General features: G+C 72.0%; 37 protein-coding genes (1 of these 37 running past the window's edge). 20 read left to right on the top strand and 17 right to left on the bottom strand.

What is annotated here, in order from left to right; translation table 11 throughout:
* The coding region (locus tag ACWGDB_RS23570; RefSeq protein ID WP_453824209.1) for a maltotransferase domain-containing protein at window positions 1-755 on the bottom strand (755 nt) is incomplete at its 3' end.
* 238 nt (window positions 756-993) lie between these two features.
* A complete protein-coding gene (locus ACWGDB_RS23575) occupies window positions 994-2196 on the bottom strand; it encodes a S8 family peptidase (protein WP_453824210.1) in 1203 nt (400 codons plus the stop codon).
* 322 nt (window positions 2197-2518) lie between these two features.
* Here ACWGDB_RS23575 and ACWGDB_RS23580 point away from each other — a divergent pair, with 322 nt between their 5' ends.
* Window positions 2519-5137, top strand: coding sequence for a glycosyltransferase family 1 protein (locus ACWGDB_RS23580; RefSeq protein WP_453824211.1), 2619 nt, complete (start codon window positions 2519-2521; stop codon window positions 5135-5137).
* Window positions 5138-5164: 27 nt separating this feature from the next.
* On the opposite strand, the gene ACWGDB_RS23585 is transcribed toward ACWGDB_RS23580, so the two are convergent.
* The 8 genes from ACWGDB_RS23585 to ACWGDB_RS23620 form a co-directional block, all read right to left on the bottom strand.
* Window positions 5165-5671: a DUF1990 family protein gene (locus ACWGDB_RS23585; protein ID WP_453824212.1), complete on the bottom strand. Its 507-nt coding sequence runs from the start codon at window positions 5669-5671 to the stop codon at window positions 5165-5167.
* A gap of 69 nt (window positions 5672-5740) precedes the next feature.
* Window positions 5741-7405 carry a M4 family metallopeptidase gene (locus ACWGDB_RS23590; protein ID WP_453824213.1) on the bottom strand — a complete coding sequence of 555 codons (1665 nt, stop codon included), beginning with the start codon at window positions 7403-7405 and terminating at the stop codon, window positions 5741-5743.
* A gap of 211 nt (window positions 7406-7616) precedes the next feature.
* Window positions 7617-9671 carry a M4 family metallopeptidase gene (locus tag ACWGDB_RS23595; RefSeq protein ID WP_453824214.1) on the bottom strand — a complete coding sequence of 685 codons (2055 nt, stop codon included), beginning with the start codon at window positions 9669-9671 and terminating at the stop codon, window positions 7617-7619.
* A gap of 272 nt (window positions 9672-9943) precedes the next feature.
* Window positions 9944-11974 carry an NAD(+) synthase gene (locus tag ACWGDB_RS23600; RefSeq protein WP_453824215.1) on the bottom strand — a complete coding sequence of 677 codons (2031 nt, stop codon included), beginning with the start codon at window positions 11972-11974 and terminating at the stop codon, window positions 9944-9946.
* Between the two features lie 53 nt (window positions 11975-12027).
* Complete coding sequence (locus ACWGDB_RS23605) at window positions 12028-13746, bottom strand: ABC transporter ATP-binding protein (protein WP_453824302.1); 1719 nt, start codon at window positions 13744-13746, stop codon at window positions 12028-12030.
* Between the two features lie 143 nt (window positions 13747-13889).
* The gene (locus ACWGDB_RS23610; protein ID WP_453824216.1) at window positions 13890-15605 is read right to left on the bottom strand and encodes an ABC transporter ATP-binding protein; all 1716 of its coding nucleotides are present in this window, start codon (window positions 15603-15605) and stop codon (window positions 13890-13892) included.
* 39 nt (window positions 15606-15644) lie between these two features.
* Complete coding sequence (locus tag ACWGDB_RS23615) at window positions 15645-17507, bottom strand: ABC transporter ATP-binding protein (protein ID WP_453824217.1); 1863 nt, start codon at window positions 17505-17507, stop codon at window positions 15645-15647.
* Complete coding sequence (locus ACWGDB_RS23620; protein WP_453824218.1) at window positions 17504-19324, bottom strand: ABC transporter ATP-binding protein; 1821 nt, start codon at window positions 19322-19324, stop codon at window positions 17504-17506. Before ACWGDB_RS23620 ends, ACWGDB_RS23615 begins: the two co-directional genes overlap by 4 nt.
* A 207-nt stretch (window positions 19325-19531) precedes the next feature.
* Between ACWGDB_RS23620 and ACWGDB_RS23625 the strand changes: the two genes are divergently transcribed.
* The 4 genes from ACWGDB_RS23625 to ACWGDB_RS23640 are packed head-to-tail and all read left to right on the top strand — an operon-like array spanning window position 19532 to window position 23087.
* Entirely contained in the window at window positions 19532-20449 is a 918-nt protein-coding gene (locus tag ACWGDB_RS23625; RefSeq protein ID WP_453824219.1) for an ABC transporter ATP-binding protein, read from the top strand.
* Window positions 20446-21180 (top strand): ABC transporter permease, encoded by a 735-nt coding sequence (locus ACWGDB_RS23630; RefSeq protein WP_453824220.1) that lies wholly within the window; start codon window positions 20446-20448, stop codon window positions 21178-21180. Before ACWGDB_RS23625 ends, ACWGDB_RS23630 begins: the two co-directional genes overlap by 4 nt.
* A 22-nt stretch (window positions 21181-21202) precedes the next feature.
* Window positions 21203-22456 carry a sensor histidine kinase gene (locus ACWGDB_RS23635; protein WP_453824221.1) on the top strand — a complete coding sequence of 418 codons (1254 nt, stop codon included), beginning with the start codon at window positions 21203-21205 and terminating at the stop codon, window positions 22454-22456.
* Entirely contained in the window at window positions 22449-23087 is a 639-nt protein-coding gene (locus tag ACWGDB_RS23640; RefSeq protein WP_383628616.1) for a response regulator, read from the top strand. The genes ACWGDB_RS23635 and ACWGDB_RS23640 overlap by 8 nt, the downstream gene beginning before the upstream one ends.
* Here ACWGDB_RS23640 and ACWGDB_RS23645 read toward each other — a convergent pair.
* Together ACWGDB_RS23645 and glgX are read right to left on the bottom strand one after the other, a co-directional pair.
* Window positions 23084-24511: a sulfatase family protein gene (locus ACWGDB_RS23645; RefSeq protein ID WP_453824222.1), complete on the bottom strand. Its 1428-nt coding sequence runs from the start codon at window positions 24509-24511 to the stop codon at window positions 23084-23086. The two genes, ACWGDB_RS23640 and ACWGDB_RS23645, sit on opposite strands and share 4 nt — an antisense overlap.
* 89 nt (window positions 24512-24600) lie before the next feature.
* Complete coding sequence (gene glgX / locus ACWGDB_RS23650) at window positions 24601-26856, bottom strand: glycogen debranching protein GlgX (RefSeq protein WP_453824223.1); 2256 nt, start codon at window positions 26854-26856, stop codon at window positions 24601-24603.
* Between the two features lie 159 nt (window positions 26857-27015).
* Here glgX and ACWGDB_RS23655 point away from each other — a divergent pair, with 159 nt between their 5' ends.
* From ACWGDB_RS23655 to ACWGDB_RS23670, 4 genes are all read left to right on the top strand, one after another.
* The gene (locus ACWGDB_RS23655) at window positions 27016-28257 is read left to right on the top strand and encodes a L,D-transpeptidase (RefSeq protein ID WP_453824224.1); all 1242 of its coding nucleotides are present in this window, start codon (window positions 27016-27018) and stop codon (window positions 28255-28257) included.
* Window positions 28258-28427: 170 nt separating this feature from the next.
* Window positions 28428-29669, top strand: a complete 1242-nt coding sequence (locus tag ACWGDB_RS23660; RefSeq protein WP_453824225.1) for a L,D-transpeptidase — start codon at window positions 28428-28430, stop codon at window positions 29667-29669.
* A 113-nt stretch (window positions 29670-29782) separates the two neighbouring features.
* Complete coding sequence (locus ACWGDB_RS23665) at window positions 29783-30550, top strand: enoyl-CoA hydratase/isomerase family protein (RefSeq protein ID WP_383607539.1); 768 nt, start codon at window positions 29783-29785, stop codon at window positions 30548-30550.
* A 296-nt stretch (window positions 30551-30846) separates the two neighbouring features.
* Window positions 30847-31350: an ATP-binding protein gene (locus ACWGDB_RS23670; protein WP_328879206.1), complete on the top strand. Its 504-nt coding sequence runs from the start codon at window positions 30847-30849 to the stop codon at window positions 31348-31350.
* A 133-nt stretch (window positions 31351-31483) separates the two neighbouring features.
* Here ACWGDB_RS23670 and ACWGDB_RS23675 read toward each other — a convergent pair whose 3' ends face one another.
* Window positions 31484-32119 (bottom strand): N-acetyltransferase family protein, encoded by a 636-nt coding sequence (locus tag ACWGDB_RS23675; RefSeq protein ID WP_453824226.1) that lies wholly within the window; start codon window positions 32117-32119, stop codon window positions 31484-31486.
* Window positions 32120-32322: 203 nt separating this feature from the next.
* Here ACWGDB_RS23675 and ACWGDB_RS23680 point away from each other — a divergent pair, with 203 nt between their 5' ends.
* Complete coding sequence (locus ACWGDB_RS23680) at window positions 32323-32541, top strand: EF-hand domain-containing protein (RefSeq protein ID WP_453824227.1); 219 nt, start codon at window positions 32323-32325, stop codon at window positions 32539-32541.
* A gap of 72 nt (window positions 32542-32613) precedes the next feature.
* On the opposite strand, the gene ACWGDB_RS23685 is transcribed toward ACWGDB_RS23680, so the two are convergent.
* The 3 genes from ACWGDB_RS23685 to ACWGDB_RS23695 are packed head-to-tail and all read right to left on the bottom strand — an operon-like array spanning window position 32614 to window position 36627.
* Window positions 32614-33171, bottom strand: coding sequence for a glycoside hydrolase family 25 protein (locus ACWGDB_RS23685; RefSeq protein WP_453824228.1), 558 nt, complete (start codon window positions 33169-33171; stop codon window positions 32614-32616).
* A gap of 16 nt (window positions 33172-33187) precedes the next feature.
* Window positions 33188-34447 (bottom strand): McrC family protein, encoded by a 1260-nt coding sequence (locus ACWGDB_RS23690; protein ID WP_453824229.1) that lies wholly within the window; start codon window positions 34445-34447, stop codon window positions 33188-33190.
* On the bottom strand, window positions 34444-36627 hold the full coding sequence (locus ACWGDB_RS23695) for an McrB family protein (RefSeq protein ID WP_453824230.1): 2184 nt from the start codon (window positions 36625-36627) through the stop codon (window positions 34444-34446). The genes ACWGDB_RS23690 and ACWGDB_RS23695 overlap by 4 nt, the downstream gene beginning before the upstream one ends.
* A gap of 432 nt (window positions 36628-37059) precedes the next feature.
* On the opposite strand from ACWGDB_RS23695, the gene ACWGDB_RS23700 reads away from it, so the two are divergent.
* From ACWGDB_RS23700 to ACWGDB_RS23745, 10 genes are all read left to right on the top strand, one after another.
* Entirely contained in the window at window positions 37060-37782 is a 723-nt protein-coding gene (locus ACWGDB_RS23700) for a Crp/Fnr family transcriptional regulator (RefSeq protein ID WP_453824231.1), read from the top strand.
* 281 nt (window positions 37783-38063) lie between these two features.
* Window positions 38064-38951: a hypothetical protein gene (locus ACWGDB_RS23705; RefSeq protein WP_453824232.1), complete on the top strand. Its 888-nt coding sequence runs from the start codon at window positions 38064-38066 to the stop codon at window positions 38949-38951.
* 5 nt (window positions 38952-38956) lie between these two features.
* Window positions 38957-41734 carry a hypothetical protein gene (locus ACWGDB_RS23710; RefSeq protein ID WP_453824233.1) on the top strand — a complete coding sequence of 926 codons (2778 nt, stop codon included), beginning with the start codon at window positions 38957-38959 and terminating at the stop codon, window positions 41732-41734.
* Entirely contained in the window at window positions 41727-43355 is a 1629-nt protein-coding gene (locus ACWGDB_RS23715; RefSeq protein WP_453824234.1) for a hypothetical protein, read from the top strand. Before ACWGDB_RS23710 ends, ACWGDB_RS23715 begins: the two co-directional genes overlap by 8 nt.
* Complete coding sequence (locus ACWGDB_RS23720; protein WP_427839830.1) at window positions 43352-43903, top strand: Pycsar system effector family protein; 552 nt, start codon at window positions 43352-43354, stop codon at window positions 43901-43903. Before ACWGDB_RS23715 ends, ACWGDB_RS23720 begins: the two co-directional genes overlap by 4 nt.
* 102 nt (window positions 43904-44005) lie before the next feature.
* Window positions 44006-46330, top strand: coding sequence for a VWA domain-containing protein (locus ACWGDB_RS23725; protein WP_453824235.1), 2325 nt, complete (start codon window positions 44006-44008; stop codon window positions 46328-46330).
* Window positions 46331-46399: 69 nt separating this feature from the next.
* A complete protein-coding gene (locus ACWGDB_RS23730; RefSeq protein ID WP_453824236.1) occupies window positions 46400-50083 on the top strand; it encodes a tubulin-like doman-containing protein in 3684 nt (1227 codons plus the stop codon).
* Between the two features lie 2 nt (window positions 50084-50085).
* Window positions 50086-52830, top strand: a complete 2745-nt coding sequence (locus ACWGDB_RS23735; RefSeq protein WP_453824303.1) for a hypothetical protein — start codon at window positions 50086-50088, stop codon at window positions 52828-52830.
* Window positions 52831-52900: 70 nt separating this feature from the next.
* Entirely contained in the window at window positions 52901-55051 is a 2151-nt protein-coding gene (locus ACWGDB_RS23740; RefSeq protein WP_453824237.1) for a hypothetical protein, read from the top strand.
* Window positions 55048-57081, top strand: coding sequence for a hypothetical protein (locus tag ACWGDB_RS23745; protein WP_453824238.1), 2034 nt, complete (start codon window positions 55048-55050; stop codon window positions 57079-57081). Before ACWGDB_RS23740 ends, ACWGDB_RS23745 begins: the two co-directional genes overlap by 4 nt.
* An 18-nt stretch (window positions 57082-57099) precedes the next feature.
* Here ACWGDB_RS23745 and ACWGDB_RS23750 read toward each other — a convergent pair whose 3' ends face one another.
* On the bottom strand, window positions 57100-57671 hold the 3' end of the coding sequence (locus tag ACWGDB_RS23750; protein ID WP_453824239.1) for an L-serine ammonia-lyase. The gene runs 796 nt beyond the window's last position; 572 of the gene's 1368 nt are visible here — the last part of the coding sequence; the start codon falls outside the window, past its right edge; it ends in the stop codon at window positions 57100-57102.

Genomic DNA, 57671 nt, shown 5'->3' on the forward strand with positions numbered 1-57671 from the left:
GTGCCCTCGGAACGGGGGAAGAACTCGTACCAGGAACCGAACAGGGCCCGCTCCCGCTCCACCAGCAACGGCAGCGGGTCCGAGGCGGTGACCAGGTCCCGCAACGGATACCGCCCCAACACCCCGTCCACCTCGGGCGTCAACGCGGCCGCCAGCCGCCAGGCGGCCGGACGGTTCTCGTCCCGCAGCGCCTCGACGGCCGCGAGGATCACCGACCGCCCCTCGCTCTCGGGGATCTCGGCGGCCGCACGTTCGTACAGCCGCGCGCCCTCCTCCAGAACCAGTTCCGTGTCCATCCCGGCCGGGATCTTGATCTGGGCTTGGTGCCGCCAGGTGGCCACCGGATCGCCCCAGGCCTCGACCCGGTAGGTCCAGTGGCCCGGCTCACCGGCGGTGACCATGGCGCCCCAGCGGTCGGTGCCCGGGGCGAGTTCGCGCATCGGCGTCCAGGGGCCGGGGCGGCCGTCCGGGTCGGTGAGTACGGCATTGGCGGCGACGGCGTCATGTCCCTCGCGGAACAGGGTCGCCGAGATCTCGAAGGTCTCGCCGGTGACGGCCTTCGCGGGCCTGCGCCCGTGCTGGACGACCGGGCGGACGTCGAGTACGGGTATGCGCCCGACACCACGCGCCGGATCGTTCGCGGAGGGTCGCTCCGGAGCCGGTGGTCCGGGGTCGGCGGTGACGGTGCGGGGGGCTGGGGGTGCTTCGGTGCGCGACGTCGGGGGTGAGGACGACTGGTGGTGCATGGCGGGCATGACCGCTCCTGTCCGCGTCATCTTGGGTGGGCGGATGGCTGTGGGGAGGTGGGTCCTGCGTGGTTCGTTCCGGCGCGCGCCCGGGGGCGCACGGGTGGGGTTACCGCTGGAGCCTTCCCACCCTATTCGGGTACGCAATCCGGCACTTTGTTAACTACTCACGCGTATGTCTACACACAAGACCGGCCCCGTTCCTCAAGAACGGGGCCGGTGCCGGTAATTCGGCGTGAAGAGGCCGCTATGAGCCCGGTACCTGCAGGAGTTTGTTCGGCGAGCCGAGCCCCCGCCCGGAGACCTTGCCGGTGGCAGCCTGTCCCACCAGCGCCTTGGACACCTGTGCGGGTTTCGCCTTGGGATGGTCGGCCAGATAGAGCGCGGCCACCCCCGCCGTGTGCGGCGCCGCCATCGACGTACCGGAGTAGGTCGCCTTGCCGGTGTCATTTGCGTATGACGCGGAAGTGATGGAGGCGCCCGGCGCGAATACGTCCAGAGCCGAACCGAAGTTGGAGAAGCTCGCCCGCGCGTCCTTTCTGTCGGTGGCGCCCACGGTGATGGCCTCCCGCACGGACGCGGGGGAGTACAGGCCGGCCGGCAGTCCGTCGTTGCCGGCCGCGACCGTGTAGGTGACGCCGGACGCGATGGAGTTGCGTACGGCGGCGTCCAGTTGCGTGTTGCGGGCGCCGCCGAGGCTGACGTTGGCGACGGCCGGCTTCCTGGCGTGCCTGGTCACCCAGTCGATACCGGCGATGACGTCGGCCGTGCTGCCGCCGCCGGCGTTGTCGAGGACCCGCACGGAGACGACCTTGGCCTTCTTCGCGACGCCGTACTGCTTGCCCGCGATGGTGCCGGCGACGTGGGTGCCGTGGCCGTTGCCGTCGCCCGCGGTCCGGTCGTCGTCGACGAAGTCCCATCCGTGGCTCGCGCGGCCGCCGAACTCCTTGTGCGAGACGCGGATGCCGGTGTCGATCACGTACACCGTCACTTTGCCGCCCGCCGACTCCGGCCAGGTGTAGCTCCTGTCCAGCGGCAGGTTCCGCTGGTCTATGCGGTCCAGCCCCCAGGACGGCGGGTTCTTCTGGGTGTGCTCCAGGGTCACCCGGGTGTCCTGGACGACCGACGCGACCCGGGAGTCCGCCGCGAGCCGCCTGGCCTGTCTCTCGTCGGCCCGGACGGCGTAGCCGTTGAGGACCGTGCCGTAGGTATGGCTTATTATCGCCCCGTACTTCTCGGCGAGGCTCTTTCCGGCCGCCGACGGTGCTTTCGTTCCCCCCTTGAGCGTCACCAGGTAACTGCCACTGACGGAGCCGGGGTCCCCGGCGCCGAGTATCTGTCCCTCCGGTGCGGCGTGCGCGGGCATGGTGGTGGCCGAAAGTGCGACGACACAGGTCACCGCGGTCAGACCACCGGCCCGGCGCAGACGCCGTGTGCGCGTCCGTGCCATGGTGTGAGTTCCCCTCCTCAACTCGGCGCAATACGGCCCTGGAACACGGGGTGCACCCCGCTCGGGCCGGTGCGCCACCAGTCAGCCTCTCGTGGTGTGAGAAGTCGCCACAAGGAGGCCTACGGGGGCGGAATCGGCCATACCGGGCATGGGGGATCCGCAAAGGGTTGCGGCGTTTTCCGGACGGACGTGCTCTGGTCCTCGCGCTTGACACTCACAAAACGCACGGTGGTTGCGAACCCCCGCATACCGATACTGTCGGTGGCGATGACGGGACCCACACCGCCGTGTGTCCCCTGCCACGCGCTGCCCGAGGTGGAATGTGAAGGCGATCCGTCGATTCACCGTCCGTCCAGTGCTCCCCGAACCCCTCCGGCCCCTGAGCGATCTGGCGCGCAACCTGCGCTGGTCCTGGCATGCGGAGACCCGCGATCTCTTCCAGTCCGTCGACCCCGAGTGCTGGGCCGCCTCGGGCAACGACCCCGTACGGCTGCTGGGCAGCGTGTCCCCCGGGCGGCTCGCGGAGCTGACCGAGGACAGCCGCTTCCTGGCCCGGCTGGCCGCGGTCGCCGGTGACCTGAACGACTACGTCACGGGCGAGCGCTGGTACCAGGAGCAGTCCGCCGAACTGCCCACCGCCGTCGCCTACTTCTCACCCGAGTTCGGCATCACGGCCGCCCTGCCCCAGTACTCCGGCGGCCTCGGCATCCTCGCCGGCGACCACCTCAAGGCGGCCAGCGACCTCGGCGTACCCCTCATCGGGGTCGGCCTGCTGTACCGGCACGGCTACTTCCGGCAGACCCTCTCCCGCGACGGCTGGCAGCAGGAGCACTACCCGGTCCTGGACCCCAACGAGCTGCCGGTCGCGCTCCTGAAGGAACCCGACGGCACGCCCGCCCAGGTCTCCATCACCCTGCCCGGCGGCAGGCAGCTGCACGCCCGCGTCTGGCTCGCCCAGGTCGGCCGCGTCCCGCTGCTGATGCTCGACTCGGACGTCGAGGAGAACGACCTCGGCGAACGCGGCGTGACCGACCGGCTCTACGGCGGCGGCAGCGAGCACCGGCTGCTGCAGGAGATGCTGCTGGGCATAGGGGGAGTGCGGGCGGTCCGGACGTACTGCCGTCTGACCGGCCACCCCGAACCCGAGGTCTTCCACACCAACGAGGGGCACGCCGGCTTCCTCGGCCTGGAACGCATCGCCGAACTCTGCGCCGCGGGCATGGACTTCGACCCTGCGCTGGAAGCCGTGCGCGCCGGCACGGTCTTCACCACCCACACGCCGGTCCCGGCCGGCATCGACCGCTTCGACCGTGAGCTGGTCGCCCACCACTTCGGTCCCGACGCCGAGCTCCCGGGCATCGAGGTCGGGCGGATCCTCCAGCTCGGTATGGAGACCTACCCGGGCGGCGAGCCCAATCTGTTCAACATGGCGGTGATGGGCCTGCGCCTGGGCCAGCGCGCGAACGGCGTCTCGCTGCTGCACGGCAATGTCAGCCGGGAGATGTTCTCGGGCCTGTGGCCGGGCTTCGACCCCGACGAGGTGCCGATCACCTCCGTGACCAACGGCGTCCATGCCCCGACCTGGGTCGCCCCCGAGGTCTTCCGCCTCGGCGCCCGCCAGATCGGCGCCCAGCGCACCGAGGACGCCATGACCGTCGGCGGCTCGGACCGCTGGGACGCGGTCGCGGAGATCCCCGACCAGGAGGTCTGGGAGCTGCGCCGCAACCTGCGTGAGCAGCTGGTGACGGAGGTACGGGACCGCCTGCGCACCTCCTGGCGGCAACGCGGCGCCGGGACCGCAGAGCTTGGCTGGATCGACGGCGTACTCGACCCCGACGTCCTGACGATCGGATTCGCGCGGCGGGTCCCGTCGTACAAGCGGCTGACGCTGATGCTGAGGGACCGCGACCGGCTGATGGACCTGCTGCTGCACCCGGAGCGGCCCATCCAGATCGTGGTGGCGGGCAAGGCACACCCGGCGGACGACGGCGGCAAGCGCCTGGTCCAGGAGCTGGTGAGGTTCGCCGACGACCCGCGGGTCAGGCATCGGATCGTCTTCCTCCCGGACTACGGCATGGCGATGGCCCAGAAGCTCTACCCGGGCTGCGACATCTGGCTCAACAACCCGCTGCGCCCCCTGGAGGCCTGCGGCACCTCCGGCATGAAGGCGGCACTGAATGGCTGCCTCAACCTCTCCGTCCTGGACGGCTGGTGGGACGAGTGGTTCCAGCCCGACTTCGGCTGGGCCGTCCCCACGGCGGACGGCACCGGCACGGACCCGGACCACCGGGACGACATAGAGGCGGCGGCGCTGTACGACCTGCTGGAGCAGCGGGTGACCCCGCGCTTCTACGACCAGGGCCGGGGCGGCCTGCCGGACCGCTGGATCGAGATGGTCCGCCAGACCCTGACCCTGCTCGGCCCGAAGGTCCTGGCCGGCAGGATGGTCCGCGAGTACGTGGAGCGCCTCTACACCCCGGCCGCGCACGCCCACCGCGCGATGACGCAGGACGCGGCGCGTGAGCTCGCGGGCTGGAAGGCGCGGGTGCGTGCGGCCTGGCACGGCGTCACGGTCGACCACGTGGAGACGTCGGCGGCGACCCCCACCGCGGAACTCGGCTCGACGCTCAGCCTCCGGGTCCGCGTCGGCCTCGGCGACCTCGGGCCGGAGGACGTCGAGGTGCAGGCCGTCTCGGGCCGCGTCGACTCGCAGGACCGCATCGCGGACGCCTCGACCGTCCCGCTGAAGCCGACGGGGAGCCCGGACCCGGAGGGCCGCTGGGTGTACGAGGGCCCGCTGTCCCTGGACCGGACGGGGCCGTACGGCTACACCGTCCGGATCCTGCCGGCGCATCGGCTGCTGGCGTCGAGTGCGGAGCTGGGGTTGGTGGCGGTGCCTTCCGAGGATGTGGGGGAGGGGGCGGGGGTCCTGCTGCGGTGACGTCGTCGAGGGGGGCTGCGGTGTCCCTCAGTCCCCCTCGGCCTCGCACAGCTGCCGCAGCACATTGCCGCACCGTCGCGCGTACGCGTGCTGCAACCCTCGCGTCGCAGGTCCCCCCGCCCGGGCGTACCACTTGGCCGCGCGGCTGAAGGCCTGCACGGTCAGCCACACCGTCCCGTCCCCGGTGCGGTCCACGAGGAAGGCCTCCTCGCCGCATTCGGGATGACCGGAAAGCGTGCCGTAGGCCCAGCCCACCCGGCGGTACTCCTCCGCCGTCCAGACCACCCGGCACGGTGCCTTGATCAGCCCGGCCAGGGTGACCGTCACGTCGACCTCGGGAGCAGCGCGGTCGGCCGACGCTTCTATGCCGACGCCCATCGAGCGGTGCATCTCCCAGGTCATGACCGCTTCGGAGGCTCGGCGGAAGACCTCCTCGCCCTCGCCTATGCGGGTGCGCACGTGCAGGGGGTGGAAGCCGGGCGGGCAGAAGCCGTTCTTCCGGGTCGCGCCGACGTCGTCGTACGTGAAGGACATGGGCCCAAGCGTAGGGCGGCACCCGGGGATGCCTTCCTCCCGGGTGCCGCCCCCGCAACCACGTGTGCGTCAGCTGACGTTGATGGCCGACCAGGCGGCCGCCACCGTCTTGTACTCCGTGCTGGTGGAGCCGTACAGGGCGGACGCCGCGCTCAGGGTCGCCGTGCGGGCGGCCTTGTAGTTCGTCGTCGACGTCATGTACTCGGTCAGGGCCTTGTACCAGATCGCGGCGGCCTTGGCGCGGCCGATGCCCGTGACCGTCGAGCCGTTGGACGTCGGGGAGTTGTAGCTCACCCCGTTGATCGTCTTCGCGCCGCTGCCCTCCGACAGGAGGTAGAAGAAGTGGTTCGCGGGGCCCGAGGAGTAGTGCACGTCCAGGCCGCCCAGCGAGGACGACCAGCTGTCCTTGGACGCGCCGTCCTTGCTCGGCTTGTCCATGTAGCGCAGCGGGGTGCCGTCGCCGTTGATGTCGATCTCCTCGCCGATGAGGTAGTCACCGACGTCGGCGGAGTTGTTGGCGAAGAACTCGACCGCCGTGCCGAAGATGTCGGAGGTGGCCTCGTTCAGACCGCCCGACTCGCCGCTGTAGTTCAGGCCCGCGGTGTTGGAGGTGACGCCGTGGGTCATCTCGTGGCCGGCCACGTCCAGCGACGTCAGCGGGTTGGTGTTGCCCTCGCCGTCGCCGTACGTCATGCAGAAGCAGCTGTCGTCCCAGAACGCGTTGACGTACGCGTTGCCGTAGTGGACGCGCGAGTATGCGGCCTTGCCGTCGTTCTTGATGCCGCTGCGGCCGAAGGTCTCCTTGTAGAAGTCCCAGGTCTCCTGCGCGCCGTAGGCCGCGTCGACGGCGGCGGTCTGGTCGGTGGAGGAGCTGGAGGCCGTGCCGGTGCCCCACGTGTCGTCCGCGTCGGTGAACAGCGTTCCGGCGGAGGAACTGGTGCTGCGGGCCTTGTTGTACGTCTTGTGGCCGCCGCGCGTGGTGTCGTAGAGCTGGTACGTCGAGCCCGACTTGGTCGTGCCGAGCGTGACCGTGCCCGAGTACAGGCTCTTGCCGCTGCCGGTCTCGATGCCCTGGTACTCGAACAGCTTCTTGCCGGTGGCGGCGTCGGTGATGACGTGCAGCTCGTTCGGGGTGCCGTCGTGCTGGAGGCCGCCGACGACCGTCTCGTAGGCGAGGGTCGGCTTGCCGTTCGCGGCCCAGATCACCTTGCGGGGCGCCTGGTCGGCCGCGGTCTTCTCCGAGCCGGCCGCCTCGGCCAGCTTCACGGCCTGGCTCTCGGCCTTGTCCGCGGTGACCGCCGGCTTGAGCGAGGCGACCTTGATGGTGGCCTTCGTCGCCTTGGTCACGCCCTTTCTCGCGCCGGACGCCGACTCGTGGACGACCAGGTCGCCGCCGAGGACCGGCAGGCCCGCGTAGGTGCGCTCGTAGCGGGTGTGGACCGAGCCGTCGGCGTCCTTGACGACGTCCTTGACGACCAGCTTCTCCTGGGCGCCGAGGCCTATCTCGTCGGCGGTGTCGGCCGCCTCGGCCTGCTGGTCCTTGATGAGGGTGGTGCGGGCCGCGGGGGCGAGCGCGACCGGTACGGCGAGCGGGGCGGCCTTGGCGCCGGTCCCCGCGGGGGCCGCTGCGGCCGAACCACCGGTGGTCAGCGCGGTGGTGAGGAGGGCCCCGGCGGCCACGGTGGTGGCGATGGCCAGGGTCGTGCGCTTGCGACGCGCGTAGAGGGGGGTCACACGAGCTCCTTTTGTGGGGGAGGTGCATTGGTGCTGGTGCGGCGGGTGGGGGAAGCGTGACACCTCGGGCGCGTACATGTCAGGAGTGATCGGTGATGTTGGCCAAGTTTTGACTGTTGGGTGAATGTTTCAGAAACGTGAACGGGCGCCGTCCCGGCGGGAGTTGAACCCACCGAGACGACGCCCTGTCCTGGGCAGGCCGTCAACGGGCCTACGGGAAGGTGAGCTTCCAGCTGTTGATGTAACCGGTGTCGATGGCCGCGTTGTCCTGGACACGCAACTGCCAGACGCCGTTGGCGACCTCGGAGGACGCGTTCACGGTGTACGTGGCGTTGAGGTTGTCCGCGCTGCCGCCGGTGCCGTAGCCCTTCAGCGCGTACGCCGTGCCGTCGGGGGCGACCAGATCCACCTTGAGGTCACCGATGTAGGTGTGGACGATGTCCACGGCGACCTGGAGGTTGGACGGGGCGTTGCCGGTCCGCCCGGAGACGGTGATCGGTGACGTGACCGCCGCGCCGCGGTCCGGGATCGCCACGTCGGTTCCGCTCTCGAAGGACGTGCCGCCGCCACCACCGGGGCGGGAGCCGACGTTGATGCCCGCCCACGCGTCCTGGACCGCCTTGTACTCGGCGCCGTCGGTGCCGTAGAGCTCACCGGTGGCCGCGAGGGTGCCGGTGCGGGCGCCCGCGTAGTTGGTCGTGGACGTGAACTTCGTGGTGAGCGCGCGGAACCAGATCTTCTCCGCCTTGTCCCGGCCGATGCCGGTGACCGGAAGGCCGTCCGACGTGGCCGAGTTGTACGTGACACCGTTGATGGTCTTGGTGCCGCTGCCCTCGCTCAGCAGGTAGAAGAAGTGGTTGGCGGGGCCCGACGAGTAGTGCACGTCGATCGAGCCGATGCCCGAGTACCAGCTGTCCTTGGACGCGCCGTCCTTGCTCGGCTTGTCCATGTAGCGCAGCGGGGTGCCGTCGCCGTTGATGTTGATCTCCTCGCCGATGAGGTAGTCACCCACGTCGGAGGAGTTGTTGGCGAAGAACTCGACGGTCGAACCGAAGATGTCGGAGGTGGCCTCGTTCAGGCCGCCGGACTCGCCGCTGTAGATGAGGCCGGCCGTGTTCGAGGTGAGCCCGTGGGTCATCTCGTGCGCGGCCACGTCGATCGACGTCAGCGGGTTGGCGTTGCCCGAGCCGTCGCCGTACGTCATGCAGAAGCAGCTGTCGGACCAGAACGCGTTGACGTAGTTGTTGCCGTAGTGGACCCGGGAGTACGCGCCCACACCGTCGCCGCGGATGCCGCTGCGCCCGTGCACGTTCTTGTAGTAGTCCCAGGTCAGCGCGGCACCGTAGTGCGCGTCAGCGCCGGCCGACTCCAGGTTGGACGGGCTGCCGTTGCCCCAGACGTCGTCGGGACCGGAGAACAGGGTGCCGGTGCCGGAGGTGCCGCGGTTGAGGTTGTACGTCTTGTGCCCGCCGCGCGCGCCGTCCGTGAGGTTGTACGTCGACCCGGACTGAGTGGTGGTCAGGTCGACCGAGCCGCTGTAGACCGTGTTGCCGGTCCCGGTCTCGATGGCCTCCCACTCGTACAGCTTCGCGCCGGTGGTGGCGTCGGTGACGACGTGCAGTTCCTGCGGGGTGCCGTCGTGCTGGAAGCCGCCGACGACCGTCTCGTACGCCACGGTCGGCTTGCCGTTCGCGGCCCAGATCACCTTGCGGGGCGCCTTGTTGACGTCCGGGCTCTTGGCCTTCTCCGCCTTCGCGGCGGCCAGTGCCTGCTTCTCCGCCTTGGCGGCGGGAACGGCGGCGGTCGTGGTGGCCGGCTTGATGGCGGCCCGGGTCGCCTTGACGACGGCCTCGGTCGCGCCCGACTTCGCCGTCTCGACGACGAGGTCGCCGCCGAGGACGGGCAGGCCGTCGTACGTCCGCTCGTAGCGGGTGTGGACCGTGCCGTTGCCGTCCTTGAGGACGTCACGGACGACCAGCTTCTCCTTGGCGCCGAGGCCCAGGTCCTTCGCGGTGTCCGCCTTGCCGGCGTTGGCCTCGCGTATCAGCTCGGCGCGCTGTGCGGGGGACAGCTTGACCGACTCGGCGCCCGGTATGACCTTGCCCGCGGCCGACGGTGCCTTCTCCGGGGCGGCGGTGGCGGCGCCCGACTGGACGGCCGCCGCGATCAGGGCGGAGACGCCGACGAGGGCGACGGCGGCGGCGCGGCGGTGCGTGGTGTGACGCGTCGTGTGGGAGGTGCGTCTGTGGGAGGAACTGTCTCTCAACACTGACTCCTTCTGCGCGGCCGCGGATCACGCGGCCAGGGGAGACCGGCCGGCGGGTGGGCCGTCCGGGCAGAGCAAGTGGTACGCAGAACGACGTGCGCGTGCGGGAGCTCGGCCGCGGGCACCGCAGTGTGACGGTGTTGTGGGGTTGCTGTGTCGCGGCCGTGGGAAGAGTGGCAGGTGGTTGCGGTTTCTGTCAGGACCGCGTCAGAAACTTGGCCGGAAATCGTTCGTTGTCCGGGAGTTCACGTTCGATAAACGGAGCAGTCGCATCAATCGTCGAAGCGCGCGAGATCGCGCAGCCACGCAGCCGCGTTGCCGTCCGACGGCGCCCGCCAGTCGCCGCGCGGGGACAGCGAACCGCCGGCCGAGACCTTCGGCCCGTTCGGCATCGCCGAGCGCTTGAACTGTGCGAACGCGAAGAAGCGACGGCAGAAGACCTCCAGCCAGCGCCTGATCTCCGCCAGGTCGTACGCCACCCGCTTCGCCTCGGGGAAGCCCGGCGGCCACGCGCCGGCGTCCGGGTCGTGCCAGGCGTGCCAGGCCAGGAAGGCGATCTTCGACGGCCTGAAGCCGTACCGCAGCACCTGGAAGAGCGTGAAGTCGTGCAGTGCGTACGGGCCGATCTTCGACTCGGTGGACTGCATCTCCTCGCCCGGCACCAGCTCCGGGCTGATCTCCGTGTCCAGGATCGCGGCCAGCGTCCGGCCGGTCTCCTCGTCGAACTGGCCGCTGGTGATGACCCAGCGGATCAGATGCTGGATCAGCGTCTTCGGCACCCCGCCGTTGACGTTGTAGTGGCTCATCTGGTCGCCCACGCCGTACGTGGACCAGCCCAGCGCCAGCTCCGACAGGTCACCGGTGCCGAGCACGATGCCGCCGCGCTGGTTGGCGAGCCGGAACAGGTAGTCGGTGCGCAGGCCGGCCTGCACATTCTCGAAGGTGACGTCGTACACCGGCTCGCCGGACGCGAACGGGTGGCCCATCTCCTGAAGCATCAGCCGCGCCGTCGGCGTGATGTCCAGCTCGGCCGCGGTGACGCCGAGCGAGTTCATCAGCTTGTGGGCGTTGCCCTTGGTGTGGTCGCTGGTCGCGAAGCCCGGCAGGGTGAACGCCAGGATGTCGCTGCGCGGGCGGCCCGCGCGGTCCATCGCCCGGGCGGCGACGATCAGCGCGTGCGTGGAGTCCAGCCCGCCGGACACCCCGATGACCACCTTCGGGCCGCCGATCGCGCCCAGCCGCTGCTGGAGGCCCGCCACCTGGATGTTGTACGCCTCGTAGCAGTCCAGGGCGAGGCGCTCGGCGTCGGCCGGCACGAACGGGAAACGCTCGACCCGGCGCTTGAGGCCCAGGTCCGCCGTCGGCGGGTCGAGCCGGAAGTCCACCCGCCGGAAGTCACCCGTGCGCCCGGCGTGCGTGCGCCGGTTGTCGTCGAACGTGCCCGTCCGCTGCCGCTCCTGCCGCAGCAGGTCGAGGTCGACGTCGGCGACCGCGTACTGCTCGTCGAGCGAGAACCGGTCCGTCTCCGCCAGCAGGGTGCCGTTCTCGTAGATCATGGTCTGCCCGTCCCAGGACAGGTCGGTGGTCGACTCACCCAGACCGGCCGCCGAGTACACGTACGCCGCGAGACAGCGCGAGGACGCCGAGCGGCACAGCAGCCGCCGGTCCTCCGCCCGCCCGACCGTGATCGGGCTGCCCGAGAGGTTGGCCAGCACCGTCGCGCCGGCCAGGGCGGCCTCCGCACTCGGCGGCACCGGCACCCACATGTCCTCGCAGATCTCCGCGTGCAGCACGAGACCGGGGACGTCCCGCGCCTCGAAGAGCAGGTCCACGCCGAACGGCACCTCGGCGCCACCGACCCGGATCGTCCCGCCGCGCTCGTCGTCGCCGGACGCGATCTGCCGCTGCTCGTAGAACTCCCGGTAGTTCGGCGGGTACGACTTGGGTGCGACGCCGAGGATCCGGCCGCGGTGCACGATCACCGCGCAGTTGTAGATCCGGTGGCGGTGGCGCAGCGGGGCGCCCACGACCAGCACCGGAAGCAGGTCCGCCGACCCGGCCACGACCGACTGGAGCGCCTGCTCCACCTCGTCGAGCACCGCGTCCTGGAGCAGCAGGTCCTCGATCGAGTACCCGGTCAGGCCCAGCTCGGGGAAGACGGCGACGGCGACGCCCTCCTGCGCGCACCGGCGCGCCTGCCGCAGAACCGCTTCCGCGTTGGCGTGCGGGTCGGCGATGACGGTGTGACCGGTGCACGCGGCCACGCGCGCGAAGCCGTGCTGGTAGAGCGACCAGAAGTTCAACGGACTTCCCCAGGAGAAGCGGACAGTGCTGGCATCGAGCATAGATCGCCTGATCAGGCCTCCGCCGTTCCGGGCGAGGCGGGCCGCTCCCCGTGCCAGGACCGCCACAGCGCCGCATACGCCCCGTCCGCCCCGACGAGCTCGTCGTGGGTGCCGAGCTCGGTGAGGCGGCCGTTCTCCATGACGGCCACGCGGTCCGCGTCGTGCGCGGTGTGCAGACGGTGGGCGATGGCGATGACGGTACGGCCCTGCAGTACGGCGGCCAGGGCGCGCTCGGTGTGCCGGGCGGTCGTCGGGTCGAGCAGGGCCGTCGCCTCGTCGAGGATCAGGGTGTGCGGGTCGGCCAGCACCACGCGCGCGAGGGCCAGCTGCTGGGCCTGCGAGCCGTCCGTGCCGTGGCCGCCGTCGCCCAGCGCCGTGTCGAGGCCGTCGGGCAGCCGCTCCACCCACGTGTCGGCGCCGACCGCCGTGAGCGCGGCCCACACCTCCTCGTCCGTGGCGGACGGCTCGGCGATACGGAGGTTGTCGCGGACCGTGCCGAGGAAGACGTGGTGCTCCTGGGTGACCAGGACGACCTGACGGCGCAGCTGCTCCGGGCCGAGCGCGACGACCGGGACGCCGCCGACCGTCACCGAGCCGGCGGTCGGCGCGTCGACACCGGCGAGCAGCCGGCTCAGGGTCGTCTTGCCGGCACCGGACGGGCCGACCACCGCCAGCCGTTCCCCCGGCCGTACGGTCAGGTCGACGTCGCTGAGGACCTCGCCGCCGCGGTCGTAGGCGTAGCGCACGCCGGTCACGTCGATGCGGTCGTCCGTGGGGGTGGGGGAGTCGGTGTCGGTGGCCTGCGGCGCGCGGGCCAGGCCCTCCACGCGGGCGAACGAGGCGCCGCCGCTCTGGAGTTGCTCGACCCGCATCAGGATCTCGTCCAGCGGGCCGACCATCTGCTGCAGATAGAGCGCCGCCGCGACCACCGTGCCCAGGCTGATCGTGCCCCGCGCGTGCAGTGCCCCGCCGACGAGCAGGACGGTCGCCACGGGGACGAGATAGGCGATCTCGACCGAGGGGAAGAACACCGTGCGCAGGAACAGGGTGTGCAGGCGGGTCCGCCGGGACTCCTCCAGCGCGTCCCGGCTCGCCGTCACCCGCTGCCGCTCCAGGCGCAGCGCCTCCACCGTACGGGCGCCGGACGCGGTCGCCGCGAGGATCTCGGCGACGTCCGAGGTGGCCGCACCCTCGGCGAGGTAGCCGGTGCGGGCGCGGCGCAGATACCAGCGCAGCACCGGCCACAGGCCCCCCAGGCCGAGCAGACCGCAGGCGCCGAGCAGGGGATCCAGCGCGACCACCGCGCCCAGCAGGAACAGGACCTGTACGGAGTTGATGAGCAGCTCGGGCCCGACGTCGCGCAGCGTGGTGCCGACGGCCGCCACGTCTGCGGTGCCGCGCGCCGTCAGATCGCCGCTGCCGGCTCGCTCCACGACCGACGCGGGCAGCGCGAGTGTGCGGTTCACGAACTCCTCGCGGACACGGGCGAGGGTGCGTTCGCCGAAGCGGTGGCCCACGTAGCGGGCCCAGCGGGCCAGCAACAGCTGGGCTGTTGCCGCTATCAGGATGGCCAGGGCGAGTTTGTCCACGGTCGTGACGCCTGCGCCGCGTCTGACTTCGTCGATGATGCGGCCCACCAGCCAGGGGCTGGCCAAGCCGGCGATTGCGGCGAGGGAGTTCAGGGCGAGTACGACGGTGAAGGAGCGGGTGTCGGCTCGGACCAGGCGGATTGTGGCTCGGCGGACGTCTCGGGGCTCGGCGACGGGGAGGGCTGGGCGGCTACGAGCTCGGGACTTGGGTGTGTTCGCCGAGTGCGGGTGCTTTGTGGCTTGTCGCGCAGTTCCCCGCGCCCCTGAGGGGCGTTTGGCTTCCGTCACTTGGCAAGCTCCTCGGCGTTCTCGTCCCGGGCCACCAGGGCTCTGTATCCCGGCTCTCCGTCCAGCAGTTCTCGGTGGGTGCCCGTTGCGGCCACCTTGCCGTCGACCACGTAGTGGACCGTGTCCGCTCGGGCCAGGACCAAGGGGGACGTCGTCGTCACAAGCGTCGTACGGCCCCGTCTCGTCGTGTACAGGCGTTCGGCGACCCGTGCCTCCGTGTGGGCGTCCAGTGCAGACGTCGGTTCCACCGCCAGCAGCACCTCCGGGTCCGCCAGCAGTGTGCGGACCAGGCGGACGCGCTGGCGTTGGCCGCCGGAGAGGTTGCGGCCGTGGGCGTCGATAGGGGTGTCGAGGCCGTCGGGGAGGCCGCGGACGATGTCCTCGGCGACCGCCGTGTGCACCGCTCGCGTGATCGCCCGCTCGTCCCGGTCCGCGGACCCGGATGCCACCAGCTCGCGCAGCGTGCCCGCGAACAGGTCGGCCTCGTGGTCGGCGACCAGGATGCGCTCCCGGACCTGCGGTAACGCGATGTCGCTCAGGGGCACTTCGCCCCAGGTCGCCGCCGACGGGAGGTAGCGGCCGAGGCGGTCGACGACGGCTGTGGCGTCGGCGGGCAGCGCGGCGGCCAGTGCGGTGAGCCGGCCCGGTGGCACCCGCACCCCGGACTCGGGGTCGTGCAGTGCCGCCGGTTCCGCGGGCGCGTCCCGCGTGCCGGTGTCCGCCATCGGCTCCAGCCGCAGGAACCGTACGACCCGCCGCGCCGCCACCACGCCACGGCTGACCTGGTAACCGCACTCGATGAAGAACGCCACCGGCCCCACCAGCACCGCGACATACCCGTACACCGCCACCAACTCGCCCACGGTGATGCCGCCCTGGGCGGCCAGCCGCGCCGCCAGCCAGGTCACAACCGCCAGGAACAGCGTGGGCAGCCCCACGCCGAGCGCCTGCACCCAGCTGGTCACCGCCCCGACCCGGTAGCCCTGCGCCCGCAGCCGCTGCGAGTCACGGTGGAAGGCGTCGGCGACCAGGCCCTTGCCGCCGAGGCCGTTGAGGACACGCAGGCCGCCCGCGAGATCGGCGATCCGTGCGGTCAGGACACCCTGCCGCTCCCGGTACTCCGTCTCCGTGCCCTGCAACCGCCCCAGCAGCGGCCCGACGAGCACGCCGACCAGCGGCATCCCGAGCAGCACCACGACGGCGATCGGCACCGACACCGACACCAGCAGACCGGCGACCGCCAGATAGGCGACGACGGCACCGACGCCCGGGCCCACGACGGTCAGGGACTGGCTGATGGTCTGGACGTCGCCCACGCCGATCGTGACGACCTCCCCGGCCCCGATCCGGCGTGGCAGCGTGGCACCCAGTCGTACCGCGTGGCCGATCAGCACCTTGACCGTGCGGAAGTTGCTGTCCATCCGCACCCGCGTCATCGTGCGGTGCCGCATGATGCTCAGCCAGGCGTTGAACGCCCCCACCGCGACCAGCGCACCCGTCCACCCCGCCAACGCGCCGTAATCCCCGGGCGCCAGCCCGTCGTCGACGGCACGGGACATCAGGTACGGGGTCGCCGCCAGCAGCACCATCCACACGCTGGAGATCAGCGCCCCCATGGCCGACCGCATGGGCTGGCGCATGACGAGCCACCACAGATAGCGCCATCCGCCACGACAGTCGGGTGTCCCCGGATCCTCGTACGCGTCGATCATCTTTCCCCGTGCCCCGTTCGTCGTTCCTCGTGCCGCCGACTACGCCAGACTGTCCCGCCACGCCCGATGCAGATCCGCGAACCTGCCGGTCCCCGCCACGAGTTCGGCCGGTGTGCCGTCCTCGACGATCTGCCCGTGCTCCATGACCAGCACGCGGTCCGCGATCTCGACCGTGGACAGCCGGTGGGCGATGACGACCGCCGTGCGCCCGTGCAGCACCGTCGACATCGCCCGCTGCACGGCCCGTTCGCCGGGGATGTCGAGGGAGCTGGTCGCCTCGTCGAGGATCAGCACGGCCGGATCGGCGAGCAACGCCCGGGCGAACGCGACCAGTTGGCGCTGACCGGCGGAGATACGGCCACCCCTCTTGCGTACGTCGGTGTCGTAGCCGTCCGGGAGCGAGCTGATGAAGTCGTGCGCGCCGATGGCCTTCGCCGCCTGCTCGATCTCCTCGCGGGTGGCGTCGGGGCGGCCGATGGCGATGTTCTCGGCGACCGTGCCGGAGAACAGGAACGCCTCCTGCGTCACCATCACCACCCCCCGCCGCAGTTCCGGCACGGCGAGCTCGCGCAGGTCGACGTCGTCGAGGAGGACCCGGCCGTCCGAGGGGTCGTAGAAGCGGGCGAGCAGCTTGGCCAGCGTCGACTTGCCGGCGCCCGTGGAGCCGACGACCGCGACCGTCTGGCCGGCCGGGAACGTGAGGTCGAAGCGGGGCAGCACCTCGCCGCCGGTGCGGTAGCCGAACCGGACTCCGTCGAAGACGACCTCGCGGCCGGGGTGCTCCGACTCGAGGGCCGGCAGCTGCCGGGGCGCCCGCGGCTCGGGCACGGACGGGGTCTGGGCGAGCAGTCCGGCGATCTTCTCCAGGGAGGCCGCCGCCGACTGGTACGAGTTGAGGAACATGCCGAGCCGGTCGATCGGGTCGTACAGCCGGCGCAGATACAGCACGGCCGCCGCCAGGACACCCAGGGCGAGCGTGCCGCCCGCCACCCGGTAGGCACCCCACAGCACGATCCCCGCGACGGCCGTGTTGGCGACGAGCCGGGAGCCGACGACGTAACGGGCCATCTCCAGCAGCGCGTCGCCGTTCGTCCGCTCGTGCCGGGTGTTGAGGACCCGGAAGTCGGCGTCGTTGACGGCCTCGCGGCGGAAGGCGCGCACCGGTCGGATGCCGTTCATCGTCTCGACGAACTTCACGATCACGGCCGCGATCGCGGTGGAGCGCACGGTGTACACACGTGCGGCGCGCCGCCGGTAGCTCCGTACCAGGAGGTACAGCGGCGCGAAGGAGGCCACGGCCACCGCACCGAGGCCGAGGTCGAGCCAGAGCAGCAGCGCCGAGATGTAGACGAACGAGAGGATGACGGTGACGAGTTCCTGCAGCCCCTCGTCGAGCAGCTCGCGCAGGGACTCCACGTCCGTCGTGGAGCGCGAGATGAGCCGCCCGGACGTGTAGCGCTCATGGAAGTCGAGGCTCAGGGCCTGGGCGTGGCGGAAGATACGGCCGCGCAGGTCGAGCAGCACGTCCTGGTTGACGCGGGCGGAGAGCAGGATGAACGCGTACTGCAGCACGCCCGACGCCACCGCGCACAGCAGATAGCCGGCCCCGACCGCGACCAGCGGGCCGAGATCGTCGCGGCGGAACGCCGGTACGGCCGTGTCGATCGCGTACGCCACCAGCAGCGGGCCCGCCTGCACCGCCGCCTGCTGGAGCAGCAGGAGCAGCGTGGTGACGGCGACCCGCGCCTTCATCGGGGCGAGCAGGGAGCGCAGCAGGGCGGCGGTGGCGCCCGGTGGAGTGGGCAGGACGTCGTGGTCGAAGGGGTCGTCGGGCCGCGGGGATTCGGGTCCCTCCTCGGCCGGCTCTTCCTTGCCCGGTGCGGTGGCGGTCGTCGCCGTCATCGGTGGGCCTCCTCGGTCCCGGCCATGAGGTGGGCGTATTCGGCGTTCGTGCGCAGCAGTTCGTGATGGGTGCCGACGGCGGCGATACGGCCGCCGGAGAGCAGGGCGACGCGGTCCGCCAGGAGCACGGTGGACGGGCGGTGGGCGACGATCAGGGCGGTGGTCTCCGCGAGCACCTCCCGCAGGGCGGCCTCGACGGCGGCCTCGGTGTGCACGTCCAGGGCGGACAAGGGGTCGTCCAGCACCAGGAAGCGGGGCCTGCCGACCACCGCCCGCGCGAGCGCCAGTCGCTGTCGCTGGCCGCCGGAGAGGCTGAGGCCCTGCTCGCCGACCTGGGTGCCGGTGCCGTGCGGCAGGGCGTGCGCGAAGTCGGCCTGCGCGACGGCGAGCGCCCGCTCCAACTCGGGTTCTCCCGCGTCGGCGGAGGTCCCCATCAGCACGTTCTGGGCGACGCTGGCCGAGAAGAGGGTGGGCTCCTCGAAGGCGACGGCGACGAGTTCGCGCAGGGTGTCCCTGGGCAGCTCGGCGATGTCCTTGCCGTCGAGGGTGATGTGGCCGGATGTCACCTCGTGGAGGCGGGGGACCAGGGCGGTGAGGGTGGTCTTGCCGCTGCCCGTCGCCCCGACCAGGGCCATGGACTCGCCCGGGCGGATGTGGAGGTCGATGTCGGCGAGGACGGGTGGGGCGTCGGTGGGGGCGTCGGGGTAGCGGAACGAGACGTCGTGGAAGCGGAGTCCCCTGTCCTCGAGCCCCGTTGAGCGGGTAGCGGTGGCGGCCGGCGCAGTGGCACCGGCCGCGGTCGGCTCCTCCTGCTCGGCGTCCATCACCTCGAAGTACCGCTCGGTCGCCGTCGCCGCCTCCTGACTCATCGCCAGCAGGAAGCCGATCGAGTCGACGGGCCAGCGGAGCGCGAGTGCCGTCGACAGGAACGCCACCAGCGTGCCCGCCGACAGCTGACCGTCCGCCACCTGGATCGTGCCCAGCACCAGCGCCGCCCCGATGGCCACCTCGGGCAGCGTCACGATGACGCCCCAGATCGTGGCGAGGAGCCGGGCCTTGCGCAGTTCCGTGCCACGCAGGGTCCGCGACAGTTCGCGGAACGCGCGGGCCTGGCTGCGGTGCCGGCCGAACCCCTTGATGATCCGGATGCCGAGCACGCTCTCCTCGACGACCGTCGTCAGATCACCGACCTGGTCCTGCGCGCGGCGCGCCACCGTGGCGTACCGCTTCTCGAAGATCACGCAGGTGACCATCACGGGTACCGCCGGGATCAGGATCACCAGCCCCAGCGTCCAGTCCTGGAGCAGCATGATGATCACGCCGGCGAGGATGGTCACGGCGTTGACCAGCAGGAACGTCAGCGGAAACGCGAGGAACATCCGCAGCAGCATCAGGTCGGTCGTGCCCCGCGACAGCAGCTGGCCCGACGCCCACCGGTCGTGGAAGGCCACCGGCAGCCGCTGCAGATGCCGGTACAGATCCGCCCGCATCCCCGCCTCGACGCCGGCCAGCGGTCGGGCCACCAGCCACCGCCGCAGCCCGAACAGCAGCGCCTCCGCGACCCCGAGCAGGAGCAGATACAGCGCCCCGAGCCAGACCCCGGCCGGATCCCGGTCCGCGACGGGCCCGTCCACCATCCACTTCAGGACGAGCGGAATGACCAGCGACAGACAGGAGGCGAGGATCGCCACGAACGCCGCGGTGAACAACCGCACCCGCACGGGCCGCACGTAAGGCCACAGACGCAACAGCGTCCGCACGGCGGAACGGTCGGACCGGTCAGGGCTGTCCTCGGCGGTTGCACGTGTCGTCACCATCAGCAGCGAGCCTACGGATCGGCACTGACACTGCCCACCGAGTTTTGGCCCGTCCGCGATCCGTCGCTGGTCCTACGACCTGCGTGTTCGAGGGGTCGTACAGAGCGAGCCGGTGGGGGTCGTACGCCGGCATCAACCGATCGGCCGATGTCCCTTCGAGCGCGACGGCCGATGTGGCGCACCCCGCCCCGCCGCGACCCTGATGCCATGTCCGTCATCGAAGTCACCGACCTGCGCAAGACCTACGGCGGCCGAACCGTCGTCGACGGCGTCTCCTTCACCGTCGAGGAAGGGGAGATCTTCGGCATCCTCGGCCCGAACGGCGCCGGCAAGACCACCACCGTCGAGTGCATCGAGGGCCTGCGCGTCCCCGACGCGGGCCGCGTCCGTGTCAACGGCCTCGACCCCGTCGCCGACCACGACCGCGTCACGCACGTCCTCGGCGCACAGCTCCAGGAGGGCCGCCTCCAGGAGAAGCTCACCGTGCGCGAGGCGCTCCAGCTGTACGCGGCCTTCTACCCGAACTCCGCCGACTGGCGCCCGCTCGCCGAGCGTCTGGGCCTGACCGACCGGCTCGGCGCCCGGTTCGGCAAGCTGTCCGGCGGCCAGAAACAGCGGCTGTTCATCGCGCTCGCCCTCATCGGCAACCCCCGCATCGTGGTCCTCGACGAGCTGACCACCGGCCTCGACCCACGTGCCCGCCGGGACACCTGGCAACTCATCGAGGAGGTGCGGGCCGGCGGGGTGACCGTCCTGCTGGTCACCCACTTCATGGAGGAGGCACAGCGGCTCTGCGACCGGATCGCCGTGATCGACAAGGGAAGGATCGCCGCCCTGGACACCCCGGCCGGGCTGATCCGCCGCTCCGCCGGCGCCACGGTGATCACCTTCACGCCGTCCGCGCCGCTGGACGAACAGGAGCTGAGCGCCCTGCCCGCGCTGGCCTCCGTCGCGTACAAGGACGGTCGGATCACCCTGGCCGGCAGCGACGAGACGGTCAACGCCGTGATCACCCTGCTCGCCCGCCACCGCGTCACCGCCCACCAACTGCGCGTCAGTGACGCCACGCTGGACGACGCCTTCCTGGACCTGACGGAGACGGACCTCACGGAGACCACGCCATGAACACCGCCGTACTGCGCACCGAGGCCCGCCTGCTCGCCCGCGAACCGGGCAGCCTCTTCTGGATCCTCGTCTTCCCGCCCGCGCTGCTGGCCGTCCTGGGCGCCGTCCCCGCCTTCCGCGAGCCCCAGGACGGACTCGACGGTCTGCGCATCGTCGACACGTACGTCCCCGTGACCGTGCTGGTCGGCATGATCGTCGCCGGGGTGCAGTCGATGCCGGCGGGCATCACCGGCTACCGGGAGCACGGCATCCTGCGCCGGATGTCCACCACTCCGGTCCGGCCGTCGGCGCTGCTGTCCGCGCAGATGCTGGTCCACGCCCTGGCCGCCGTCCTCTCGGCGCTGCTGGCGCTCGCGGTCGGGCGGCTCGCCTACGACGTACGACTGCCCGGACAGCCGTACGGCTATCTGCTCGCGCTCGTGCTCGCGGTCCTCGCCGCGCTGGCCCTCGGGTCGGTGATCTCGGCGGTGTCCCGGACCGTGAAGATCGCGGGTGCCGTCGGGACGGCGGTGTTCTTCCCGATGCTGTTCTGCGCGGGCGTGTGGCTGCCGGTGCAGGCCATGCCCGACGTGATGGCCGACGTCGTCGGACTGACGCCGTTCGGCGCCGCCGCGCAGGCCCTCAACGAGGCCACGGCGGGGGACTGGCCGGGCTGGGGCCACCTCGGCGTCATGGCCGCCTGGACGGTCGTGCTGTCGGTGGCGGCCGCGCGCTGGTTCCGCTGGGAGTAGGGCGCACATGCAGACTGGTGGCATGACCGCGGTGGACACCGACATCGAGCGGCGCTGGGAGCTGATTCGCAGCAAGGGGCCCTACGGGCTGCTCGCCGTCGCCACGCTGCTGTCGGTCGCCACCTCCGAGCTGACGCCGGGCGCGGCGGAACGGATCGCGGTCGCGGGGCTGGTCGCCGCGGGTTTCGCACTCCAGCTGTGGTGGGTCCGGGCGAGCCGCACCCGCCCCGGCCCGTCCACCGCCGGCACCGTGTACTACACCGTGCGCTGGGCCCTCGGCTTCGCGCTCACCTGGCTGAATCCGTTCTTCGCCTTCTACGCGGTCACCGGCTACTTCGACGCCGACGAGCTGTTGCGCGGGCGGCGCCTGCCGTGGATCGGCCCGTTCGCCTGCTCCATCGCCGTCTCGGGCGCGCAGGCCGGGGGGCTGCCGTTCAAGGAGTCCGTGCAGTGGGTGGTGTTCGGCGCGCTCGTGGTGGTCAACAACGTCATCCTGACCGTGGTCGGCCACCTCACCTCGCAGCAGGAGGAACGCTCCCGCGCCCGCGCCGAGACCATCGCGGAACTCGAACGCACCAACACGGCGTTGCAGCAGGCGCTGGACGAGAACGCCGCGCTGCACGCCCAACTCCTCGTCCAGGCCCGGGAGGCGGGTGTCGCCGACGAGCGCCGGCGCCTGGCCGCCGAGATCCACGACACCATCGCCCAGGGCCTGACCGGCATCATCGCCCAGCTCCAGGTCGTCGCGAACGCCCCCGACCTGCCCACCGCCCGCACCCACCTCGACCGCGCGTCCGCCCTCGCCCGCCACAGCCTCGGCGAGGCCCGTCGCTCGGTGCACAACCTCGCCCCCGTCGCCCTGGAGAACGACGGACTGCCCGAGGCCCTGAAGAGCACGGTCGCCGCATGGGCCGAACGGACCGGCGTGCGCGCGGGGTTCACGGTCACCGGCACCACGGAACAACTCCACGACGAACTCTCGGCGACGCTGCTGAGGATCGCCCAGGAGGCCCTCTCCAACACCTCCCGGCACGCCCGCGCGACCCGGGTGGGCGTCACCCTGTCCTTCCTCGGCGACGAGGTGATCCTCGACATCCGCGACGACGGCCGGGGCTTCGACCCGCTCGCCCTGCCCGAGCGCAGCCACGCGGGCGGCTTCGGCCTCGCCGGCATGCGCGCCCGCGCCGAACGCATGGCCGGTTCCCTCACCGTCGAGTCCGAGCCGGGGCACGGCACGGCCGTGTCGGCTCGCGTACCGTTGGTGCGCCATGAGTAGTGACGAGCCGTCCATCTCCCTGCTGATCGTCGACGACCATCCCGTCGTACGGGACGGTCTGCGCGGCATGTTCGAGTCCGCGCCCGGCTTCCGCGTCCTCGGCGAGGCCACCGACGGGGTGGAAGCGGTCGACAAGGCCGCCGTCCTCGACCCCGACGTGATCCTGATGGACCTGCGCATGCCGGGCGGCGGCGGGGTCGACGCGATCGCCGAGCTGACCCGGCGCGGCGCCCGCGCCAAGGTCCTCGTACTGACGACGTACGACACGGACACCGACACCCTCCCGGCGATCGAGGCGGGCGCGACCGGCTACCTCCTCAAGGACGCCCCGCGCGACGACCTGTTCACGGCCGTACGCGCCGCCGCCGAAGGCCGCACCGTCCTCTCCCCGGCCGTCGCCTCCCGCCTCGTCTCCGCGGTCCGCGCCCCCGGCAACGAGCCGCTGTCCGCCCGCGAGCGCGAGGTACTGGCCCTGGTCGCCAAGGGAACGTCCAACCGTGAGATCGCCCGCGAACTCTTCATCAGCGAGGCGACCGTGAAGACCCACCTCACCCACCTGTACGCCAAGCTGGGCGTCAAGGACCGGGCGGCGGCGGTGGCCACGGCGTACCAGCGGGGGATCCTGGGCTAACCCGCATAGGGGAGGAGACCGGAGGCGATCCTCTCCCAGGACGCCTTCAGCTCCGCCAGCAGCTCCGGCTCGTCGGACGCCAGGTCGGCCTGCTCCCGCTGGTCGGCGCCGAGGTCGTACAGGTGGTCGGTCCCCTTGTCGTCCCGGTAGTACTTCCAGTCGCCGCGCCGCAGGGCCCGGTTGGCCCGCACCCGCCAGAACAGGTCCCGCTCCGGCAGCTCCTCGCCGCGCAGCAGGTAGTCCCCGAGACTGGTGCCGTCCAGCGGATACGCCGGGTCGGGCCGCGCGCCGCCCAGCTCCAGCAGGGTCGCCGTCCAGTCGGGGGAGAAGACCGGCTCGTCGCTGACCTGCCGGCCGTCGATGCGGGCGGGCCAGCGCAGGATCGACGGAACCCGGATGCCGCCCTCCAGCAGCACGAACTTCTCCCCGCTGAGAGGCCAGTTGTAGGAGTAGCGCTCACCGCCGTTGTCGCTGGCGAACAGCACGACGGTGTTCTGCTCCTGCCCCGACCGGCGCAGCGCGTCGAGTACCTCGCCGACGGCCGCGTCGAGGCTCTCCACCATCTGGGCGTACTTCTCGACCGAGCCGCCGTCGTAGTGGTTCAGCGCCCGGCTGACCTCCGCCTGGCTCTTCGCGGCCCGGATCCTCGCCTCGATTTCCGTGCCGGTCTCCTCGTCACCCTCCGCGAGCCAGGGCCAGTGCGGGGTGGTGAAGTTGAGATTGAGCAGCCACGGCGTGCCGTCGTGGTCCCGGCTCACGTAATCGACGGCCCGCTCGGTCAGCACGGTCGTGTAGTACCGCAGGTCCTTGTACTCCGCGTCGCCCTCGTAGAGGTCGTACGTGCCCAGCTGGCCGAGCTTGGAGAAGTACTCCAGGACGCCCCCGAAGTTCCCGAAGAACTCGTCCCACCCGGACTTGGTGGGGCTGTGGTCCGGCAGCCAGCCGCAGTGCCACTTGCCGATCAGCGCGGTGGCGTAGCCGGCCCTCTTCAGCAGCGAGGCCAGGGTGGGGTGGTTGGGGTCCAGCCCCTGTGCCCTGTTGGCGATCGGCTCGGCGAGCCCGCCCGGCGTACGGCCCGGATAGCGCCCGGTGTAGAGGCTGAACCGGGTCGGTGAGCAGGTCGCGGACCCGGAGTACGCGTTCGTGAACCGCACCCCCTGCCGGGCCAGCCGGTCCAGGTTCGGGGTCCTGATGTGCGGGGCGCCGTACGAGGACAGGTCGGCCCAGCCGAGGTCGTCGCCGAGGATGACCAGGATGTTGGGGCGCCTGCCGGACGCGCCGGGGCGGCGGGCCTTGAACGGGCGCTCGGCGGGGACGGCTTCGGGGGCATCGGCGGCTGCTGCGGCGGTGGTCGTGGCGGCGACGGCGGTCACGGCGCCGCCGCCGACCAGACCACCGAAGGCACGGCGGGAGATCTCGGGCATGCCTCTCAGTCGATCAGCGGGCCGAGCCCCGTGACCAGGCAACCGGCGCGTAGTTCACGCGACTGCAACGCCACGTCGGCAAACCTCTCTCAGTCGAGCACCCGCAGCAGCAGCACGGCCCGCGCCGGCACCGTGATCGCCGCCCCCGCCCGGTGCTCCACGCCCGGCGCCTCCGCCTGCTCCTCCCGTGAGGTGTCGACGACCACCTCGTACCGCTCCGCCCATGGCGGCCCCGGCAGGACGAAGGTCACCGGACGGTCGCCGGCGTGCAGGACGGCCAGGAAGCTGTCGTCGAGGATCGGCGCACCCCGCTCGTCGCGGCCCGGGATGTCCCGGCCGGAGAGGTACATGCCCAGCGTGGCGGCGGGGGCGTACCAGTCCCGTTCCGTCATCTCCGCGCCGCGCAGGGTGAACCAGGCCAGGTCCCGCAGGCCGTCGGCCGAATGCGCCCGCCCGGAGAAGAAAGCGCGGCGGCGCAGCACGGGATGCCGGTGGCGCAGCTCGATCAGCCGGGCCGTCAGATCGAACAGGGCCTTCCAGCCCGGGTCCTCCAGCAGCCCCCAGTCCAGCCAGCTGATCTCGTTGTCCTGGCAGTAGGCGTTGTTGTTGCCCCGCTGTGTCCGCCCCAGCTCGTCGCCCGCGACCAGCATCGGCACGCCCGTCGACAGCAGCAGGGTCGTCAGCAGGTTCCGCAACTGCCGCCGCCGCAGCGCCCGGACGCGCTCGTCGTCCGTCTCGCCCTCGGCCCCGCAGTTCCAGGACCGGTTGTCGTTCGAGCCGTCCCGGTTGCCCTCGCCGTTCGCCTCGTTGTGCTTGCGCTCGTAGGACACCATGTCCCGCAGCGTGAAACCGTCGTGCGCCGTCACGAAGTTGACCGAGGCGTACGGCCGCCGCCCGCCCCACGCGTACAGGTCGCTCGACCCCGACAGGCGGTACCCCAGATCCCGTACGTCCGGCAGCGCGCCCCGCCAGAAGTCCCGTACGGCATTGCGGTAGCGGTCGTTCCACTCCGTCCACAGGGGTGGGAAGGCGCCCACCTGGTAGCCGCCCGAGCCCACGTCCCACGGCTCGGCGATCAGCTTCACCCGGCGCAGCACCGGATCCTGCGCGATGACGGCGAGGAACGGCGAGAGCATGTCGACGTCGTGCATGGAGCGGGCCAGCGCCGCCGCCAGGTCGAAACGGAAGCCGTCCACGCCCATCTCCGTCACCCAGTAGCGCAGGGAGTCGGTGATGAGGCGGAGCACGTGCGGCTGTACGACGTGCAGTGTGTTGCCGCAGCCCGTGTAGTCGGCGTACCTGCGGGCGTCCGACTGCAACCGGTAGTACCCGCGGTTGTCGATGCCCTTCAGCGACAGCGTCGGGCCCAGCTCGCCCGCCTCCGCGGTGTGGTTGTAGACGACGTCGAGGATGACCTCGATCCCGGCCGCGTGCAGGGCGTGCACCATCCGCTTGAACTCGCCGACCTGCTGACCGGTCGTACCGGAGGCGGCGTAGGCGGCGTGCGGGGCGAAGTAGCCGATGGAGTTGTAGCCCCAGTAGTTGCGCAGGCCCTTGCGCAGCAGATGGTCCTCGTGCGCGAACTGGTGTACCGGCAGCAGCTCCACCGCCGTCACCCCCAACTTCACCAGGTGCTCGATGGCCGCCGGGTGCGCGAGACCGGCGTAGGTGCCCCGCAGCTCCTGCGGTATCCCCGGATGCAGCTCGGTGAAGCCCCGGACATGCACCTCGTAGATCACCGAGTCCGCCCACGGCGTCTTCGGCCGCCGGTCGTCCATCCACTCGTCGTCGGGGGCGTCGTCGTGGACGACCACGCCCTTGGGGACGTACGGCGCCGAGTCCCGGTCGTCGCGCACGGTGTCGGCGACATGCTGCTGCGGCCAGTCGCGGACATGCCCGTACACCTCGGGCGGCAGGCTGAAGTCGCCGTCCACCGCACGGGCGTACGGGTCGAGAAGCAGTTTGGCCGGGTTCCAGCGGCCCCCGGTCCACGGGTCCCAGCGGCCGTGCACCCGGTAGCCGTAGCGCTGACCCGGCATGACCCCCGGCACGAAGCCGTGCCAGATCTCGTGCGTCAGCTCCGTGAGCCGGGCCCGGGTCTCCTTGCCCTGCGCGTCGAACAGACACAGCTCGACGGCCTCCGCTCCGCCCGCCCACAGCGCGAAGTTGGTGCCCGCCACCCCGTCCGGGCCGACCCGGAAGCGGGCGCCGAGCGGCATCGGCGCGCCCGGCCACACCGGCACGGCCGGGGCCTTGCGCCGCGCCCCGTTCACGACGGCGGCCGGGCGCCCCTCCTCAGCGGCGACCGCCCCGGCCACCGCCTCCTGCTCGGCTGCGCTCGACACCTGTCGGCCTCCCACGGCTCAGGGACCCCACGCACAGGGAAAGAGAGCCCACGGTGTCCCGGTCCGCGGCTCCCCATCGCGTCGTCCTCCCCACTGTTCTGCCCACCGCCGGGCTCGCACTCACGTTTCCCCAGGGCCACCCCGGTCGTTGGGGTCTTCGTGAGGCACGTACAAGGGCGCGCGCGGCGCGCGGGGGCCGTGTTGGCCGCCGTACTGACATGGGCAGGACTGCTGGCCGGAGCTGCCGGCTGTACTTCGGACGGCGGTGGCGCGGACCGGACGCCGGGCAAACCCCGGGCGCCCGAGGACGTCATCCGGGTCACGCCCGACGACGAGACCAAGGGCGCACGCCCCGACGACCCGCTGCTCGTCCGCGTGCTCAGCGGGCGCCTGGAGTCGGTGAAGGTCGTCAAGTCGCAGGACGCCCAGGACACCCCGGTGCCCGGGCAGATCTCCGGGGACGGCCGGCGCTGGGAGCCCGAGGACCCCAGGCTCGCGCTGGCCGCCGCATACACGATCGACGCGGTGGCCGTCGACGGCCACGGACGCCGCAGCGCACGGCACACGACCTTCACCACGTACGTCCCCGAGGAGCGGTTCATCGGATACGTCGCCCCGGAGAACCGCTCCACCGTCGGCACCGGAATGATCGTCTCGCTGGACTTCAACCGCGAGATCCAGAACCGCGCCGCCGTCGAACGGGCCATCGAGGTCACCGCCGAGCCCGCCGTGGAGATCCGCCCGCACTGGTTCGGCGGGGGCCGCCTCGACTTCCGTCCCGAGCACTACTGGAAGCCCGGCACACGGGTCACCGTCGCGCTGCGGCTGCGGGACGTCGAGGGGGCGCCCGGGGTGTACGGGCAGCAGTACAAGACGTTCTCCTTCACCGTCGGACGCCACCAGGTCTCCGTCGTCGACGCGGCCAAGCACACCATGGAGGTCCGGCGCGACGGCGAGCTGCTGACGACCGTGCCGGTCACGGCAGGCTCCCCGAAGACCACCACCTACAACGGCAAGATGGTCGTCACCGAGATGCTGGAGCTGACCCGGATGAACGGCGCCACGGTCGGCTTCAAGAAGGCCAACGGCAAGGGCGAGTACGACATCCCGGACGTCCCGCACGCCATGCGCCTGACCAACTCCGGCACCTTCCTGCACGGCAACTACTGGGCGGACGCCTCCATCTTCGGACGGAGCAACGTCAGCCACGGGTGCGTGGGGCTCAGGGACGTCAAGGGCGGCGGTTCGGAGACGCCGGCGGGCTGGTTCTTCGACCGCAGCCTGGTCGGGGACGTCGTCGAGGTCGTCCGCAGCAACGACAAAAAGGTCGCTCCCGACAATGGCCTCGGAGGATGGAATATGGGCTGGAAGGAGTGGAAGGCCGGGAGTGCGGTGAAGTAACAGGACAGGGGGGTCGGTTGCCCGACCGGCCGACCGTCCGTCGATGTTGGAACGGAACGGTGACAAACGCGCGGCGTCGGCGCCCTGGCCTTGTGGTTAATATGCGCCGATGAGCGCGGCAAATGCGCGGGGGCGCGGGCCTGACCAGGCCCGGGGGAGGGGAGAAGGACTTGAACGTGCGGCCGATATCGGGGGCGTCGGTTGACGCGCGCGGGAGGCGTGGGCGCAAGGGGCTGGCGGCGATGGCCGGAGTGCTGCTGCTCGCCGTCACCGCGTGCGGCGGGAGCGGCGGATCGGACTCCGGGGCCGGTGACGGCAAGGGCGGCGACTCCTCCACGGCGGAGGCCAAGAAGTCGCAGGCGGTGGTGACCATAGCTCCGGGCGACGGCACCAAATCCGTCGAGACCAGCGGGGCGCTGAAGGTGACCGCGGCCAAGGGCCGGCTGACGGACGTCGAGGTCAAGGACACCAAGGGCAACGCGATAGCCGGGAAGATATCCGGCGACGGCGCCACCTGGACGCCGTCCACGCACCTCGCCGCCGCCACGAAGTACTCGGTGCACGCGGTCGCCAAGGACTCCGACGGCCTGGAGGCCGCCAAGGAGGCCGACTTCACCACCCTGACCCCGAAGAACACCTTCCTCGGCCGGTTCACCCCCGAGGACGGCTCCAAGGTCGGAGTCGGAATGCCGTTCTCGATCCGCTTCGACCGGGGCATCACCAGCCCCGAGGACGTCGAGAAGGCCATCACCATCAAGACCGAGCCGGCCGTCGAGGTCGAGGGCCACTGGTTCGGCAACGACCGCCTCGACTTCCGGCCCGAGAAGTACTGGCAGGAAGGCACGAAGGTCACGGTCGACCTCAACCTCGACGGCGTCGAGGGCCGCGACGGCGTCTACGGCGAGCAGGACAAGAAGGTCACCTTCACCATCGGCCGCAACCAGGTCTCGATCGTCGACGCGAAGACCAAGAAGATGAAGGTCACGCAGGACGGCAAGGTCGTGAAGACCATCCCCGTCACCACCGGCGCGCCCGGGTACGAGACCTGGAACGGCCAGATGGTCATGACCGAGAAGTTCGTGCAGACCCGTATGAACGGCGACACGGTCGGCTACGACGGCGAGTACGACATCAAGGACGTCCCGCACGCCACCCGCCTGACCGACTCCGGGACCTTCATCCACGGCAACTACTGGGGCGGCGGCGTCTTCGGCAACACCAACGCCAGCCACGGGTGCATCGGCCTGCGCGACGTCAAGGGCGCGTGGGACAAGGACACCCCGGCCGCGTGGTTCTACAACCACTCGATGATCGGCGACGTGGTGGTCGTGAAGAACTCCGCGGACGGGACGGTCGCTCCGGAGAACGGCCTCAACGGCTGGAACATGTCGTGGGAGAAGTGGAAGGCGTAGTGCCGCAGTGATGGTCCTACGGCCCCGACGCTGACATACGGCCCTGGTGCACGGCCTCGACTGTGAGGTACGGCACCGGGGCCGTACCCGTTAGTCCCCGTTAACCTGCCTCCATGACCGTGAATCTCGAAGTCGCCGAAGGTGTCGGTACCCTCCGCCTCGACCGACCGCCCATGAACGCGCTGGATGTCGCCACCCAGGACCGGCTCAAGGAGCTCGCCGAGGAGGCGGGCCGTCGTGACGACGTACGGGCCGTGGTGATCTACGGCGGGGAGAAGGTGTTCGCGGCGGGCGCGGACATCAAGGAGATGCAGGCCATGGACCACGCGGCGATGGTCCTGCGCGCCCGGGCCCTGCAGGAGTCGTTCACGGCGGTGGCCCGCATCCCGAAGCCGGTCGTGGCGGCGGTGACGGGCTACGCGCTCGGCGGTGGGTGCGAGTTGGCGCTGTGCGCGGACTACCGCATCGCCGGGGACAACGCCAAGCTGGGCCAGCCGGAGATCCTGCTCGGCCTGATCCCGGGCGCCGGCGGCACCCAGCGGCTGGCCCGGCTGATCGGCCCCTCGAAGGCGAAGGACCTGATCTTCACGGGCCGCATGGTGAAGGCGGACGAGGCGCGGGAGCTGGGCCTCGTGGACCGCGTCGTGGCGCCGGACCAGGTCTACGCCGAGGCGCACGCCTGGGCGGCGAAGCTGGCGCAGGGTCCGGCGATCGCGCTGCGTGCGGCGAAGGAGTCGATCGACACCGGTCTGGAGACGGACATCGAGACGGGCCTCGCGGTGGAACGGGGCTGGTTCGCGGGCCTGTTCGCCACGGAGGACCGGGAGCGGGGGATGCGGAGCTTCGTGGAGGAGGGGCCGGGCAAGGCCAAGTTCCTCTGAGCGTCGGGAAATTCCCGGTCTGAAACTCCGTCGAACCACTTGCAATTGACAGGACGTCTGATCCGGGTCCCTCGATGGGGCGGTTTATGGCAGCCTTAAGGCAGCCTTAAGCGTGCCTTGTCGAGGGAGCCTGTCGATTGCCTCCAGCGGACCCTCCGTCGCAGCTCAGGTGGGCTGTGGATGGCTCCGAACTGCCCCTGTCATATGCCAACCGTGCCCTGCGGAATGACCGCTTCCGGGGGATGTATTCCTGCGGAACGGCCCCGGAGGGCCCCGCGGGCGGCCATGATGGGGGCATGGCGGGGCTGGAGGGTATCGAACAGCCGCGGGGACACGGCCGTGCGACCGCGGCGCGCTGGTCGCCGGCGGTCGAGGACGAAACTGCTGCGAAGGCGCTGGAGTTGTTCGGCAATCCCACGGAGGCGGAGGTTCCGCTCCCGTCCCGGCCGGAGTCCGCCGCCACGGCGCGGCGACTGACGCAGGTCGTGGTCCTGCGCCAGTGGGGCCTGACCCCGAAGATGACGGAGGACGCCGTCCTGCTCGTCTCGGAACTGGTCGGCAACGCCGTGCGCCACACCGGCGCCCGCGTCTTCGGCCTCCGTATGCGCCGCCGCCGCGGCTGGATCCGCATCGAGGTCCGCGACCCGTCCCGGGGGCTGCCCTGTCTGATGCCGGTCCAGGAGATGGACATCAGCGGCCGGGGCCTGTTCCTGGTCGACAAACTCTCCGACCGCTGGGGCGTGGACCTGCTGCCGCGCGGCAAGACGACATGGTTCGAGATGCGGGTGGCGGACCGCTGACGCGTACCTCCGGCGGTTGAGCCGTGTGTGACGGCGTACCCCCTGCCGCTGACGTACCAAGGGGCTCCGCCCCCTGGCCCCCTGGACCGATGCCCACCCACCGCCCGACTCGGCTTCTCCCGACGGCCTGCCCCTACCAGGCGTGCAGCAGCAACTCCGCGCCGACCGGCCGGTAGCCGGCCGCCTGGAACGCCCGCGCACTGCGGGCGTTCCCCGGCGCGACCTGGGCCCACAGAGGCTCCTCGACGAGATGCCGGGCCGCGCTCGCCAGCAGCCGCCCCAGCCCCCGGTGCCGTACGTCCTCGTCCACCTCGACCGAGACCTCCAGGCGGCCGGCGACCCCGCGCCCCGTCACCAGCACGCCACCGTCCGCCGCCCACGCGCGTACGTCGTCCCGCCGGCGTCGGGCATAGACGACCCGGGGGTGCTCGGCGTCCTCGATCTCCTTCAGTGCGGTTGGCGGCTCACCCGGCAGCGGGGCGCCGACCAGGACCGCGTCGATGGTCTCCGACGCCCGCCCCGTCCGCTCCATGAGCGCCGCCAGGAAGCGCGGATTCATCGCCGCGGCCAGGGCGTCGCAGCCGACGTCGCGCAGGGCGGCGTACACCCAGTCAGGATCCTCGTCCGTGAAGACGACGGAGTGCGCCGTGAAGGCCAGGACGCCCGCGTTCCGGGCGGAGGGCTGGGGCACCACCGTCGTACGGCCGTCCGCGGGCGGGAAGTCCCCCCGCGCCACCGCCTCCAGAATCTCCCGCAAGGTCTCCGCCACGGCCGCCCCCGTCCCACTCCCTGAGTCGTCACCCACTGCAGGGCCCACACTCCCAGACATCGCCGACGCCGGCACCGGGCACCGCGTGGAGTCCGGTGGGTGGTCGACGGGCTGGAGGCGCGGGCGGACGGTTAATCTGACCTGCGGCAGTAAGCCAGCACAACACGACAGACGCGAGCAGACGCGAGTAAAGGGGCGGACCGGTGACGCACATCGACATCGAGGAAGCACGCAAGCAGTTCGAGCGCATCGATGCGGACGGGGACGGCACCATCACCGCCGCCGAATTCAAGTCCGCCCTGGCTCAGGGTGGCGACTGGAACGTGACCGAGGCGGTCGCCGAGGCGATCATCAAGAGCCGCGACCTCAACGGCGACAAGCTGCTGTCGTTCGACGAGTTCTGGTCCTACCTGAGCAAGTGACGTGCGGGAGGGGTGCCCACCGCCCGAGCGGCGGAGGGCACCCCTTCGCCATGTCCGTCGCCGGAAGTGTCGTCAGGCGTTCTCGGCCCACTCGCGCAGAGCGGCCTTGCTCGCGAAGTTCGCGACGTTCTTGTCCAGCGGGTTGTCCGTGTACTGGTGGAAGCGCCACTTCGCCTGGATGCGGGGCTTGCCCGCGGTGACGTAGTCGGCGATCCAGAGGCCGTCTCCGGCGTAGGACGTTGTGTCCACATTGAGCCAGTAATTCCGATTGCAATACAGAACGACCGGATTGTTAGGGCGTTTCTCCTTCACCTTCCTGATGAACAAGTCCTTCTCCGCGTTGCTCGCATGGGTCCCCTCGCTCGTCGTCTCCCAGTCGACGGCGAGGATGTCGCCCGCCTTCTCGGGGGCCTTGCTGACGAAGTAGTCGGCCTGGGCGGAGAGGTTGCCGGGCCAGAGGAAGTGGTAGAAGCCGACGACCAGGCCGGCGTCGCGGGCGCGTTTGGTCTGGGCGGTGAGTTTGGGGTTGATGTAGGAGCGGCCCTCCGTCGCCTTGATGAAGACGAAGGAGAGGCCGTCGGTGTCGTAGGACGAGGACTGGTACGCGCTTACATCGATGCCGCGGATCATGGGGGGACAGACTCCTTCAAGTGTCAGTGGGGGGACAGGAGTTGGAATGGGTGTATGCCCCTGCTTCGTGGGGGTGGAACATCACCATGCGTGTCGCCAGCTCCGTGACCGTCCTGAGGAGATCCGCGGGGGGTTGGGCCAGGTCGACGGTGTGGGTCGTGACCGTGATGCCGGCTCGGCGGATGGTGTGGTGCGTGGGGACGCCCGGGGAGCCTTGGGACGCGGCCGCGTACACCAGGTGGCCCTGGTGGAGGCCGAGGGCCGTGCAGTAGGCGAGCAGTTGGAACATGTGCTCCGTGCGGGGCGTGGTGTCGAGGTGGGCGTACTTCGCGTCCACGACCGAGACCGGGCGGCCGGAGCGGTACAGCACCAGGTCCGGCCGGAAGCGCACCTGCCCGCCCTCGTCGAGGCGGTGGTGGCCCTCCTGGGCGGCGCATCGGATGCCCTGGGGGGAGAGGGCCGCGCGCAGGGTGTCCTCCAGGAAGCGCTCGAAGACCTTCGGCATGTCGAGCAGGAAGCCGTCCACCGTCACGCTCGCCTCGCCGTCCGGACGTACGGAACGTGCCGCCAGCAGCAGCTCCGCCAGGCGTAGCGCGTGTCGGTAGCGGGAGTTGAGGCGGGTCGGGGTCCAGTGCGGCAGTGGTGCGCCGGGGTGCAGTGGCTGGACGCCGTAGAGGTGGTCGGCGAGGTGGCGCAGGGCGAGGGTGGTGCCGACGGGGACGCCCGGGAGCCGGGCGGCGAGGTGCAGGGCGGCGAGCAGGATGCGGTTCTCGGCGATGTCGGGGGTGTGGTCGTCGTAGCGGACGGCCACCGGGAGCGGCATGCCCACGCGGCGCAGTTGGTCGGCGGTGCGGATCCGGCCGCGCAGCAGGGGCAGTTCCTCCTCGACCGTGCGGTAGCCGTGCAGCACTCCGGCGTCCAGGGTGCGGCGTGCGGTGCGGGCGAGCAGTTCCGCCAGGGCCGGCAGCAGGTCGTTCGAGGTGGCGGCCGTGACCTCGTCCGGGTGCCAGGGGTCGGTCGGGGAGTGGGTGAGCAGGAACAGCAGGTCGCCGACGGCCAGTTTGGGGCGCAGGTGGAGCCGGATCGCCTCGCCGGCCGGGGTGCGCAGCCGGACGAGGCCGACCTTCTGGTTGCCGGTCAGCCGCCAGCGGCCGCCCGCCGCCGGCGTCAGCCGCAGCAGCCCCGGCACGCCGATGAGGCCGGCGACCTGGTCGGCGGTCAGGTCCCGGACGGTGCCGGGGCCGGTCTCCCGTACCTCCAGGTCCAGGTGGGTCACGAGCCGAGCGCCGTACGCAGGGAGTCCAGGCCGTACTCCTTCTCCACGTCGACTCCCGTGCCGTACAGCTGGTCCTCCAGCAGCGGCAGGATCTGGGTGCGCCAGACGAGGTCCAGCACCTCGGGCCGGTCCACGCCCCGTCTCATCAGGTACGACGGTCCGATGGCCCGGTCGGCGTCGCCCAGTCGGGCGTTGAGTTCGTCCAGCAGCCGGGCGGGGGCGGAGGCGAGCCCGCGGTCGCGCAGCCAGCGGTCCAGGAGGCCGTGGACCGGCGGCTGTTCGGGGGAGAGCCGGCGGAAGGCGAAGCGGCGCCGCATGGCCGCGTCGACGAGCGCGATCGAGCGGTCGGCGGTGTTCATCGTGCCGATGAGGAAGAGGTTGCCGGGCAGGTGGAAGGGGTCGTGCGGGCTGTACTGGGTGGTGACCGGCTCCTCGCGGTACTCCAGCAGGAAGTACAGCTCGCCGAAGACCTTCGCCAGGTTGGCCCGGTTGATCTCGTCGATGATCAGGACGTACGGGTTCGCCGGGTCCTTGGCGGCACGCTCGGCGAGCAGCCTGAACGGGCCCGGCAGGACGTCGAACACCACCGAGCCGTCCTCGCCCCGCACGGGCCGGAACCCCTCGAAGAAGTCCTCGTAGGTGTAGGAGGGGTGGAACTGCACGAGCTCCACCCGGTCGGGGCCGGCCAGGTGCCGGGCGAGGGCGCGGGCGACGTAGGTCTTGCCGGTGCCGGGCGGGCCGTGCAGGACGAGCTGGCCCTGGTCGTGGAGCTGTTCGGCCGTCTCCCTGAGCCAGTCGAGCGGCATCAGCAGCCGGGTGGCGAGTTCCTCGGTGACGGGTGGCAGTTCGAGGGGCTTGGTGACGTCGACGTCGACGAGTTCCTCGGCCACGACGTCCTCCAGCCCCGCGCGTTCCGCCAGCTCGGCGGCCACGCTGCTGATGTCGTACACCGTGGGCGGCAGCGGGAGCCGGGCCTGCACCGTCTCGGGCAGCTCCGCGCGGTTGAGGGGCCGCCCGGCGGTTGCCCAACTGACCCGTCGGCGGCGGACGTTGTCGAGGCCGTCGGAGGGGTCGTACGTCGCTGGGCCCTGGACTGTGCCGACGTGGACCTCGTCGGGGGTGACGGTGACCACGAGGTCGCCGGGCTGCATGACGGTGAGGAAGACGTGCAGCTGGTAAGCGGCCTGGCCGCGCATCTGGGTGCTGGCGTCCGGCATCGCGTCGGCGACCGCGCTCTGGACCTCCTGCTTGGTGGCGTCGGCGGGGATCTGCGGTACCTCGCGCCAGGACACCGAGCAGTAGCCCTGCTCGATCCAGGCCGGGATGAAGTTGCGTCCGTCGACGTTGTAGCCGCGTACGAGCCAGCCGCGCTGCTCGTGCTCGACGGTGCCTGCGCGCCATCGTGGCACCCACGGCTCGTCGTAGAAGTCGACGCGTTCGCCGGTCTGTTCCTCCAGTGTCCTGCGCAGCTCCAGCAGGTCGCGGTCGTCGTCGCCGGAGGGCTGCGGGAGTTCGTCCGCGAACGCCTTGACGATCTCCTGCTTGTGGTAGGCGCTGGCGATCGGCTGGAAGGTGTCCGGGAAGAGCGTGTACAGCAGGACGTGGATCTGGGCGCGGCCCTTCTTGTGTCCCACGGACCGCTGCACGTCGAGGCACTCGTCCCGCAGCGTCCACGGGTCGTTCAGCAGCGCTTCCCGCTCCGGGAGTGGCCGCGCCGCGATCCGCTCCACCAGCAGGACCAGGATCTGGAACTGTGCCCACCGGTAATTGAGGAAGCCCTGTCCGCCGTGCAGGAAGCCTGCCAGTGAGGTCTCCAGGTCGACGTCGATCGTCGCCGCGTCCAGGCCGGCCCAGGACAGGACCTCGTCCAGGATCTGGAGCTTCTTCCTGATCCCGATCTGCTCGGGCACCAGCGGGGCCATGTTCACGAACAGCAGCTCGGCCGCGAGGGCGATCGTGGCCGCGGGTGCGCCGTCGAGCTGGCGCCGCAGCTTGACGAGGAACGTGTCCGACGATGAGTCCGGCCGGTCCACGAAGCGGGCCCGCAAGTCGGAGGCGGTCGCCGCGGTCCACGACTCCAGTTCCGGCGCGATGGCCGACTGCCCGCTCAGCAGTCCGCCGCGGAAGATCCGCTGTACCGCCGCCACAACCCCGGCGGCGCTCTCCTGCCGTCCTGCCATGCCGCTCACCCCCTCGTGCTCGAAGTGCCCAGCCTAGAAGGGGCCTTGGCCGGGCGTCCCCGGATCGGTCGACTCACCGTCCGCTCACATCGTCCTCACCTCGTCACCAAGGCATCCGCGCCACAAACCCGAGTTTGCGCCAACTCGTCCTCGGTCGGCCGATTATCGGCCCCGAGGCTGAGCGACCGTTCGTGCGCCGGGTTTGACCTCAAGGTCATTCCCAAAGGCGCAGACAGGGGGCGCACGCTCTGTGATGTGCGCCCCCTGAGCGGTCTTTGGCGTGATGTCGAGGGCAGGGTGATCTACCTGGCATTCCTCGAGTACCGGTCAGTACCCCCGGTGTGGCGCAATTCACTCGAGCCGGAACATCGCTCTGCCAGCATCTACACCCATCGAAAATCCAGGCGTCCGGAACGCGGCGGGGGACCGGCCATGGGACTGCTCGGCAATGAGCTGGCATTCGCTCAGGCTCTGACTGCTCAGGAGCGCGAGAGCGTCATGGCCCTCGGCAGCCGGAAGGACTTCCCGGCCGACGCCCACCTCCTCACGGAGGGCGACCGGTCCAGTCATGTCGTGATCATCATTCGGGGGTGGGTGACGGTGTCCGTGGTGACGGACCGTGGGGCCACCCGGCTGATACTCGGCCTGCGCGGCCCGGGTGAACTCCTCGGGGAGATGGCCGCGTTGGACCCGCATCCCCGCAGCGCCACCGTGCGTGCGCTGGGCGCGATAGAGGCCCAGGTCATATCCGGGGACGCCTTTCGCCGTTTTCTCGCCCTGCACCCCAGGGTCAGCGGCCTGGTGATACGTCAGCTCACCTTCCGCCTCCGCAGCGCCGACCAGGAGCGGTCCGCGCTCGCCTCGCTCACCGTGCTCCAGCGCCTGGCCAGCCGGCTCATCGAACTCTCGGGAGCCGAACGCGCCGGCCCGTACACCCCCTCCGGAGCGGGTCCTTCGAGTGACCCCTCGGCCTCCGGCCCCGTCGTGCACCTGGCCCAGGACGAGCTGGCCGCCACCATAGGCGCCACCCGGGAAGCCGTCGCCAAGGCCCTGCGCCTCCTGCGCACGCAGCACATCGTCCGCACCGGCAACCGGATGGTCGAGATCCTCGACCCCGCCCTGCTGGCCCTTCTCGCGGACGGTCATCAGGAGTAAACCCCCGCCCCGCCGTGTGTAAACGGCTACAGACGCCACTCCTCCCCGGCCCGACGCTGAAGGGACGGAGCGTTTCTCCGGCAGGACGGACGACGCCTTCGCCGGGACGAACGACTTCCCCGGCGGGCTGAAGGCCCTCTTCGCCGGGGCGAACGACCTCACTTCGGCACGACGAACCACCACCCATCGGCACTGCGACGCACCTCCCATCGGCACCACGAACCACTTCTTCGGCACGACGGACCACTCTTCGGCAAGGACGGCACATGCAAGGGGCACGGGTGAACCACGACGCTCTGGACATCACCGAAGCGCACTACGAGTTGGTGATCAGCGTCGACGCCAGACGTTCCGGCGCCTACGACGACGTCGACAAGGTGCGGATGCGCGAGCGCATCTACCGCGTGCTGGAGACGGCGTTCACCCACGCCAAGGTGGCCCGGGACGCCGTACACCTGGAGGACCGCGGCGACGGCGTGCTGCTGTCGGTGCCGGGCCGCATCGCGGCGAGCCGGCTGCTCGGCCTGTGGCTGATCGAGGTGCACGAGAAGCTGCGGGACGAGAACCGTGGCCTGGCCGTGCCCCTCGGGCTGCGCATCGGCATGCATGTCGGACCGGTCCGGCACGACGGCCGGGGCATCAGCGGACGTGCCGTCGACCTCGCCTGCCGGCTGGCCGACTCCTCCGTCGCCCGCGGACTGCTCGACGCCGAGAAGGCCGACCTGGTGCTGGTGACGTCCCAGTCCCTGTACGACGACGTGGTCGGCGCCGGCGGCAAGTTCATCGAGCCCGCGCACTACGCGCCGGCGCGGCTGGAGCTGAAGGAGGGCGAGGTCACCGCCTGGTTCCATCTGCCCGGGCGGACCGCTCCGGTGATTCCAAAGCCCGAGCCTGTACCGCCTTCGCCGTCACCTTCTCCGTCGTCACCCGCTGCCGTCGGCGGCCCTCTGCACGCCGTCGACGGTGACGAGCTCGACGACGGCGAGGGCTTCGACGACAACGACGACTTCGAGGTCGTCGGCGACGGCATGTCCGGTCATCGGCCCGGTGGCGTCGGCATTCATTACAACGTCATCGGCGACATGTCCCATCACCACCACAACGACTACCGGGGCGACGTGCACATCGGCCGGAACACCGACCGCGACGCCGAGCAGGGGAGGGGCTGAGCCGGGTGAGCGACGACGAGCAGGCGGGCGGCGCGTCCGACGACGCCCCCGAGAAGCCGGCCGGCGGCCGGGCGTCCGACGCCGACGACAAGAAGGCCGGGGACAGGAAGGCGGGGGACAGGAAGGCCGGCGACAAGAAGTCCGGCGACGACAAGAAGCCGGCCAGGGACGGCAAGAAGCAGGCCCGGGACGACAGGGACCGGGACGACGAGGGCGAGGACGACGACGAGAAGTCCGCCGAGGACGAGGCGGACGACGAGGAGGACGAGCGGGAGAAGGAACGGGAGCGCGCCGCCGGGCGGTTCAAGGCGTACACCCGCGATCCCCTCGCCGAGGACCAGGGCGAGGACGGCCCCACCGACCTCGCCGCCGCCGCCCGCACCCGCCGGGCCACCCGGCTGCTGTTCGACGTCGGCCGGGACCTGCACCGCTTCGACCGCTCGTACTTCAACAACGCCCACATCGGCGACATCAACCTGCGGCTCGGCGCCCGCCGGTTCGGCGCGGGCATGCGCAGCGGACCCGTGCCCGAGGACGAACTGCGCAGGCTCCGCCGCGCCCACGTCGAGCCCGAGGGCTACGTCCAGCTGCGCACCGCGCTCCGCGCCCAGCGGCTGCTGGTCCTCGGTGCCGCGCCCGGCACCGGACGTACCAGTACCGCGCTGTCGCTCCTCGACGAGGTCACCACCTCCGCCGCGAACGGCACCGGCACCGGCACCGGCCCGGACGCGGAGCCGCCGGCCGGCTCCCGGGTGCGCAGGGTCGATCCGGACGGCGGCGTACGGCAGTTGGCCGCGTCGCTGGACGAGTCGCGGGGCGGTGAGGGCGAGGAGGCGCGGCCCGGCGTCGGGTATCTGCTGGAGCTGTCCCTCACCCGGCCCGGGGCGCTGCCCCCGGACGAGATGGACCTGGACGAGCTCGCTGCCGCCCTGGCCCGCTGCGAGGCCTTCGCGGTGATCGTCGTGACGGTCGGGTCGGCGGCGAATCCGCTGCTGGCCGGGCGGTACGGCATGATCTGCCCGCCCGCGCCGACCGAGGAACTCCTGGCAACCCGGCTGCGCGAGCGCCTGGAGGAGCACGCCGCCGGGACCGGGGCGGACGACACCGCGCCCGCCGATCTGCTGGGCCGCGCCGAGCGGCTCGCGGACCGGGAGGAGGTCAAGGACGCCGTCGGGCTGAAGGACCTGCGGCCCGCCGAGGCCGAGTTGCTCGCATCGCTGCTGGCCGGGCATGTGCTGGGGGACATCTCCCGCGACGCGTTGCTGGACGGCTGCCGGAGCCTGGCCGCCGTACAGGCCCAGGAGTGGTTCGCCGGCGTGGACCGGGCGCTGACGGCCCGGCCGGCCGAGGCGGAGCGCGGGGACCGGAACCCGGGACGGTCGGGTACGGCGACGCTGTTCCACCCGGTGGCGTTCCGGATCGCCCTCGCCGTCCTCGGCGGGGCCTCGCACAGCGCCGTGGCCGCCGCCGCGCACCTGCTGACCTGGGAACTGTCCGTGCAGTCGGACCCGGACAGCACCCCGGCCCGCTCGCTGTTCTGCGACGACCCGGAAGCCGACGGGGCGCTCTCGCGCGCCGAACTCACCGACGGCAAGGTCGAGGTGGACGGGCACGAGGTGCCGGCCCGGCTGATCTGGTACCGGGGTTCCGCGCTGCCGTCCGCGGTGCTCACCGAGCTGTGGGACCGGCACTTCCCGGTCCGGGCGCCGGTGGTGCGCTGGCTGCGGCTGCTGGCGGACGATCCGCGCGACCAGGTGTGGATGCGCGCCGCGGTCGCCGCCGGGGAGCTGTGCGTACGGGACTTCGACCACGGCTACACGGAACTGATCCGCCCGCTCGCCGAGGCGACCACGAACCGCCGGCTGATCTTCGCGGCCACCACGCTGGACCAGGCGGCCGGCCACGCCTCGCACCGCAAGGCCGTGCACCGGCTGATCGGCGACTGGAGCAAGAAGGGCACCCCGTCGCAGCGCTGGAGCGCGGCCTGGGCGCTCGGCTACGGCAACGCCGCGCCCACCACGGACGACATCCTGGACGCCCTGGCCCGCATCGGGGTCCGTGACGAGGGGGAACTGGTCACGGTCGCCTCCCACAACGTCGTACGGCTGCTGGTGCTGCCGGACGCAGCCGAGGTGCTGGCGCGGATGGCCGAGTGGACCCACCACAAGCGCGAGCCGTACCAGGATCTGGGGCTCGCGGCCACCGTCCGGCTGGCGCTGACGACGGTGGACGAGCTGCTGATGGACCCCGACTCCCTGGGGGACGACAGCGATTCCCCCTGGGCGGACCGCGGGGACTGGCCGCTCGCGCTCGCCCTCGCCGCCATCCGGCCCGAACTCGTCGAGCCGATGGCCGACTTGATGTGGACCGCGCTGAACACGGCGCGGTCGAAGGACGTGGCGATGGACGCGCTGGAGGAACTGCTGCGGTCGGCCGTGCGCAAGGACGGCACCGAGTGGACCCGGCCCGGGCTGGTGGAGCTGCTGCCCGCGCTGGCGACCGAGGAGCACGACCGGCGGCGGCTGGACTGGCTGCTGCGCCGAATGATGAGCGACCCGGAGAAGCCGCTCCCCGACGCGGACGCACGCGACCTGTGGTGGCTCGCCGTCGCGCCGGAGCCGCGGGCGAGGCAGGACGGGCCGCGCCAGGACCGGCGTCAGGAGTGGCCGGGTCCGCACCGGCCGCATCCGGACCGGCCGCATTCGGACAGGCCGCGTCAGGAGTGGCCGCGTCAGGACCGGCTGCGCCGGGAGAGGACCCGCGAGGAGGAGAGGCATGGCTGAGAACCAGGACGAGGCGCTCGACGGGGACGAGACGGGCGGCGCCGACCCCGCGGGGCCCGCGGGTCCGTTCCTACGGGACTTCAACACGCTGACGGACGGGTTCCCCAAGGTGAGCCCCCGGTCGGCGCTGGTGCAGTTCTACCGGAACGGCGGCTACACGGTGAAAAGGGCCTCCGGGGTCCAGCATGTCGACAGGCCGGTGCTGGCCCGGACGCACAGCATGTGCGAGATCGCGCTCGGCACCTATGTGACGCCGCTCCAGATGGAACTCCCGGCCGCCGGCGGCACCACCTTCTTCAAGGCCGAGGTGGACATCCAGTGGGCCGTGACCGATCCGCACCTGGCCGCCCTGGAGGTCGTCACCGACGTCGCCAACCGGCTCACCTCCCCGGTGCTGGAACGGCTGCGTGAGGTCACCACCACCTACCGGGTGACCGAGGCCGAACAGGCCAACCGCGCCATCACACGCGAGTGCACCGGCGGCCGCTGGGCCGACCTCGGCTCCGAACTCGGCCTGCGGGTACGGCTGTACGTCCGGCTGCGCGTGGACGACCGGACCATCGAGCACGCCGACGAGGAACGGGACGCGCACGCCCAGGCCAAGGTGATCCGGCTGCGGCAGGAGTCGTACCGGCGCATGTTGCAGGGCGGTGAGCTGGAGCAGCTCAGCTTCATGCTCGCGGCCGACCCCGAGGGGGCCAAGGACTTCCTGGAGAAGATCCGCCAGGAGGGCAGGCAGGACGAGAAGGACCGGGTCGCCCGGCTGTTCGCCATGGCCCAGCGGGGCGAACTCGCCACCGTGGACGTGGAGACGCAGGTCCTGAACCTTCTGAACCAGGGCGACGGACGGCCCATGGTGGGCCCCATCGGAACCGTGCCGGCCCGTCGGCCCCGGGAGCTGGAGGCGTCCTCCGGCCGCCCGTTCAACCCGGACTGGGCGTCGGACGAACCCCCGCGGCGGCGCCCTCCGCGGGCCGAGCCCTCCCGGGGCGAGCCCGACCGGCGGTCCGACGGCCGAGGCGCCGACCGATGGGGGCCCGACCGGCGACGCCCCGACCGGGCGGAGCCGTACCGGGGAGACGAGGACTACGACGCCGGCTACGACGCCGAGTACGACCCCCGCGGCGCCCGCCCGCGGCGCGCGAGCCACCGGCCGGACCCCTACCCGGGGGACGACCGCGGTCACGACGACGAGCGCGCCCCGGTCCAGCGCCGGACTCGGCGGCCCGACCCCTACCCGTCGGACGACCAGGACCACGACGACCGGCGCGTCCCCGCGCGGCGTCCGTCGTACCAGCCCGAGCCCTACTCCCCGCGCGACGACGCCGACCACGACGAGCCGCGCGCCCCTGCCCGGCAGCGGACCTACCGGCCCGAGCCGTACCCGGGAGCGGACCTCCAGGACGACGACCCGCGCTCCCGCACGCCCCGGCAGACCTTCCGGCCGGAGCCCTACCACCCGCAGGACGAACCCGAATACGACGACCCGCGCACCCGGGCCGCCCGGCGCCAGACCCACCGGCCCGAGCTCTACCCGGTGGACGACGACCGGGAGCCGCCGCCGCGCCGACGCCGACGTGCCGAGGACGACGGCTGGTCCTGGGCGGAAGAGGACCGATGAGCGCCGACGGGGCGGCACGCACTTCCCCCGACCCGGTCGTGCCCGTGCCGGACGGGGGTCGGCACTGCCACGACCGGGCGGGGGAGCACATCGCGGAACGGCTGCTGAACACCGTCCGGGAGGACGTCGGCCGGGCCGACTCCAAGGCGGCCGTGCTGCTCTCGGGGACGCTCGCGCTGCCCGCGTTCCTGGTCGGCTGGCACGGCACCCCGAGGTGGGACGGGTTCGCCGACGTGACGCTGATCCTCTCCGGGGTGCTCTGGGCGGTCGCGGTGTCCGCGCTGGTCGGGGCTCTGATGCCGCGCACCGGCACGGTCCGCGGCCAGGACGAGGTGACGTACTTCGGCGACCTGGTGGCCGCCCGCGACCTGGCGGAGCTGTCCGCCCGGGTCGCCGAGGCCGGGCGCGACCCGGCCGCGTGGCTGCTCGTCCAGGCCGTGGACGTCAGCTCGATCCTCACCGCCAAGTACCGCGCCATCCGCTGGGGAGTGGGCTCGCTCGCCCCCTCGGCGGCACTGGCCGTGGTCTGGGGGCTGACCGCGCGCTGACGCGCGACCGGCCGGCTCACGGCAAGCAACGCAAGCACCCCGAGCAACCGACGCAACCGACGCAACGCAGAGCAGAGACTCTCCGAGAATCAGGGGACGGCCGTGGAAAGAGTCACGGGAAGACGGCAATCACGAAGGGGCCGGGCGCGCCGCGCCGCGGTCTCGGTGCTGGGCGGCACGGCGGTGTTCGCGTCCCTGCTGGCACCGGCCGGCCAGGATCCGGTGCCCGCGGCGGACTCCGAACCGGCGTTCCCGGCGGTCAACTACGCCGTGGCCGTGGACGAGTCGGCCAGCCTCGCGCCCGAGGACATGAAGGCCGAGAAGGCCGCCGCCGCGCGCATCGCGCTGGGCGACGTGTCCTCGTCCTCGCATGTCACGGTCTTCGGCTTCGCCGCCGCCGAGAACGCCGACCAGCGCGCGGTGGACCCGGTCTGCCCGCGCACCGCGCTGGACGCGGCGGGCCGCGAGACGATCGGCAGGTGCGTCGGCAAGCTGCGCAGCCGCAAGGAGAGCGAGGGCACCGGCACCGACCTCCCGAGCGCCATCCGGCAGGGTGTGCACGACCTGACCGACGGCTCCGACGCCTCGGAGCCCCGGGTGCTGTTCCTGCTGACCGACGGGAAGCTGGACGTCAAGGACAGCCCCAAGTACGGCGATCCCGCGCATCGCCAGGCCGAGGGCGAACGGCAGTTGGAGCAGGCGCTGAAGGACGCCGCCGCGCAGAACGTCCAGATCTGGCCGCTGGGCTTCGGACCCGACCCGGACAAGGGCCAGCTCGACCAGATCGCCGCCGGCGGCTACCAGAAGGGCTGCGTCGAACTGCCCTCCGCCACCCCGAAGGCCCACAAGGTCAACGGGGCCAAGGACGTCGGCCCCACCCTGGAGCGGATCTTCGCCGCGGCCCACTGCCTGCGCCACGAGGAGGGCCCCAGCAAACGGCCCCCGGCCACCCTGGAGATCGGCATCTCCCCGCTGGCGACCGTGGGCAGCATCGTCGTCGACAAGGGCGACCCCGAGGTCAGGATCAGCTACATCGACCCGAGCGGCGACAAGGTCCCCACCTCGGGGACGTTCAAGAAGTCCCGCTTCGAGCTGGCCGGCGGCACCGGCCCCGTCGAGGCGCTGAAGATCGTCGACCCGCTGCCCGGCACCTGGAAGGTGAAGGCCGAGGCACCGGAGGGACATCGCTCGCTGCCCGTCGCCGTCAGCGTGCTGTGGCAGGGCGAGCTGCGCGGCGCCATCACCATGGACCCGCCCTCGCCGCAGGCCGGCGAGAAGGTCACCGTGACCATGCGGCTGCAGACGCGTGAGGGCTACGAGATCAAGGACCCGCGCGACTACGAAGGGCTGCGTGTACGCAGCGAGCTGACCGGGGACGGCTTCTCCCCGCTGGCACTCGACCTCGCCGACGGCGGCAAGGGAACCGACCCGAAGGCGAGCGACGGCTCCTTCACCGGCACCGTGACGATCCCGAAGGACGCCGACGGGGCGCTGAAGGTGAGCGCCACCCTGACGGCCTCCGGGCTCAGCGCCGACACCCGCAGCGAAGGCAGCACGGTCGCGCCCGGCGAGCTGCCCGTCACCGCCGCCCTCGAACTGCCCGCCGCCGACACCCATCCCGGCGCCACGGTCACCGGCACCCTTGCCGTCCACAACACCACCGACACCCCGCACACCCTGCGGCTGTCCGTGGCCGACCTCCGGTCCGGGCTGCTCACCGTCAAGCCCGCCGAGATCACGCTGAAGCCCGGCGAGTCCGGCACCCGCGAGGTGCGGGTCGAGGTGGCCCCCGCGGACGTCTTCGGCGACCGCCTCGGCGACGACGGGCTGCAGCTCGCCGGCACCGTCACCGCCGTCGACACCACCGACGGCGACCGCACCCTCGTACGGTCACCGCTGTCGGTGCGGGTCGTGCCGGAGCCCGGGATCTGGGAGAAGTACTGGTGGGCGTTCATGTCGGCCGCCGTCCTGGTCGCCCTCGCCGGCGCGGCCCTGGTCGCCTGGCGGCAGCTGCGCAACCGGCGCAAGGACCCCTACGGCCTGATGCTGCAGCTGGTGTCGGAGGACGGCCGGGTCCTCAACGAGCACCCGGCGGGCCACGGCAACAGCAAGCACTGGTACGAGTTCGCCGTCGTCGAGGCCCATCGCAGCCCGCGCATCGAGCGGCGCCCGCACGGCCAGTACGCGGTGCAGCGCAGCCGTGAGGGCGGCGCGGTGCTGCGCACCAAGGGCGCCGGCCGCACCGCGCTGACCACCGGCGGCCAGGTCCAGCTGACCGACACGCTGAGCCTCGCCCTGGGCGAGGACACCCGGCCGGGCCGCGGCAACCGCCGCAGGCCGACCACCGCGGGAGCCACCGTCGGCGCCGGTTCCTCGACCGGCCCCGGCGACGGCGGCAACGACAGCCCCTTCACCTCGTACCTGTGACCCGCACATCCACGGACGTACCCAGCACGAACCTGCGGCCGCGTCGGCCGTAGAGCGGGGAGGAAACCCATGAAGATCTTCCAGCCGATGCTCTTCGTCGGCCTGGGCGGCACCGGGGGCCTGGTCGGCGCCGAACTGGAACGCAGACTGCGCGCCGAACTGTGCGGCCCCGACGGCATGGCGCTCAGCCGGCAGAACGGCCACGCCCCCTTCCAACTGCCCGACTGCCTGCAGTTCGTGTACGCGGACTACAGCGAGAGCGACCTCCACCGGCTGCCCCAGTTCAATGTGGACCCGTCCCTGCGGGCGGCGTACGCCCGTACCTCCCGGGCCACCCACAACCTGCTGCCGAACTTCGACGCCTCACCCGAAGTCACCAAGATGCTCCGGGCCGTTCTGCGCGACGAGGTCGCCGACTGGCTGCCGCCGCGCATCGACGAGCCGAAGGTCACCCCGCTGCACTCGGGCGCGGGCCAGCTGCCCACCGTCGGCCGCGCCGCCCTGTTCGCCACCCTGAGGCACAGTCTGGCCCCGGTCCTGGAGCCGCTCCTGCAGGCGATCGACTCGATGGCCAGGGCGGCGGGCGAGCTGAGCGAGCTCGGCGGCGGCAAGGTCAACGGCTGCGACGTCTTCGTCGCCTTCTCGGTGGCCGGCGGCACCGGCGCCGGGATCTTCCTGGACTACCTCCACCTGATCAACCACGCCTTCCAGCTGCGCCGCTTCGACGGCGTGAAGATCTACCCGCTGGTCGTGATGCCGTCGTCGTTCTCCGCCGCCACCGGTGGCGGCAGGGAGGCCGAACTCAACGCGGCCCGGGCGTTGGTCGACCTGTTCCGGCTGGTCGACACGCAGAACGCGCCGTCGGAGGGCGCCGAGATCGGCGATCTCGACCACGAGGTCGGCCTCGGCATCCGCTACCCGGGCATGATGCCGATCCGGCTGCGCACCGGCATCCTGCCCACGGCGTTCCTGTTCAGCCCGACCGCCGGCATCCGCGCCGACGACCTGCGCCGCTCCATCGTCTCCCTGGTGATGTCGCTGATCGGCACCGAACTGGGCGACGGCCGCGTCCAGGGCCGCAAGCAGGCCTCCGACGACGACTTCACGACCTTCGCCGCGAGCTTCATCAACCGGGGCGTGCAGCGCAGCGCCGTGTCCCCGACCGGCATCGGCCGGCAGGGCGTCTCCACCAGCCTGGTGGCGTCCATGACCGCGCCGATGGACCAGCTCGCCGACCTGGTGGGCGGGCGGCTGCTGCGGCTCGCGGTCACCGATCTCGTGGCGCGGCCGCGGGCCGCCCTGCGGGACGGGGCGGTTCCGATGATCCGGGAGCTGTTCGCCGACTCCCACCTCGAAGAGCTGTGGGAACGCAGGCAGTTGCCGGTGCCCGAGCCCGATCCGCTGCCCCGTGGCGGCAAGAACATCGAGCAGGCGCTGGGCGAGCGTGTCGCGGACATGCAGCGGCTGCTGTCCGACCTGCGGGCCGAGGCCGACCGCGCGGCCACGGCCATGGCCGACCGGTTCGCGCCGCGCCCCGCAATCGACAAGCTGCTGCAGAGCGTGGACCCCTTCCTCGCCGAACGTGTCGTCAGGGGCGTCCCCGACAGCGACGAGCCGATCGCCCGGCTCGGCTTCCTCGGCATGCTGGACAACCGCGCCCGCACCCCGCAGCGCCCGCCCGGCGTGAAGGAGCAGCCGCCCAAGATTCCCCGGATCAAGGGCCAGTTGGGCGGCCTGGCACCGGCCCGCTGGGGCGACGACGACGTCCAGGCGGCCATCCAGGAGCAGGACGCGTGGTACCAGTGGCGCTGCCGCACGGTGTGGCACGAGGCCTGGCGGGAGCAGCAACAGCACTGGCAGCCCCACGCGGACGCGGCCGGCGCCGACATCGTGCGCCTCGTGAACGCCTTCCGCACGCACAGCGACCAGGAGCGCAAGACCGCCGAGCAGAAGGGCCGCGAACTGTACGAGGACCGCACCGGGATCTCGTATCTGCTGCCGCCGCAGCGCACCCTGAACCACTTCTACGAGGACGTCGTCACCCGGCTCATCCGCCGCGAGGGGCTGCGGGAGAACGACGACGAGGCCGCGCTGCTGCTGAAGCTGGTCGACGGCGACACCTGGCGTCAGGTCCACACGCTCAGCCGGCGCGACCCGGAGGGCGCGGTAGCGCGGGTCAAGGGGCAGCTGGAGGCCCGGATCACCCGGCTGTTCGCGGAGAGCGGCGCGCACCTGGAGGAGCGGCCGCTGCTGCCGTCGATGGGCATGCTGCTGGCCGCCGCGGCGGGCGACGCGGACGCCACCGAACAGGTCAGCAAGGAGGCCCTCGACCTCTTCGGCCGCAAGCTCGCCGGGCTGCTGCCGGTCGGGTTCACCCCGGAGGGCACCGGACTGCTGCGGGTGCTGGTGACCCATCCTCGGGTGCAGGCCGTCGAAGAGGTGCAGGAATACCTCGGCAAGACACTGCGGCTGCCGACGGACGCGAAGAACTCCGTGGAGTACCGGGGCGTGGAGAGCGACTCCGTCACCGTGGTCCTCTTCCGCAGCGAGATGAGCCTCACCCAGGTGCCCGAGGCCCGCAAGGTGCTGCGCCAGTGGGCCCGCGCGAAGGACTCCGAGCAGGCCCAGGACGTCCTGCGGTGGCGGCAGCGGCTCGGCTTCCGGGACAGCTGGATGGTGAGCAGCGAGGAGGACCGGCGCGTCATCATGCACCGGCTGCTGTGCTGTATGTGGAACGGCCAGGTCGACGTGGTGGACGGCGACCCCGCGTCGCCGGAGCGGGTGCGGCTGCGGCTGTTTCCCGAGAAGGGCGCCCATGTCCCCGGCGTGCGGCTGCGGCTGGGGGACTACCCCGGCGGTGTGTCCAGCTGGGCCGAGCTGCTGCGCGCGTACGAACGCTGGACGGTCCTCGACGACGAGCGGACCGTCGAGGACTACTGCCGTGAGCTGATGGGTACTCAGCCGTCGGGGCTCGCCCGGACCGGCAGCGAACCGCACCCCCTCTTCGTCGACCTCGTCGAGAAGATCGCCCCGCGCCAGCTGGAGCTGCTGGCGGACCGCCGGGAACAGGGCGGCGAGCGGGTCGAGGGCTGGGTGCGGCCGCTGTGGGAGTTCTGGGCGGAGTCCCTCCCGGCCGCTCTGGACACCGAGTTCGGCGACCAGCGTGCCGTCCAGCCGACCCTGCGCACCCTGCTGGAACACGTCCGAGGCGGCACCCCGACCCGCCCCCGCACCCCGGACGGCCTCGCGGAACCCCGCCGCCGCCCCCAGGACGACGACTTCGGCACCGCCCCGGTCGACTCCTTCGACTCCCTCGGCAGCCATCGACGCGATCAGGGCGACCGGGACGAGAACGCCGACGAGCGGGGCTCGCGGGGCGGGAGCCGGTACGGCGACGACGACGGCCCGTACGGCGGCGAACGCGGCGACAGCCGTCATGAGGGCTACGACGAGTACGACCGGCCCGGCAGCGGGCGCCGTCGTGAAGACCCGGGCGAGGAGCGGGACTTCTGGGGTGAGCCTCGTGACGGTGGCGGCGGGGGCCGTCGCGGCGCACGCGGCGACCACGACGAGACCGGCGGCGACGACCCGCGGGACGACGAGGACCGCGACGCACCGGGCGCTCGGCGGCGGGAGCGTGGCGAGGAGTACGGCAGCCGGACCACCGCCCGGGAGCGCGACGACCTGCCGCCGGCGCCGTGGGACGACGACTCCGCCCGGCGCGGCGGCTCCTGGGACGGTGACGTGCTGTGAGCATGCCGCAGGACTTCGGTGCCGTCATCCATCTCGACCTGCGGGCCGGGGCTGCCGCACTGCACAGCCCGTCGGCGCTGCGGGCCAGGGTCGCCCAGGAATTGGGCCGGGCCGGGCTGCCCGAACCCGACGATCCGCTGTTCCTGGTGGTCGACACCCCGGCCGGGCTGACCGATCACCGGCCGCAGTACGAACTCGTCACCGGCTACCGGGCCGTGGGCGAGGTCAGGCTCCTGGTGCTGCTGGTCGGCAGCGCGCCGGGCTCGTTCGCGGGCGAGGAAGGCGGCTTCCAGCCCGACCGCCGGCTGCTGCGCCCCTCGGTGCTGCGGGCGCCCGGCAGCGGGCTGCTGTGGGCCGGCGACCTGCGCTCCGCCCGCACCGCGCTGGAGCAGCCCACGGCCGACGACCCGGACGCGCTGGCGGTCCTGGTCGACGTGCTGTCGGTCCCGGACGTCTACCTCAGCGTGCTGCACGGCATCCAGTCGCTGCCCGACGCCGTCGCCGCGCCCGGCGTACGGCTGCTGGAGCAGGACCTGCCGCCCCAGGTGCGCGACCGGGCCTGGCGCGACGCGCTCACCCGGTTCGCCGGCGAGGACACCGAACTCGCCCCGGACGTCCTGCTGACCGCCTCCTCCGGCGCCGATCTGCCGGAGCCGCTGCGCCGCCTGGTGGTGGGCCGGGGCGGCCAGGACCTGGGACACCGGGAGCCCGGCGGAGTCGCGGACGACGCCCACCGCGCCTGCGCGGACGCCCTCGACCACGCCGAGGACGCCCTGGCCGGGCTGCGGACCCTGCCCGGGCTGCTGCGCGCCTCGCGCCGGGAGGCCTTCGAGGCGGACGTCGACCAGGCACGCCAGGCGCTCGACAATTACCGGGATCTCGTCGCCACGGCCCTGCGCAGCGGCGGCGGCACGGCAGCGTCCGCCGCCGAGTCGGCGACCAGGCTCGCGGCCCTCGGACTGCGGGTGCCGTCGGCCGAGGGCATGGGCGAGCGGATCGGCGAGGGACTGAAGGAGTTCGCCCAGAAACTGCTCGGCCAGGGGCTCGCCCTGCGGTCGGTGGCGCAGCGCTTCACCGGCCTGGCCGGGCGCGCCGAGCCACTGCCGGGTACGGCGCTGCTGCCCAGACTCGCCCCGTACTCCACCGAGACGGTGGCCCGGCAGACGGGGACGACGGACGCCGCGGCGGCCGGCCTTCCGGTGGCCGGGCCGTTGGCGGCGGCCTGGGCGGGCCTGCTCGGTGCGCTGTGGGCGGGGCCGTTGCTCGCCCTGGCGGTCGTCGTGCCGCTGCTGTTCGTCGGCATGGCGATGCTCGGGTCGGCCCGGCTGCGCGGTGCGGGACGGCCCGGCCGCTGGGCCGTCGCCCCCAGGGTCGCGGCGGTCGGCGGCGCGGCGGTCGGCGCCGGGGTGTCGTACGCGACCGAACCCCCGGTCTGGCTCGGCACGATCGGGCTGCTGCTCGGCCTCGGCGTCGCGCTGGAGACGGTACGCCGGCTCTGGCGGGCGGCGGCCGCCGACTGGGCGCCGGGCCACACGACCGCCGTGCTGCGCCGGGCCCTTGACGGGCTCGACGCCCTGCTGGCCGAGGCGGTCCGGGAGCACTGGGCCGTCGAGGAGCGCCTGTACTGCGCCGACGCGGCCCGTTCCGTCGCCGGCATGCTGCGGGCGACGGCCGCAGCGGCGGAGGCCGAGGCGGTGCCCGAGCCGGCGCGGCTCGCGGCGGCCGGGGTGCCCGGCGGCTTCGACGCGCCCGGCGCCCGCACACCCGCGGAGGACGACTGGCTCGCCGACGACCTCGACCTCGGGCCGGACGACGCCGGCGCCGGGTCCGACGACGGTGAGAGCGACTGGGCGAGCGTGTACGCCTGGGACGACGCTCCGTCGTGGGAGGAGCCCGCGCAGAAGAAAGGGCCCGAGACGGGCCCAGAGCAGAGTTACGCCGCCCCGTCGCGGGACCGCTCCAAGGGCGTTCCGCGCTGGCTGGACCGGGAGAGCGGGGAGGGCGGGCCCGACCTGGTCGCCACCCTGTCGGCCGATCTGACGGACGCCGCCCTGGAGGCGATGAAGCCCTACTGGGGCGCCGTCGAACGCGGCCAGGCCGGCACCCTCGCCGTCCGGCGCACCGAGGAACGGGTCCGCGCGCTGCTGTCGACGGCCCGTCATCACCTGCAGCTCAACGGCGTGCTGGCGCCACCCCCGTTCGCCGCGCCCCGCCGCGTCCGCGCCACGTCGGCCAACCTCCTGGGCACCGACCCGCACGGACCGGCCGACCTGGTCGGCGCCGAGGCCGGCCGGCAGGCCGTCGTGCAGCTGTCCTCGCCCGAACAGGGCGCACTGCTCAGCCGCGATCCGGCCGCCGCGGTGTGGCTCAGGTTCGCCCCCAGGGCCGTACGCGACGAGGTCGAGAAGGCCTGGCGGTCGAGCGGCTCGGTCCACCCGGACGAGGTCCTGTGGACGTCCTCGGGACGCTACGCCGGCCTGGTACGGCTCACCCCGCTGCGCATCGGCGTGGTGCACACCGTCCGCCCCCGGCACGGCGCCGAGCCCGACGGCGCCGACGGCGACGCGGTACTGGACACGGATGACGCGCTGGAGACGTACGGCACGACGAACGGGTACGACCGGGCCGAGCCGGTGAACCGCCACGAGCGCACCAACTCCCATGACCTGGCGGCGGAGACGTACGACTGGCCCGACACGGACGGCCGACCGGACGCCGGCGACCGAGGGGACGGCGACCCCTGGTGACCCGTCTCCCGCACCCCGCCCGGGTGCACAGGCACACCCCGGTGCTCACGTACGAACGAAAGGACCGCCGGTGAGCAGCATCCCGTATCCCGCGCAGGGGCCGGGCGGTCCGCCTCCGGACAAGCTCGCGTTCACCGTGCCCTCGGGGCGGCGCCGGGTCACGCCCGTCCGCGTGGGCCGGGAGGTCCGCCGCGACCGGCCGCTGCCCCAGCTGATCCGCAAGGCGAGGCTCGACGACGAGGGACAGCAGTGCGTGCAGGTGCGACTGAGCGCCAAGGACGCGGCGAACCCGGCGGCGCGCGCCCTGCTGGACACGGAGGCGGGCACCGCCCTGCTCCTGCAACAACTGCTCGGCGACACGGAGTTCGCGGCGCTGTTCCCGAGGATCGTCGGCTACGAGCTGGACACGGCCGAGCCGTTCCTGCTGTACGACCCGCCGCGCGGCACCCCGGTGGCACGGATCCACGTGATGTCCGCGACCGACCAGGACGTCTTCACCAGGGATCTGATGCTGGCCCTGTGCCTGCTGGAGGGCCAGGGGCTGGTACCGCGCGACATCTCACCCAATTCCGTGCGCTGGGACGGCGCCAAGGTGCAGCTGTGGGGGCTGGAGTCGGTGACCCGGACCGGCCGGCCCAGGCGCCCGTGGGGCCGGACACCGTTCTGCCCGCCGGAACAGCGACGGGGCGAGGGACTCGCCGACTCGCGGGACGCGGTGTGGAGCGCGGCCCAGGTGCTCTACCAGCTGGTGACGGGACGGCCCGGGCCGGCCGACCGGACACCTCCCGACCTCGCCGAACACCGCAGGCTCGACCGGACGTTGCGGGACGCCTTCGCGCCGCGGGCGGCCGACCGGCCGACGCCCGCCCAGGTGCTCGACCTGGTGAAGCCGGGCGCCGCCCGCCGCGTCCGGCTCGCGGTGCCGCCCGACGACACGCGCCCGCACCACGAGGCCTTCGAGGAGGCGCTGCGCCTCAAGCGCGAGGCACCGGCCGGGCGCACTGACGGCGCGGTGCCCGGCGACGGCGAAGTGCTGTGCCCGTACTGCCTGGAGACCATCCAGCTCGACCTCACCGAACTGTTCGTCACCGACAGCCGCATGCAGTACCAGCCGCTGGACCTCGCGGGCATCACCAACCCCGTGCGGCGGACCGACATCATGCGCGGCGCCGTCCAGAAGTGCACGGCCGACCCGGACTTCCCCGAGCACTTCATCCCGGTGCCCTATCTGACGTACGGCCGCCCCCTGACCGTCGCGATGGTCGGCCAGTCCTCCACCGGCAAGAGTCATCTGCTGACCCAGATGATCGCGGCCATCACCGACGGCGGGCTGGAGCCGTACGGCCTGAAGTGGCAGTCCGTCAACCCGGAGCAGCACGCCCGGTTCGTACGGGAACGGGTGCAGCCGCTGCGCAACGGCAAGGTCCTCGACCACACGGCCGCGCTCGGCCTGGACGACTTCGCCCGCTTCGTGGAGTCCCTGCTGATCACCGACGCCCGCGGGCAGGTGCGCCCGGTCGCGTTCTTCGACCTCGGTGGCGAGGACCTCGTCCGCACCGACGCGGCGCTGCGGTTCCTGCTGGGCGTCGACGCCCTGGTCTTCGTCGTCGACCCGGCGCTGGCCCTGCCGCTGCCGCAGCTGGACCACGCCAGGGAACGCTGGGGAGTCGAGGTGAACCGGGACGGCGACCTCGCCTTCGGCACCGTCCTGGACCGGCTGCCCAAGAACGGCCCGTACGTGGACGTGCCGGCCGCGATGGTGCTCGGCAAGGCCGACCTCCTCAGGTTCCAGCCGCCCGTCGACCGTTGGCTGACCCGCCCGCCGGCCGCCTCCCTCGACCCCGCACTGATGCGCGAGGAGAGCCGGGACGTCCACGGGCTGCTGCGCCGGCACGCCGGCCAGGCATGGCTGCGTCCCTTCGACGCGCTCCGCCGCTGCACCCTGCACATCGCGTCCGCCACCGGCGGCCAGGAGGACCAGGGCCGCTATCCGGCGGGCGCGGGCCCCCGGCGGGTGCTGGAGCCGCTCGTCGCGCTGCTGGCGATGCACGGGCTGATCCAGGTGCCGGGCGGTGCCGAGGCGTTGGCCGTGGGCGAGGCGCCCGCGCTGGAGGCGGTGCCGTGGGACGAAGCCGGGGGACACGGGGCGACGTCCGCAGGATTCGAGAGGTCTGAAGGGCCCGGGGAGCCCGAGGGATCCGAGGGAGGAGAACACCGGTGAGCGACTTCCAGGGCCGGGGCCCGGTCCACCAGGCCGTCTTCCGCTGGGACGGCAACCACGGCCGGCAGGGCACCGGCATGAACGCCGTCGCGCACTCCTGCGAGCCCGGGCGCGCCGAGGAACTCGGCCGGGAACTGGGCCCGTTGCTGTGGGTGTCCGGCGCGGCGGCGGCACGGCCGAGCGTCGTGCGCACCGTGTCCCGCGACGGTGACGTCCTGCTCGTGCAGCGCTGGCCCACCACCGACCGGGGCGGCCGGCCCAGCACGGTCAGCCATGTCCTGATCGGCGACCGCGGCACCCTCGGCGTCCGGGAGTGCCTGGGGCTGGCGTACCGCGGCTGGCGCAAGCAGGAGAAGGCCGAGCAGGCGTCGGGCCGGCTGCCCGAGATCGACCCCGCGAGACTCGACGACCTCGCGCACAAGCGGCTGCCGGAGATGCTGGAGCGGCTGCCGAAGGTCGCGCACGCGCTGATCCTGACCACCGCGGAGTTGCTGCGCGATCCCACGCAGCGGGTGTCGCTGCTCCTGGAGGAGGACACCCCGCGCGACTGGCCGGACCGGGACGCCGTACCGCTGGCGTATCTCGGCCTCTTCCTGCTGTTCGGGCGCTGGCTGGGGCAGGAGTGGACGTTCGCCACCTGCGACTCCGTCGACACCCACGCCCTGCGGCTGATGGCCGTTCCGCGCTGGGAGCCGGACCCGGGCGGCTCCGGCCCGCTCGCCAGGGTCATGGGCCGCCCGCACGGCAAACCACGCTTCGAGCACAAGGCGGCACACCGGTTGGTCGACCACCTCCTCGCGCACCGGGAGGCGGCCCCCGGCGTACCGCAGCTCGTCGAGGAACTCCCCGACGGCGCGGCCCTGGACTGGGAGCGTCGTCGTGACCGGCTCTGGAGAATCCTGGGGGAGGAGCGGGAACGGGAGCAGGAGCGGGATCGGGAAGCCGGGCGGGCGCGGGATCGGGATCCGGACCCTGAGAGGCCCCCGACACCGGCCGCCGCCCGGGCCACCGTCGTCCCGGAGCCGCGCACGGCGCCTTACGCGCACCCTGTCGCCGAGCCCTACACGGAGGCCTACGCCGAGCCGTACGCGCAGCCTCGCCCGCACACGTACACCGAGCCGTACGCCGAGCCCCGCCCGGAGACCTACACGGAGCCGTACGCCGAGCCACGCCCGGAGACCTACACGGAGCCGTACGCCGAGCCACGCCCGGAGCCGTACGCCGAGCCCCCTGAGGAGCCGTACGGAAAACCGTATGCGAGCGCGGCCCTCGCGCCGCCTCCACCGTCAGCGCCCCCCGCCCTGCGCCGGGACCTGCGCGACTACCGGCGCGGGGACGGGAGCCGGCGCAGCATCCTGATGGCGGACCTGCGCACGCGGTCCGACGAGGTGCTCCTGGGCGAGCTGCGTTCGGGCGAGCTGCCGCGGGACTCGGTGGAACTGCTGCTGAACGAGCTGGGCAGGCCGGACCGTGCCGAGGTGCGGCACCTGGACGTGCGACACGAGCTGTGCGCCGAGGTGCTGCGCAAGAACCTGTACTTCACCCCGCAGACGGCGAACGGGGAGCACCCGTCGAGGAAGGCCATGATCGACCTCTCGGCCGACCTCTTCACCTGGGCCGTCGCCCCGCTGGCCCGCGACGAACGCTACCTGCGCGATCTGCAGGAACTGCTGTACCGCATGAGCCGGGACCCCCACCCCACCACGGGCAACTGGCTCCGGCAGAGCATCATCGAACCGGCGAACGGCAAGATCCCCGACCTGCCGCCGGTGCTGTGGAGGCAGCTCCTGCGCGACGCCATGAGCCGCAGCGAGGGGCCGCCACCGGCACCCGCCCTGCCCCGCCCCACGACGGCACCCCTGGCACCCCTGGCGCCCCCGGCACCCGCGCAGCCGTCCGCCTTCACGCCGGCGCCGCTCACCGTCGCGGCCCGGATCTCCGACCTGATGAACAACCCGGGCTGCTTCATCGGCAGCAGCCTCGTCGTGATCGCCGTACTACTGGGGATCGCCCTGATGCTCTTCGTCTAGCACTCGCTCGGCGCGGGATCAGCACTCGATGATGTTGACCGCCAGCCCGCCCCGGGCCGTCTCCTTGTACTTCACGGACATGTCGGCACCCGTGTCCTTCATGGTCTTGATGACCTTGTCCAGGGACACCTTGTGCGAGCCGTCGCCGCGCATGGCCATCCGCGCCGCCGTGACGGCCTTCACGGCGGCCATGCCGTTGCGCTCGATGCACGGGATCTGGACGAGGCCGCCGACCGGGTCGCAGGTCAGGCCGAGGTTGTGCTCCATGCCGATCTCGGCGGCGTTCTCGACCTGCTCCGGGGAGCCGCCGAGCACCTCCGCCAGCGCGCCCGCCGCCATCGAGCAGGCCGAGCCGACCTCGCCCTGGCAGCCGACCTCGGCGCCGGAGATGGACGCGTTCTCCTTGAAGAGCATGCCGATCGCGCCGGCGGCCAGCAGGAAGCGGACCACGCCTTCCTCGTCCGCGCCGGGCACGAAGTTGATGTAGTAGTGCAGGACCGCCGGGATGATGCCGGCCGCGCCGTTCGTCGGGGCGGTCACGACCCGGCCGCCCGCCGCGTTCTCCTCGTTCACGGCCATCGCGTAGAGCG

Source organism: Streptomyces sp. NPDC055013 (assembly GCF_053608645.1).

Excerpts from the sequence above, each read along its gene's own strand:
- ACWGDB_RS23575 (WP_453824210.1), bottom strand. The coding sequence starts at position 2,196 with ATGGCACGGACGCGCACACGGCGTCTGCGCCGGGCCGGTGGTCTGACC.
- ACWGDB_RS23585 (WP_453824212.1), bottom strand. The coding sequence starts at position 5,671 with ATGTCCTTCACGTACGACGACGTCGGCGCGACCCGGAAGAACGGCTTC.
- ACWGDB_RS23610 (WP_453824216.1), bottom strand. The coding sequence starts at position 15,605 with ATGATCGACGCGTACGAGGATCCGGGGACACCCGACTGTCGTGGCGGA.
- ACWGDB_RS23615 (WP_453824217.1), bottom strand. The coding sequence starts at position 17,507 with ATGACGGCGACGACCGCCACCGCACCGGGCAAGGAAGAGCCGGCCGAG.
- ACWGDB_RS23620 (WP_453824218.1), bottom strand. The coding sequence starts at position 19,324 with ATGGTGACGACACGTGCAACCGCCGAGGACAGCCCTGACCGGTCCGAC.
- ACWGDB_RS23625 (WP_453824219.1), top strand. The coding sequence starts at position 19,532 with ATGTCCGTCATCGAAGTCACCGACCTGCGCAAGACCTACGGCGGCCGA.
- ACWGDB_RS23630 (WP_453824220.1), top strand. The coding sequence starts at position 20,446 with ATGAACACCGCCGTACTGCGCACCGAGGCCCGCCTGCTCGCCCGCGAA.
- ACWGDB_RS23635 (WP_453824221.1), top strand. The coding sequence starts at position 21,203 with ATGACCGCGGTGGACACCGACATCGAGCGGCGCTGGGAGCTGATTCGC.
- ACWGDB_RS23640 (WP_383628616.1), top strand. The coding sequence starts at position 22,449 with ATGAGTAGTGACGAGCCGTCCATCTCCCTGCTGATCGTCGACGACCAT.
- ACWGDB_RS23645 (WP_453824222.1), bottom strand. The coding sequence starts at position 24,511 with ATGCCCGAGATCTCCCGCCGTGCCTTCGGTGGTCTGGTCGGCGGCGGC.
- ACWGDB_RS23665 (WP_383607539.1), top strand. The coding sequence starts at position 29,783 with ATGACCGTGAATCTCGAAGTCGCCGAAGGTGTCGGTACCCTCCGCCTC.
- ACWGDB_RS23670 (WP_328879206.1), top strand. The coding sequence starts at position 30,847 with ATGGCGGGGCTGGAGGGTATCGAACAGCCGCGGGGACACGGCCGTGCG.
- ACWGDB_RS23685 (WP_453824228.1), bottom strand. The coding sequence starts at position 33,171 with ATGATCCGCGGCATCGATGTAAGCGCGTACCAGTCCTCGTCCTACGAC.
- ACWGDB_RS23695 (WP_453824230.1), bottom strand. The coding sequence starts at position 36,627 with ATGGCAGGACGGCAGGAGAGCGCCGCCGGGGTTGTGGCGGCGGTACAG.
- ACWGDB_RS23700 (WP_453824231.1), top strand. The coding sequence starts at position 37,060 with ATGGGACTGCTCGGCAATGAGCTGGCATTCGCTCAGGCTCTGACTGCT.
- ACWGDB_RS23715 (WP_453824234.1), top strand. The coding sequence starts at position 41,727 with ATGGCTGAGAACCAGGACGAGGCGCTCGACGGGGACGAGACGGGCGGC.
- ACWGDB_RS23720 (WP_427839830.1), top strand. The coding sequence starts at position 43,352 with ATGAGCGCCGACGGGGCGGCACGCACTTCCCCCGACCCGGTCGTGCCC.
- ACWGDB_RS23730 (WP_453824236.1), top strand. The coding sequence starts at position 46,400 with ATGAAGATCTTCCAGCCGATGCTCTTCGTCGGCCTGGGCGGCACCGGG.
- ACWGDB_RS23735 (WP_453824303.1), top strand. The coding sequence starts at position 50,086 with ATGCCGCAGGACTTCGGTGCCGTCATCCATCTCGACCTGCGGGCCGGG.